Source organism: Nonomuraea africana (assembly GCF_014873535.1).
In the GTDB taxonomy this organism is placed as follows: Bacteria; Actinomycetota; Actinomycetes; order Streptosporangiales; family Streptosporangiaceae; genus Nonomuraea; species Nonomuraea africana.
Genome location: NZ_JADBEF010000001.1, coordinates 4,404,581 through 4,461,436 on the forward strand (window position 1 = coordinate 4,404,581; position 56,856 = coordinate 4,461,436).

Below are 56,856 nucleotides of genomic sequence, written 5' to 3' on the forward strand. Positions count from 1 at the left end.
CGTTTGGCGGGGTTACCCCCGGTACGTCGGGTCGCGGCCGGAATCGCTGCGCGGACGATGTCGGCGAGCCGCTTAGTCGACGTTATGGCCTCCTTGGCCCTTTCCTTAGCAATAAGGGTTGCGACACGCGCTGCGAACCGCTCCTCCCCGTAATCACGGAGGATCCGGGTCAACTCCGCTACCGAGTAGGTGTTGACCACTTCCTCCGCCGTGAGCGACTGCTCGGTGTCCATGCGCATGTCGAGCCTGGCGTCGTAGGAGTAGGCGAAGCCACGCTCGCCCTCGTCGAGCTGCGGAGAGGAGACGCCGAGGTCGAACAGGACGCCGTTGACCACGGGCCGGCCCACCCGCGCCAGCACCTCCGCCAGGTCGTCGGACGAGGCGTGGACCAGCGTGGTCCGCTCGGCGTAGGGAGCGAGCCTGCGCGTGGAGAAGTCGATCGCGAACGGGTCACGGTCGATGCCGATCAGGTGGAGCGAGGGATGCGCGGCGAGGAGCGCCTCCGAGTGACCGCCGAGGCCGAGGTTGGCGTCGACGACCACCGGTGAGGGCCCGGCCAGCGCCGGGGCGAGAAGCTCCAGTACTCGCTCGAGCATCACGGGAACGTGACCACCTGTGCCCGCAGCGTTGCCTTCTTCGTGCATTACTGAAACCCCCCTCCTGCAGAATGCGTCTGTACTCGCGGATGACGCGACGGTCCGCTGCCGGTGTCCCACTCCTGGGTCCCCACCCGTAGCCGCCCGGCCAGGTCCCCATCCGCACCCGCTTCGTGGACGCCTGCCATCTGACACCGGGGAAGGTGCATCAGCTGGCGGGCGAGTGGTTGCGGGTGGAGACCTCGCCGAACGACATCACCGACGGATCGGCCGTGATCAGAGAATCCCTGGCAGCACCTCCTCCGAGAGATCGGCGAAAGCCTGCTCCTGGTCCGCCAGATAGGTGTCCCAGGCCTGTTGGTCCCAGATCTCCAGACGGGTGTTGGCTCCGATGACCACGCAGTCACGCTCCAGCCCCGCGTACTGCCTGAGGGCCTGCGGAATCGTGATGCGCCCCTGCTTGTCGGGAGTCTCGTCGGACGCGCTGGCGAAGAAGACACGGCTGTAGTCCCGGACCGCCTTGGCGGTGACCGGGGCGGTGCTGAGAGCCTCGGTAATGCGCTGGAACTCCCCCACGGGAAAGACGTAGAGGCATCGCTCCTGGCCTTTGGTGATCACAAGACCCTCCGCCAGCTCCTCACGGTACTTAGCCGGCAGGAACAGCCGTCCCTTGTCGTCAAGACGCGGTTGATGGGTGCCGAGGAACACCGGCCCCACCTCCCGTGCCTCATGAAGCGCTCAGCACTGGTGCACCGGCCCTCCACTGCGCACCACCATACTCCACTTCTCCCCACCGTCAACTGATTCGAACCATCTCCGGCGGCCGTTTGGCGCGCGTTTACGCAGGTCAACGCGATGGAGCGGGGTGGGGCGCGGGAGGGGTCGCCAAGGCGGCGCGGGCGTGTCGAACGCCGAAATGATCGGTGAATACGGCGCCGCCGCGGACCCGGTGGAGGAAAGTGGAGGACCGTGTCACGGGATTCGCACCACTATGCGACAAGAACCGGACGGATCGCCTGAACACTGTGGCTGTTCGCCGAATATCCACAAAAGTCGCTCAAGAACCGTCCTCGTCGTAGGGTCGTACACACAATGAAAAGGAATGGCAAGGCTCCCGCATTAGCACCCCGAGCGGACCGGCCGTTGCACTTCTCTCATGGAGGCCTGGTGGCAGTAACCCATGACGTCTCTCCCCAGCTCGACGAGCTGGTGTCCACGGCGCACCGGATTCGGCAGGCGATCGAGTCGGTGATCGAGGGCAAGAGCGACGCCGTCCGGCTGACCCTGACCGTGTTGCTGTCCGAAGGCCACCTTCTCATCGAAGATGTCCCGGGCGTCGGCAAGACGATGCTGGCCAAGGCGTTGGCGCGCTCCATCGACTGCCCGGTCAGGCGCGTGCAGTTCACCCCCGACCTGCTGCCGAGCGACATCACCGGAGTGAGCGCCTACAACCAGCAGACCCGCGAGTTCGAGTTCAAGCCAGGTCCCGTCTTCGCCAACATCGTGGTCGGCGACGAGATCAACAGGGCCTCCCCGAAGACCCAGTCGGCGCTGCTGGAGTGTATGGAAGAGCACCAGGTGACCGTGGACGGCGTCACCTACGAGCTGGACGCCCCCTTCATGGTGATCGCGACGCAGAACCCCATCGAAATGGAGGGCACCTATCCCCTTCCCGAGGCCCAGCGCGACCGGTTCACCGCCAGGGTGGCGATGGGCTATCCCGAGCCCGCCGCCGAGCTCGAGATGCTCGACGTGCACGGCGGCACCTCCCCGCTGGACAAGCTGGAGCCCGTCGCCACGACCGCCGAGGTGCGCGCGCTGATCGAGGCCGTGCGCGGCGTCTACGTCTCGCAGCCGGTGAAGAAGTACGCCATCGACCTCGTGACGGCCACCCGGCACTCCCCCGACCTGCGTCTGGGCGCCTCGCCGAGATCCACGCTCCAGCTGGTGCGCGCCGCCAGGGCGCACGCCGCGCTGTCGGGGCGCGACTACGTCATCCCCGACGACATGCAGGAGCTTGCCATCCCGGTGCTGGCCCACCGGCTGCTGCCCAGCATCGAGGCCCAGGGCCAGCGCCGCATGCCCGAGCAGGTGGTCACCGAGCTCGTCCGGCGGGTGCCCGTCCCGGAGACCCGGGCGTCGTGATGGTCGGCCTCCGCGCGCTCACCTCCAGGGGCAGGTCGTTCCTGGCCTCCGGGGTGGCCGCGCTGCTGATGGCACTGCTGCTCGGCGAGCACGACCTGCTGAGGATCGGCGTGCTGATCATGTCGCTGCCGCTGCTCGCCGCTCTGGTCGTGGCCAGGACCCGCTACCGGCTGAGCTGCGCCAGGCGCCTCGACCCTCCCAGGAGGGAGGTGGGCGGCGAGGCGACCGTCACGTTGCGGCTGGAGAACGTCACCCGCCTGCCGACCGGGCTGCTGCTGATCGAGGACACCGTTCCCTACGCCCTCGGCGCCAGGCCCAGGTTCGTCCTGGACAGGGTGGAGTCGAAGGGCGTCAGGGAGATCGACTACCGCGTCCGCTCCGACCTGCGGGGGCGCTACACCATCGGCCCGCTGTCGGTGCGGATCACCGACCCGTTCGGCCTGGTCGAGCTGACGCGCGCGTTCACGATCAGTGACACGCTCGTCGTCACGCCCCAGGTGGTGGCGTTGCCGCACGTGCGCCTGTCCGGCGAGTGGACCGGCGGGGGCGACAGCCGTACCAGGAGTGTGGCGGCGGCGGGTGACGACGACGTCGCGCCGCGCGAGTACCGGCAGGGCGACGACCTGCGGCGGGTGCACTGGCGCTCCACCGCCCGCCACGGCGAGCTGATGGTGCGGCGCGAGGAGCAGCAGTGGCAGAGCAGGGGGGCGCTGCTGCTCGACACCCGCAGGCACGCCCATCGCGGGGAGGGCCCCCGCTCCTCCTTCGAGGTGGCGGTCTCGGCCGCCGCCTCGATCGGCCTGCACCTGGCCCGCGAGGGGCTCGGCGTGCGCCTGGTCACCGACCAGGGGCCTGAGCACCTGAGCGAGACCGGGGTCAGCTGGTCGCTGCTCGACACGCTCGCCGTGGTGCGCAACAGCCCCGCGAGGTCGCTGGAGCTGGGCATCAACGCGCTGCGCCAGGGCGGCGGCGACGGCCTGATCGTCGCGGTGCTCGGCGCCATCGAGCCCGAGGAGGCCAGGGAGCTGGCCAAGGTCAGGCACGGCGGCGCGACCGGCGTGGCCGTCCTGCTCGACGTGGAGGGCTGGGAGGCCAGGGAGTACGGCTCGGCCGTCCGCAGGCAGGCGGTCGAGGCGGTGCTGGCCGGGTCGGGCTGGCGGATCGTCACCCTGCCCGCGGGCGCCTCCCTCGCCACGGTCTGGCCGAGCGCGGGCGTGAAGACCCGCTTCGCCGTGGGAGGTGCGGCATGAGGCTGCCCATCTGGTCCGGCGTCGCCACCCTGGCGGTGTCGCTCACGCTCTACCCGCTGTTCGACGGCGGCGCGTGGCTGTGGGGGTCCCTCGGCGCGGTCCTCGCCGTCACCGTCGCGGGCGTGGTGAGCAGCAGGCTGACCCTGCCGGGCTGGACGGCGCCGCTGCTCGGCCTGGTCGCGCTCGGCCTCTACCTCACGGCCGTCTACACCGGTGAGAAGGCGTGGGGGCTGCTGGTCCCGACCAAGGAGTCGGCGGGCGCGCTGCTCGACCTGCTCTTCACCGGCTTCGCCGACATCCAGCGCTTCGCGGCCCCGGTGCCCGACGACCCGCCGATCGCGATGCTCACCACCGCGGGCGTCGGGCTCATCGCGGTCGTCGTCGACCTGTTCGTCACCCGCCTGCGGCGGGCGGCGCTGGCCGGCCTGCCGCTGCTGGCGCTGTTCACGGTGCCCGCCGCGGTGCTGACCGACCCCATCGGCTGGCCCGCCTTCATCCTCGGCGCGCTCGGCTTCACCAGCCTGCTGATCGCCGACGGCCGCGAGCGGGTGGGGCACTGGGGCAGGGCCGTCCTGGTACGGCGCAGCCGCGCCACCGAGAGCGGCACCCACGAGTCGCCCGACACGCGCGGGCTGCGCCTGTCGGGCAAGCGCATCGGGTTCACCGCGATCGCGCTGGCGGTGGTGCTGCCCGCGTTGCTGCCGACGCTGGAGCCCGACCCGCTGTTCGGGTTCGGGGTGGGCGGCAGCGGCAAGGGCAAGGGCGGCACCATCAGCGTCCCCGACCCGGTCGCCGACCTCAAGGGACGGCTGCAGCTACCGGAGAACAAAACCGTTCTCTCCTACACCAGCAGTGACGACACCCCTCGCTATCTCCGGATCTACGCGCTGGACGTCTTCGACGGCGAGCGCTGGACGATGAACACGACCAAGGGACGGCCGGAGAACCGGGTCGACCAGGGGCCGCTCCCGCCGCCGCCGGGCCTCGCGCCCTCGACGAAGACGTCGAGGGTGGAGACCGACATCCAGATCAGCGACGACGTCGACCCGTTGGAGTTCCTGCCGCTGCCGTACCCGCCGCAGCTGGTGAGGGCGGAGGGAGACTGGCGCGCCGACGTCGACTCGCTGATGGTCTTCTCCTCCGGCGACCTGGCCAGCGGCCTGCAGTACCAGGTGGTCAGCACCGAGCCCCAGCCGACCGCCGACCAGCTGGACGCCTCGTCCGAGCGTCCCTCCGTCGATCCTCGTTACGTGCAGCTGCCCGACCTGCCCGCGCAGATCAGGCAGCTGGCCACGAAGGTGGTCGAGGACAGCACGACGAAGTACGAGGCGGCGGTGAAGCTTCAGCAGTTCTTCACCAGGACGGGCGGCTTCACCTACAGCCTGGAGACCCAGGGGCACAACACCGAGGCGCTGTCCGACTTCCTCATCCAGAGCAGGGCGGGCTACTGCGAGCAGTTCGCCTCGGCGATGGCGGTGCTGGCCAGGTCGATCGGGATCCCCGCGAGGGTGGCCATCGGCTACACGGGCGGAACCAAGATCGACAGTCGTTGGGAGGTGCGCACGCACGACTCCCACGCGTGGCCCGAGCTCTACTTCGAGGGCGTGGGCTGGCTGGCGTTCGAGCCGACCCCCGCGGGCAGCGCGGGACAGGGCACCGCCCGCGTCCCCGACTACTCACTGCCGAGGCCCGCCGAGAGCACGCCGAGCACCGACGACCCGAGCACGAGCCCCGCCGAGAGCTCCGACACCCCTTCGGGCGCGCCCAACAGCCGCGACCGGCTGAGGGAGCTGGACCCCGAGGGCGTCTACAGCGGGCCGATCACCCCGGTGGAGACCACGCCGCTCTGGGTCAAGATCGGCTTCGGGGTGGTCGCGCTGCTGCTCCTGCTGCTCGTCCCCGCGATGATCAGGCTGGTGATCAGGAACCGGCGGGTGCGGGCGCTGAGCTGGAAGATCTCCGGACCCTCCGACGAGGTGACGGCCAGGGCGGAGAAGGTGGACCGCTCCGTCGCCGCGGCCTGGGCCGAGCTCGACGACGTGCTGTGCGACTACGGGATGGCGCGGGTGCCGAGCGAGACCCCGAGGTCGCTGGCCCGCAGGCTCACCGAACAGCACGAGTTCGGCGCCGAGGCGGCCGCGGCGATCGCCGCGATCGCCTCCGCCGTGGAGCGGCTGCTGTTCGCGCGTGACCCCGGCACGATTCAGCCGCTGAAGAGGGAACTTCGGATCGTACGGCGGGCGCTGGCGGCGACGGCCTCACGCGGCAGGAGGATCAGGGCGACGCTGCTGCCCCCCTCCACCCTGCTGCGGATGCGCGGGATGGGGGAGAGAGTGCTGGACGGCTTCGACCGCCTGGAGAACATCAGGCTCTGGAGCAGGGCAGCACGAAGGAACGCCTGACCCGCGTACCGTGCGGCCGCTCCTCGGACGGAGCGGCCGCACGATCAGGTCTGGATCAGCGCTCGTCGTGACGACGACGCCAGCGTTCTTCCATGCGTTCCATGAAACTTCCGCGGTTGCCCCGGCGCTGGCCCTTGCCCGGCGTGGGCACGCCGGACCCGGACGCACCGGAGTCACCGAATCCGTTCATGCGCTTCCAGCTGGACAGACCCCACAGACACGCGGCGAGCATGACCACGAAACCGCCGACGCCGAGCGGGATCTGGGTGATCACGACGCCCACCATCATCACGACGATGCCCAGCGCAAAGCCGATGGAGGCCTTGACCAGACGTCGCTTGTAATGGCTGCGCGGATCACTGATCCGGACGGTATTGGCCCACTTCGGGTCCTCGGCGTAGAGGGCCTGCTCGATCTGGTCGAGCAAGCGCTGCTCGTGCTCAGAGAGCGGCACGGCGCCTCCCAAGGACGGCCCCATTTCGGGGAAGACGGCAACGGACGACACGGGGTGTCCGAACCTCGCGGTCGGTTATCCCCAGAATACGAGGCTGTAGACGTAGGCGAAAGAAAACGTCCAACGTAGACCAAACCGGAGGTGACGTCATAGCTCTAGACATGCCTATTCTCCCCCACCCTCCGAGAAGTCGCGACATCGGGCGTCATGCCTCCATTTCATCAAGTCGTCCCCGGACCAGTGAAGCCGGGACCACCGCGTCGGGGCCGAAACGCCTGATCGCTTTGTCCATCGCACGCTCGGCCTCCCTCCAGCCGGTCTCCTTCTCACCCAGGCTGAGCTGGTGAGATGCCGACTCGGCCGGTTTGAGGTTCTCCATGCGGACGCCGACCAAGCGTAGTCTGACCCGCTCGAGACCGGCCGCCGCGAAGAGCTCGCAGGCCGTCGCGTAGATCTCCTGCGCGACGTCGGTCGGCTCGCGCAGCGTCCGCGACCGGGTGATCGTGGAAAAGTCGGCGCGACGCAGCTTCACACTTACTGTTCTTCCCACGTGGCCGCCCGCACGCACTCTCGCGGCCACGCGTTCGGACAACCGCAGGAGTTCGCGCCTGATCACTTCGGGATCGTCGACGTCGGCGGCGAACGTCTCCTCCGCCCCGATGCTCTTGTCGGGCACGTGCGCGGTCACGGGACGCTCGTCGCGCCCCCACGCCAGCGCCGCCAGATGGGTGCCGGCCGCGTGGCCGAGCTCGCGCTGCAGCGTGGTCAGCGGAACCCTGGCCAGGTCGCCCACGCTCCTGATGCCCAGGCGCACCAGCGCCTGCTCGGTGCGCTCACCCACCCCCCACAGGGCACTGACGGGCAGCGGGTGGAGGAAGTCGACCACGCGGTCGGCGGGCACGACGAGCAGCCCGTCGGGCTTGCACTGCTTGGAGGCGAGCTTGGCGACGAACTTGCTGCTCGCCACGCCGACCGAGCAGGTGATGCCGAACCTCTCCAGCACCTCGGCGCGGATTCCGGCCGCGATGTCGGCGGGCGAGCCCAGCCTGCGCCTGGCGCCCGCCACGTCGAGGAACGCCTCGTCGGAGGCGATCGGCTCCACCAGCGGGGTGATCGAGTGGAAGATCTCCATCACGCCCCTGGAGACCTCGGAGTACTTGCCGTGGCTGGGCGGGATGATCACGGCCTGGGGGCACATCCTGCGGGCCCTGCTCATCGGCATGGCCGAGTGCACGCCGTACTGCCTGGCCTCGTAGGTGGCGCTGAGGACCACGCCGCGGCCCGCCGGCGAGCCGACGATCACCGGCCGGCCCCTCAGCTCGGGCCGGTCGAGCAGCTCGACGCTGGCGAAGAAGGCGTCCATGTCGACGTGGAGGATCGGGCACGCGCTGTCGTCGGCCCCGATCCTGGCGACGGGGCCGACTCCGGTGATCTGCTTGCGCGACACGACGTGATTCTACCCGAACATCCGTTCGACAGACCCCGGTGCGGAGTCCGTTCCGCTCCGGGCCGGAGCGCGGCGGGCGGCTGGGGCGGCCGTCACTTGTGGCCCAGGACGTGCAGCTGGGTGGCGATGTCGCGCAGCACGGGGTGCGTGGCGGCGGCCTGCTCCAGAGCGACCAGCGCCTCGGCCGCGCCCGGCTCGCCGTCGACCAGGCGACTGGGCACCAGGTCGGCGAAGACCCTGACGCCGTGCACCTCGCCCACCTGGAAACCGGTCGCCGAGAGCAGCTCAGCGAGCGTCTGGGCGGCGAACCTGCGCGGGGTGGGGTCACGGTCGCCCCAGCGCCCCTGCGGGTCCTCCAGGGCGGCTCTGGCCTCGTCGAAGTGCCCCGCGAGCGCCCGGTGGATGGCGCTGGCGACGGGGTTGGCCGCGAGCACGCTCACCGCGCCTCCCCGCCGGAGCAGCCCGGCGACGGCGGTCAGCGCGGAGACGGGATCCTCGACGTACTCCAGCACGCTGTGGCACAGCACCAGGTCGGCGCTGTCGCGGGGCAGCAGCTCGCCGAGGTCGGCGGCGTCGCCCTGCATGGCGCGCACGCCCACGCCCCGCTCGGCCGCCCTGCGCTCCAGCGCGAACAGCGAGTCGGGGCTCGGGTCGACGACGGTGACCGTGTGGCCGAGCTCGGCCATCGGGACGGCGAAGCCGCCGGTGCCGCCTCCCGCGTCGACGATGTCGAGCCGCTCACGGCCCGTCTCCCGCGCCCTCGCGGCCAGCACCGCCCGCAGCGCGTCCCAGACGACGGCGGTGCGCACCGCCGGGGTCGCCTGCTTGGTGATGCTCTCAGCACGCAACGTCGGCTCGCCTCCTCGATTCCTCCGCGCTGGTGGCCCCGAACGCGATGTCTCCCAGGATCCCCCGTACGCGGTTTGCCGGCCGCGCCAGGACGTCCCCGTGTCGCCACCCGTTCCCGCGAGGGACACCGGCGCGACACGGGCCAGCCTACGCCGTCAGGAGCCGGCTGGGCATACTAGATCACGGGGAGGTCACGGTGGGCGGTGGACACGGGCACGGCCAGGCGAGCGCGACAGCGCGCCACCGCGGCAGGATGCTGGTCGTCGTCGCGATCACCTCGCTCGTCTTCGTCGTGCAGGTGGTCGGCGGCATCGCGGCCAACAGCCTCGCGCTGATCTCCGACGCGCTGCACGTGGCCACCGACATCACCGGCGTCCTCATGGCGCTGATCGCCTCGCACTTCGCCGCGAGACCGGCCTCCGAGCGGCGCACGTTCGGCTACTACCGCCTGGAGATCCTGGCCGCGATGGTGAACGCGGTCGTACTGTTCGGCATCGCGATCTGGGTCTTCAGCGAGGCGTGGCAGCGCTTCTTCGCGCCTCCCGAGGTCTCCTCGGGGCTGGTGCTGGTCATCGCGCTGTTCGGCCTGGCGGTCAACGGCGTCTCCCTCGCTCTGCTGCACGGCGGGCAGAAGGAGTCACTGAACGTGCGGGGCGCCTACCTGGAGGTCCTGGGCGACCTGCTGGGCTCGGTGGCGGTCGTGGCGGCCGCGGTGGCCATCCAGCTGACCGGCCGGTACGTCATCGACCCGATCGCCTCGGTCGTGGTGGCCGTGATGATCCTGCCGAGGGCGTGGCGGCTGCTGCGCGAGGCCGTCGACGTGCTGCTGGAGGCCACGCCGAAGGGGATGGACCTGAGCGAGGTCCGCAGGCACATGCTGGACAGGAAGGGCGTGCTCGACGTGCACGACCTGCACGCGTGGACGCTGACCAGCGGGCTGCCGGTGCTGTCGGCGCACGTCGTGGTGGAGGACTCACGGCTCAGGGACGCCGGACGCCTGCTCGACGAGCTGCACGAGACCCTGCTCGGACGGTTCGACGTCGAGCACTCCACGATCCAGATCGAGCCCGTCGGCCACTCCGACCACGAGGGCGCCAGGCACGCCTGACGCCCGCCACGCCTAGACGTCGAAGGCGGCCAGGACGCGTTTGGGCGCGCGCAGCCGCCACGCGTCGGCGAGCAGTTCGGCCAGCTCGTCCGCGTCGACGGCGGCGAAGCGCACCAGCACCACGGCGTGGCCGTCGTAGTGCGGCAGGGTGAAGAACGTCCCGGGCGCGGCGGCGACCAGTTCGCGCTTGTGCTCCTCCGAGGACACGGGCAGCACGAGGACGTCGCCTTCCTCCCTGATCCTCGCGAACCACTTGGTCTTGACGTAGAAGGCGGGCGTGCCGTACATGGCCCGCTCCGCGGTCTCGGGCAACCCCAACGCGATCCGCCGCACGTCGTCCGCACTCACCATCCCCCCATCATGACCACCCGCCCCCGCCCGAACCACCCCAGCGGGCGTGGTTCCACCTTCGGAGAGCGATGGCTTCCGTCCGGGAACCGAGAAGGCAGGTAAGGGCAGGCCGTCTCCTGGGCGCGAGATCCCGAGGGGAGGCACGGGACACGATCTCGTGGAGGCACGAAGATGGCCCCCGCCGATGGAGACGGAGGGAGGCGCGGATGAAGGGGAACCGCTTCCGGGGTCCGTTGCCCGGCCCCGGCCACGTGCGCTCGAGGAGCGTACCCCTGGACGGATCCGGGCCGCGCACCGAGGGTGGCGCGTGACCCGGCCTAGCCGTACAGGAAGAAGGTTCAGAGGGTGAGGCTGGGCTTGAGTTGCTTGAAACGGGCGAGGAGGCCGTTGATGAACTGGGGCGACTCGTCCGTGGACAGCTCGGACGCCAGGTGCACCCACTCGCTGATCACCACGCCCTCGGGCACGTCGGGCATCCACAGCAGCTCGTAGGTGCCGCCGCGCAGCAGGTTGCGGTCGACCGCCGGCATGCGCTCGAGGGTCCACCCCTCGGCGTAGGTCGTGATCAGCTCGTCGATGCGCCGGGCGTGCCTGGCCACGCCCTCCACGATCGCCGAGGTGTACTCGTTGACCGGCGGCTCGCGCCGCTCGACCCGTTCGCCGAGGATCTTCAGCGGGTCCTCGTCGCGCAGTTCGGCCTCGAACAGGATGTCGAGGGCGCGCCTGCGTGCTTTGCCTCGCGCGGACACTCAGGCCCGGCCGAGGTATTCGCCGCTGCGGGTGTCGACCTTGACCTTCTCACCGGTGGTGATGAACAGCGGCACCTTGATCTCGGCGCCCGTCTCGAGCGTGGCGGGCTTGGTGCCGCCGGTGGAGCGGTCGCCCTGCAGGCCGGGCTCGGTGTTGGCGATGAGCAGCTCGACCGCCGCGGGCAGGTCGACGTACAGCGCGGCGCCCTCGTTGAAGGCGACGGTGGCCAGGGTGTTCTCGAGCATGTAGTTGGCGGCGTCGCCGACGGTCTTGGCGGGCACGTTGACCATGTCGTAGGTCTCGGTGTCCATGAAGACGAAGTCGTCGCCGTCCTTGTAGGAGAACTGCATCTCGCGCTTGTCGACGTTGGCCACGTCGACCTTCACGCCCGCGTTGAAGGTCTTGTCGACGACCTTGCCGGAGAGGACGTTCTTGAGCTTGGTGCGCACGAACGCGCCGCCCTTGCCCGGCTTGACGTGCTGGAACTCCACAACGGACCAGAGCTCACCGCCGTCGAGCTTCAGCACGATGCCGTTCTTGAGGTCGTTGGTCGTCGCCACTCGCTTCTCCCGGATGCGGCCGCTCTACAGGACGAGCAGCTCCTTGGTCGTCTTCGTGAGGAGTTCCGATCCGCCTTCACGCGTCACGAGCGTGTCCTCGATGCGGACCCCACCCCGGCCCGGAAGGTACACCCCCGGCTCGACGGTGATCGGAACTCGATCCTCTAGTCTACCGGTCCGCGAAGGACCCAGGAACGGCTCCTCGTGGATCTCCAGGCCGACGCCGTGGCCCAGCCCGTGACGGAAGTGCTCGGCGTGTCCCGCCTCGGCGATCAGCGATCTCGAGGCGGCGTCGATGTCGCCGGCGCCCGCGCCGGGCCGCAGCGCCTCGCGTCCCGCCCGCTGGGCCGCGCGGACCAGGTCGTAGAGCTCCCGCTGCCAGCCGTCGACGTGGCCGAGGGCGACGGTGCGGGTCATGTCGGCGTGGTAGCCCTGGTAGAGGGCGCCGAAGTCGAGGGTGACCAGGTCGCCCGCGCGCAGTTCGCGGTCGGTCGGCGCGTGGTGCGGGATGGCGCCGTTCTCGCCCGCGGCCACGATGGACTCGAAGGCGGGCCGGTCGGCGCCGAGCTCGGCCATCCGTGCCTCCAGCGCCCTGGCGACCTCGCGCTCGGTCGTCCCCGGCCTGATCCGCTCCTGGATGTCGGCGAAGGCCTGGTCGGAGATGGCGCACGCGGTGCGCAGCAGCTCGATCTCCTCCTCGTCCTTGACCATGCGCAGCCGCTCGACGAGGGGCTCCAGGGGGACGAGTCCCTCACCCAGCCGGTTGTAGACCGCCACCGTCATGTGGCCCGCCTCGATCCCGACGCCCTTCGCGGCCAGCTCGCCCGCGACGTCGGTGGCCTCCACGACCTCCAGGTCGAGGCCGCGCGTCTGCTCGATGTAGCGGGAGTCGGTGGCCAGCCGCGCGGTGCCGTCCGCCCTGACCAGGACGGCGGCGTTGGAGCTGTCGAGTCCGGTGAGGTAGCGGACGTTGACCGGATTGGTGACGAGGACGGCGTCGACGCCGTGCGGCATCGCGGCGAGGGCGGACCGGCGCCGGGCGAAATCAATGGCCATTTCACCAAGTATTGACCACGTTCGTCGCAGGCGGCTACGGTCGCCTTGAAGGTTAGGAAGGTTTACTAACTTGTGGAGCAGCCGATGCGGATCGTCTTAGCCCTCACCCTCGCCCTCACAGGAGCCCCAGCCATGCAACCGAGCGGCCACATCCGCGTCGACCAGGTCGGCTTCGCCCCTGGAGAGGCGAAGCACGCCTACCTGATGACCGGCGGAAGGCCGGCCGACTTCACCGTGGTGGACCACAGGGGCAGGCAGGTGCTGAAGGGCACGGCGGGCCGCGACCTCGGCGCATGGAACGCCGCCTACGGCCACGTCTACGACCTCGACCTGACCGGGTTGAAGAGGCCGGGCAGCTACCGGGTCAAGGCGGCCGGTCTGACCTCGGCCGAGTTCACGATCGCCCCCTCCGCCCTGCTCGCCGAGCCCGCCTCGAAGATCGTGACGTTCTTCGGCGGCCAGCGCGACGGCGGGAAGCGGCACGCCAACGACAAGGCGGCCGACGTCTACGACTGGCCCGTCTTCACCGGGCCCGACACCGACCAGATCAAGGGCGAGCTGACCAGGGTCGGCGGCCCCGTCGACGTCGAGGGCGGCTGGTTCGACGCGGGCGACTACCTGAAGTTCACCCACATCCTGGCCTACGTCGACACGCTGATGTGGGCGGCGCGAAGGGACGGGGGACCGTCCGTCGACCCGCGCCTGAAGTCCGAGGCCAACCATGGCCTGAAGTATCTGGACAAGATGTGGGACGGGGCGTCCAAGACCCTCTACATCCAGGTCGGCGTCGGCGCCGGCAACGCCGAGGGCACCTTCGTCGGCGACCACGACATCTGGCGCCTGCCCGAGAGCGACGACGCCTCCCCCGAGAAGTACATCCGCAACCGTCCCGTCTTCAGGGCGGCCCCGCCCGGCGAGCCGATCAGCCCCAACCTCGCCGGCCGTACGGCCGCGGCCTTCGCGCTGGCCGCGCAGGTCGAGCCGGACCGGCGCAAGGCGCGGGCGTGGCTCGAGCAGGCGGCCGAGATCTACGCCATGGCCAGGACCACCGACGTCGGCCGGCTGGTCACCTCCCTGCCGCACGCCTTCTACCCCGAGAGCGTGTGGCGCGACGACATGGAGCTGGGCGGCGCCGAGCTGGCGCTGGCCGCCCAGCGCCTCGGCGACCCCAGGGCGGCCGAGTGGCTGGCGCAGGCCTCCCACTGGGCGGCGGAGTACATCGCCAACGACACGGGCGACACCCTGAACCTCTACGACGTCAGCGCCCTGGCCCACACCGACCTGATCAGGGCGGGCGCCGGCATGAAGGACGCCCTCGTCGCCGACCTGAAGGCGCAGCTGGAGATCGGCGCGGCCCGCGCGGCGAAGGACCCGTTCAGGGCCGGGGCGCGCCACGACCAGTTCGACTCGGTGCCGCACGCCTTCGGCCTGGCCGCCACCTCCAGGCTCTACAGGTCGGTGACGGGTGACCGCGCCTACGACGCCTTCGGCACCCAGCAGCGGGGGTGGGCCTTCGGCGCGAACCCGTGGGGCGTCTCGTTCGTGCAGGGCGTCGGCGACAACTCGATCGCCTGCCCGCACTACCAGATCGCCAACCTGACGGGCAGGCCGGCGACCGGCGCGGTGGTCAACGGGCCGAACGCGGCCTCACTGTTCGACGACGGGCTCGGCGGCCACTTCGAGGAGATGGCCAAGTGCCCGGCCGACGGGGTGGACCGCTACGAGGAGTTCACCGGGCGTGGCAGCAGGTTCGTCGACGACGTGCGGTCGTGGCAGGCCTCCGAGCCCGCCGACGACTTCGCCGCGATCGCGCTCTACGCGCTCACCCTGATGGCCAGGGACTGACCCGCCCGCGCGGCGGGATCAGGCCTTCCTGCCGATCCCGCCGTACTGGTAGACCTCGCGGTCGGTGTACTCGGTGGCCGCGTCGGGGTGCCAGCGCGGCAGCGAGACCACGCCGGGCTCGACCAGCTCCATGCCCTCGAACAGGGCCTCCAGCTGCTCGGGCGTGCGCAGCCTGATCTCGGTCGCGCCGCTGGCGTTCCACTTCGCCGCGGCGTCGTCCATCGACTCGCTGCGCACGCTGTGGGAGACGACCAGGTAGCTGCCGCCCGGCATGGCGTCGAGCAGGGCCGTCAGCGCGGCGCGGACCTGCTCGTCCTCGGGGACGAACTCCAGCACGCCGAGCATCATCAGCGCGATCGGCCGGGAGAAGTCGAGCGTCTTGGCTGCCCCCTCCAGGATCGTCTCGGGCTCGCGCAGGTCGGCGTCGAGGTAGTCGGTGGCGCCTTCGGGGGTGCTGTAGAGCAGGGCGCGGGCGTGGGCGAGCACGATGGGGTCGTTGTCGACGTAGACGATCCGCGCGTCGGGCGCGGCCCGCTGCGCGACCTGGTGCGTGTTGTCCGCGGTGGGCACGCCGGTGCCCACGTCGAGGAACTGCCTGACCCCCGCGCCGACCAGATGCCGTACGGCCCGGCCGAGGAACTGCCTGTCCGCCCTGGCGACGACCACGAGGTCCGGCATGACCTGGAGGATCTCGTCGCCCACGGCCCTGTCGGCCGCGTAGTTGTCCTTGCCGCCCAGCCAGTAGTCCCACACCCTGGCCGGATGCGGCACGCTGGAATCGATCCTGGCGAGCCTGTCCTGAGAGCTGTCGGTCACTGGAGACCCCCCGTGTGGTCGCTGCGCTGGACAAGATCAATCTAAATGACCGTTACCAGGACGTCGCCGCGTATCCCGAAATCTCGCTCGGCCGTAGCCTGAAGGGGTGCTGCGGCGGACAATCAAGGCAATGGACATCGAGTCGCCCGCGAAACTGGCCGACCTGCTCGACCAGCACGCCTACCTCGCCGACGAGGGGCTGGCGACGGCCGCCTTCCTGGCGCTCAGGATGGGACGCCCGCTGTTCCTCGAGGGGGAGGCGGGGGTCGGCAAGACCGAGCTGGCCAAGACCATGGCCCTGGTTCTCGACGCCCCGCTGATCCGCCTGCAGTGCTACGAGGGCCTCGACGCCGCCCAGGCGCTCTACGACTGGGACTTCGCCCGCCAGCTCCTCCACCTCAAGGCGGCGGAGGCGGCGGGGATCACCGACGCGGGCCGGTTGGAGGGCGAGATCTACGACCGCCGCTTCCTCATCGCCCGCCCCCTGCTCAGGGCGATCGAGACCGATCCGGCGGTGCTGCTGGTCGACGAGATCGACAGGGCCGACGACGAGTTCGAGGCGTTCCTGCTCGAGGTGCTGTCGGACTTCACCATCTCCATCCCCGAGCTCGGCACGATCAGCGCGCGCACGCCGCCCGTGGTGGTCGTCACCTCCAACCGCACCCGCGAGGTCCACGACGCGCTCAAGCGCCGCTGCCTCTACCACTGGCTCGAGCACCCGAGCTTCGAGCGGGAGGTCGCAATCCTGCTGCGCAGGCTGCCCGCCTGCACCGAGGCGCTGGCCCGCCAGGTCGCCCGTACGGCGGCGCGGCTGCGCGACCACGGCCTGGTCAAACCGCCCGGCATCGCCGAGACGCTCGACTGGACCGAGGCCCTGCTCACGCTCGGCGCCCGCGACCTCGATCCAGGGCTGGCCGCCGCGACGCTCGGGGCGGCGCTGAAGTACAGGGAGGACGTGGAGAGCGTGCTCGGCAGCGGGGTCCTGAGCCGTGCGTGACCTCGCCGCCACCATGACCGGCTTCGCCAGGACACTGCGGGCCGCCGGGGTGGCCGCCGACCATGAGCGCACCCAGAACCTGCTGCGGGCCGTCGCCCACCTCGACGTCGCCCGCCGCGACGACGTCTACTGGGCGGGCCGGCTCACCCTGTGCGCAACGCCCGACGACCTGCCCCGCTACGACCGCTGCTTCGCCGCCTACTTCGGCGGCAGGCGCGCGGTGCGCGGCCCGGACAGGACGGCGACGGTCACCAGGCACCTGGCGGGCGGCGAGGGAGACGGGGAGCGCGGCCAGGAGCCGGTGCTCGCCACCGCCAGCTCGATCGAGGTGCTGCGCCAGCGGGACGTCGCGGCGCTGAGCGCGGCCGAGCGGGCCGAGGTGCACCGCATGCTGGCCCTGCTGCGCGCCCGCAGGGAGCGGCGCCTCTCACGCAGGCTCGTGCCCGCGCACCGGGGCCGGCTCGACCAGCGCAGGACCATCCGCGAGGCCCTCAGGAAGGGCGAGGTCGCCAGGCTGCGCCACCGCGACCACACCACCAGGCCGCGCAAGGTGGTGATGCTGGTGGACGTCAGCGGCTCGATGGCGCCCTACGCCGAGACGCTGCTGCGCTTCGCGCACGCCATGGCCAGGACCGAGCCCAGGGCCACGCGGGTCTACTCGGTGGGCACCAGGCTCACGCCGATCACCGCCGAGCTGCGCCACCGCGACCCCGGCACCGCTCTCGCGGAGGTCTCCAGGGCGATCCCCGACTGGAGCGGCGGCACCCGCCTGGGCGAGGAACTGCGCGAGCTGCTGGCCAGGACCAGCGTGCGCGGCGCCATCGTGGTCGTCGCCTCGGACGGCTGGGAGCGCGGCGATCCCGCGCTGCTCGGCGAGCAGATGGCCAGGCTGTCCCGCCAGGCGCGGCGGGTCATCTGGGTGAACCCGCACAAGGGGCACGAGGACTACCAGCCGCTCACCGGGGGGATGCGCGCGGCGCTGCCGTTCATCGACGACCTGGTGGCAGGCCACAGCCTGGCCGCCTTCGAGGAACTCTCCGAGAGGCTTTCCCATGCGCGACGTCCTGCCTGAGATCATGCGGTGGTGGGAGGCCGGGCTGCGCTTCGGCCTGGCGACCGTGGTGAGCACCTTCTCCAGCGCGCCCAGGCCGCCGGGGGCGGCGATGGCGGTGCGCGGCGACGAGGTGGTGGGCAGCGTCTCGGGCGGCTGCGTCGAGGGCGCGGTCTTCGAGCTGGCCGCCGAGATCGACACCCCTGTGCTCCAGCGGTACGGCGTGAGCGACGACGACGCCTTCTCGGTGGGTCTGACCTGCGGCGGCATCATCGACATCCTCGTCGAGCCGATCTCCATCGAGTCGTACCCCGAGCTGGGCGAGATCTTCACCTCGGTCAAGGGGCACGAGCCGGTGGCGGTCGCGACGATCGTCGCGGGCCCCGGCGTCATGGGCGCGCGCCGGGTGATCTGGCCCGACCGGGCCTCCGGCTCGCTCGGCGTCGAACGCCTCGACGAGGCCGTGGACGACGACGCGCGCGGCATGCTGGCCCAGGGCCTGACCGGGATGAGGCACTACGGCGGGCACGGCGAGCGCCGCCTGGACGACCTGTCGGTCTTCGTGCAGTCGTTCGCGCCGCCGCCGCGCATGCTCGTCTTCGGCGCCATCGACTTCGCCGCCGCCGTCGCGCGCATGGGCAAGTTCCTCGGCTACCACGTGACCGTCTGCGACGCCAGGCCCGTCTTCGCCACCGCCAAGCGCTTCCCCGAGGCCGACGAGGTCGTGGTCAGGTGGCCGCACGACTACCTGGCCTCCCTCCAGGTGGACGAGCGGACGGTGATCTGCGTGCTCACCCACGATCCCAAGTTCGACGTGCCTCTGCTGGAGGTGGCGCTGCGCACCAGCGCGGGGTACGTCGGGGCGATGGGCTCCCGCCGTACGCACGAGGACCGGCTGGCCAGGCTGCGGGAGGCGGGCCTGACCGAGGCGGAGCTGAGCCGGCTGCGCTCCCCCATCGGGCTCGACCTGGGCGCGCGCACGCCCGAGGAGACCGCCGTGTCGGTGATGGCGGAGCTGATCCAGCTGCGGTGGGGTGGAAGCGGGCGCCCGCTCAGCGAAACCGGCGGGCGCATCCACGGGGAGGTCTGATGACGCGGGTGGTGGGGCTGCTCCTGGCGGCCGGACAGGGGGCGCGCCTCGGCACGCCCAAGGCGCTGGTGGAGTACGAAGGCGAGCGGCTGGTCGACAGGGGGGTGCGGCTGCTGCACGAGGGCGGCTGCCATCCGGTGATCGTCGTGCTGGGCGCGGCGACCGTGCAGGTGCGCGGCGCGGTGGTGGTGCGCAACCCGTCGTGGGCCGACGGCATGGGCTCCTCGCTGCGGGTGGGCCTGGCCGCGCTTCCCTCCGATGCGACGGCGGTGGTGGTCGCGCTGGTGGACCAGCCGTTCGTCGAGCCCGCCGCGGTGCGGGCGCTGATCGACAGCGGAGCGGAGGTCGCGGTCGCCACGTACGGCGGGCGGCGGCGCAACCCCGTGCTGATCGCCAGGCGGCACGTCGAGCGGGTGGCGGAGCTGGCGGTGGGCGACGTCGGGGCCAGGCCCTTCCTGAAGGCCCACCCCGAGCTGGTCACCGAGGTCGAGGTGCCCGGCGATCCGCGCGACATCGACACGCCCGAGGACCTGGCCCGCCTGACGGCGGGGGAGGCCCCCGCCTGACCGGCCGCCGGGCCCAGCGGCGGGTTCAGCGGCAGGTTCAGAGACGGGTTCAGAGGCGGGTTCAGAGGCGGAAGGACGCGGTCGCCGCCCGGTGGTCGCTGCCCGTCGCGGGGGCCACCCCCGCCTCGGTGGCCGTCATGCCCTTGTAGAGGATGTGGTCGGGCCTGGTGATCGGGAAACTCGACGGCCAGGTGAACCCGAAGCCCTCCCCCGCCTCCTCCTGTGCGTTGAGCAACGGCGGAGCGAGGTTGCCGAGACCCCTGTCGTCGGTGGCGGTGTTGAGGTCGCCGAGCAGCAGGATGCGCTCGCTCTTGTCGGCCTCGATGAGCTTGCGCGCCTCGGCCAGCGTCTTGTCGCGGGTCGCGGTGTGGCCGGGCCGGGCCGAGGCCAGGTGCATCACGTAGACGGTGACGTCGCCCTTGGGCGTCCTGGCCACGGTGCGCAGGGCGCGTTCCCAGCCGAGGCCGACGTCGAAGTACTCGGGGTCGGACAGCGGGAACCTGCTCCACAGCCCGATGGTGCTGACGTCGCGGTGGAACTTGAAGATCTTGTTGAGCGCCTTCGCGGCGGGCCCGCCGGGCGTGAGCTCCTGCGCGGCGACCAGGTCGAGGCCCTCGGCGATGGCGCGCACCGCCGTGCCGGAGGAGTTGTTGCGCACGCCCACGTTGACCGTCGCAACGGACAGGTCACTCTTGCCTCCCGGAGCCGAGCGCAGCACGTCGGGGCCGAACATCACGCCCCACACCAGCGCCGGGAGCAGGACCGCCACCGCGGCCCCGGCCGAGCGGGCCGGCACCGCCAGGAGCAGGAGCACCGGTATCGCCAGCCCGAGCCAGGGCAGCAGACTCTCCAGGATGGGAGTGACCCCACCCAGCGCGGGGATCAGACTGTGACCCGCCAGTATCGCCGTCAGGACGATCGCCCCCGCGATCACCGCACGCTTCAGCACGCCGCTCCTTTCGCCCCCCTGAGTTGACCAGGGTAGGCGCTCGCCGAGCGACACGCGACGCGCTAACCTGAGGCCGAACATAGTTCGGTTACTAGGGAGTTCGGCATGCGGATCGGGATGGCGCTCAACTACTCAGGGGGCTTCAAGGAGACGGTCGCCGAGCTGGCCGACTACGAGAAGGCCGGGCTCGACATCGTCTTCGTGGCCGAGGCCTACTCCTTCGACGCCGTGAGCCAGATGGGCTACATCGCGGCGAAGACCGAGCGGCTGGAGATCGCCTCGGGCATCCTGCCGATCTACTCTCGCACGCCGACCCTGCTGGCGATGACGGCGGCGGGCATGGACTACGTCTCCGACGGCCGCTTCACGCTGGGCCTGGGCGCCTCGGGGCCGCAGGTGATCGAGGGCTTCCACGGCGTGCCCTACACCGCCCCGCTGGGCCGTACCCGCGAGGTCATCGAGATCTGCCGCAAGGTGTGGGAGCGCGAGCGGCTCACCTACGAGGGCAAGCACTACACGCTGCCGCTGCCGGCGGACAAGGGCACGGGGCTCGGCAAGCCGCTCAAGCTGATCAACCACCCGGTGCGCTCGCGCATCCCGATCGTGGTGGCCGCCATCGGCCCGAAGAACGTCGAGCTCACCGCCGAGATCGCCGAGGGCTGGGAGCCCATCTTCTACATGCCGGAGAAGGCCGCCAACGTCTGGGGCCCTTCCCTTGCTGCGGGCAAGGCCAAGCGCGACGCGTCGCTGGGCGAGCTCGACGTCATCGCGCAGGCCGCCCTCTACATCGGCGACGACGGCGAAGCCCTGCTCGAGCTCGGCCGGTCGATGGCCGCGCTGTACATCGGCGGCATGGGCGCCAAGGGCAAGAACTTCTACAACGAGCTGGCCTGCCGCTACGGCTACGAGAAGGAGGCCGAGCAGATCCAGGAGCTCTACCTCGCGGGCAACAAGAAGGAGGCCGAGGCGCTCGTTCCCCAGGAACTTATGGAGAAGATGTCGCTGATCGGCTCCGAGGGCTTCGTGCGCGACCGGGTGCAGGCGATGAGGGAGTCGGGCGTCACCACGCTCAACGTCACGCCGCTCGGCCGTACCCACGAGGAGCGCATCAAGCTCCTGGAGAAGGTCAAGGAGCTGGCCGCCTGACCTCGGCCAGGGAGTGGAACCAGCGCTGCTCCGGCTCTCGCCTGTCGCAGCGGGCCAGCCGCAGCCGGGCGCGCCGCAGGAGCAGGTCGTCCTGACGGAGGCAGCCCATGGCGGTGCGGATCAGGCCGCCGGCGGCGAGGGTCCAGCGCTGCGCCCTGCTCCCGTCGCAGGCCGTCACCGCGGGCGCGGGAGCGGCCGTCAGGCAGCGACCGTCCAGCGCGCTGCGGAGGGTCTGCCCCGCCGGGTACCAGTCCTGGGCGCGGGTGCCGTCGCAGGCGCCGGTCCGCACGGCGTCCCTGCCTGAAGGCCCGCTGCGGACGGTCAGGCAGCGGGCGGTGTCGGTGTCGTCGTTGGGCGCCCTGGTGGCGCCCATCCACGACACGATCGTGCCCTCGGCCGGCGCGGGCTGCTCTCGCCGGTACTGCCTGGCGACCCAGTCCCGCGGGCCCGCCCCCAGCCCGGACGGCGCGGCCGCGCAGCCGTCGTGCCCGCAGGCCACCCGCTTCGCGTAGGCCTGGAAGATCGCGCTCTTGCGCGCCCGCTCGTCAGGGGTGAGGTTGGCGGGCAGCGCCGAGATGCCGTACGTCCGGTAGAAGGCGAGGGCGGGCCGCGGGCCCCGCGCGCCGGTCATGGCGTGACGGGCGGCGAGCAGCGTGTAGCGCGCGGTCACGGCGTGGTCGCTGTGGTCGACCGGCGCGGTGGTGCTGTAGCCCAGGCGGGTGCTCTGGTGGTCGAGCGTGCGGATGGTGTCGGGCCTGAAGCGCCTGATCAGCCCGCTCAGGGTGGCGACCAGGGCGGCCTCGTCGTAGCGGGCCGAGCCGTCCACCGTGGTGATCCGGTCGAGGCCGCCGCGGAACAGCTTGAGGAGGCTCTGCCTGCCGTACGCCGCGCTGCCGCTTCCCCTGGGGTAGCCGTCGGGCAGTCCCATGAACACCAGCTGGATGTCGCCGCGTCCCTCGGCGGGAGCGGCCAGGGAGTAGGCGCGCAGCCGGTGCCCGCCCACTCTCAGGTCGGACCGGTTCCAGGTGTCCGGCGCCCCCGCCATGACGGCGTAGGCGGCCCGGACCCCGTCCTCCCTGCCGCGGACGTAGTCGCCGTCGCGCCCCGCGTCGCCCGCGGTCAGGTACACGACGCGCAGGCAGGCCCCCTGGTCGTAGTCGCGCGTGAGATCGGGATTGACGAAGAGCAGGTCATCGTCCTGGTGCGCGACCGACACGAGTGTCGTGCGCGCGCACGACGCGCTCGCGCCCTCCGTGGCGGCGGGCGCCACGACGAGGCCGCCCAGCAGGCTCCAGCAACTCAACAGCGTGGTCACGGCTCTGTTCACGGCGGCCAGACTGCCGCCCGCACCGGCCGTGACCTCGGCGACTTTCCGTTCCGTGGCGAAGTTCTTACAGCGCGTGGCCGCCCGGGCGAGGGGGTGACGTGCCCGGCGTCAATTCCTGGCCAAGAAGGCCTCATGCCTTGCCAGGTCTGCGCCGCGGCACCGCCGGAGGCGGGCACTCTGGGCGAGCCGTCGCCACATTCCGGCGTACGGCAAGGAACGGCTGGCAGTGCGCAAGGTCATTCCCTTCGCGGTGACGGAGAACCGATGAAGATCGTCTTTCTGATCCAGAACCTGTACGGCATCGGCGGGACGATCCGTTCCACCGTGAACCTCACCGCGGCGCTGGCCGAGCGCCACCAGGTGGAGATCGTCAGCATCCTGCGGACCGAGGACCAGGCCTCGTTCGCCGTCGACGCCCGCGTCGCCGTGCGCGACCTGGTGGACCTGCGCGAAGGCTCCCCCGACTTCGCGGGAGCCGACCCACGGCAGGCGGAGCCCTCGGCGGCCCTCGCCCAGGGCGACGGCAGGGGGTACCGGCACTGCTCGCGCCTGACCGACGAGCGGATCGCGGAGTACCTGGCCGCGTGCGACGCCGACGTGGTCGTCGCGACCAGGCCGGTTCTGATCGCCTACCTCGCGACGTACGGCACGTCGCGTTACCTGAAGGTCGGCCAGGAGCACTTCATCCACAACGGGCACGGCGAAAAGCTCCGGGCCGAGCTGCGCGAGCTGTGCTCTCAGCTCGACGCGCTGGTCACCGTCTCCGAGGGCGACGCGGAGGTGTACCGGACCAAGATGCCCCTGGCGGGGACGGCCGTCGTGTCGATACCCAACAGCGTCCCCGAGCCGAAGGTCGGTCCGTCCACGCTCGACACCAGGACGATCGTCGCCGCGGGCCGGCTGATCCCGGTCAAGCGCTACGGGCTGCTGATCGAGGCCTTCGCCAAGGTGGCCGCCGAGCGGCCCGACTGGCGGCTGCGCCTGTACGGCAGGGGCCCTGAGGGCCCCCTCCTGCAGCAGCTGATCAATGATCTCGGGCTCAACGGCCGCGCCCTGATGATGGGACCCCGCTCCCCCATCGAGACCGAGTGGGCCAAGGGCTCGATCGCCGCGGTGTCGTCCCATATGGAGTCCTTCGGCATGACCATCGTGGAGGCCATGCGCTGCGGGGTCCCCGTCGTCAGCATCGACTGCCCCTACGGCCCCGGCGAGATCATCAGCGACGGCCACGACGGGCTGCTGGTGCGCGAGGCGACCCCTTCGGCCATGGCGGACGCGTTGCTGCGGCTGATCGACGATGAGCCGCTGCGCCGCGCGATGGGCGCGGCCGCGCTGCGCAACGCGCGCAGGTTCGACCCGGCCGAGGTCGCGCTGCGCTATGAGCGGCTGTTCGCCGAGCTCACGCCGCGGCCCGCCTTCGGGCTGGCCCTGCTGAAGAGCCTGAGCGCCAAGACGGTAGCGGGCGCGCGGTCACTGCTGCCGTGGGGGGACGCCGACCGGCCGGTCGCGGTGCAGGACCCCGTCACCACGCACTGTCTCGTGCATCCGGACGGCGCCCTGTCCATCCGGCTCGTCAGGGAGCCCTGGGCCGCCGGCAAGGCCGACACCGGCGGCTCGCTCATCCTGCGGCATCGCGGCACCGCGACCGTGATCGAGCTGCCGCTCGCACCGGTCGAGGGCGGTGGGTTGGAGGGCCGTCTCGACCGGCAGGCGCACCGCCTCGCTGAGGGCCGCTGGGACGTCTTCCGCTCCAGGCCGGGCAAGCGGCCCGCCCGGCTGCCCGCGGGCCTGTGCGACAGCCGTGCCCTGGTGAACGTCTTCCCCGACCTCCACAGGCCGCTGGAGGCCTGGACGCCCTACGCCAACGACGCGGGCGAGCTCTCGCTGGCCGTCCGGGTCAGGATGATGCACGCCGAGGTCACGGACGTGGTGTCCGCCTCCACCGGGCTCACCGTCCACGGGCTGTTGGTCAACCTGCCGGAGGGCCGGCCCGCCATGACCCTGCTCGCCGTACGGCGCGGCAACCGTGACCACGCGCGGCCCCTCGACGAGGACGACGCGGCCGGCGGGCAGGTGCTCACCAGGGCGGAGGCCCACCTCGACGGTCGCTTCAGCTGCTCGCTGCCCTACCAGCGGCTGACGGAGGCGCGCCGGAACACCCACGAGGTGTGGGACCTGTACCTGCGCCCCGGTGAAGGAGCCGAACAGGGGAGTCTCATCCGCCTCGGCCGGTTCTGCGACGACATCGCCGAGCGCAAGACGGTCGAGCGCTATCCCCATCAGCTCGTCGGCGACGCGCTCGTCCGCCCGTACTTCACGGCTGGCAACGAGCTCTCCGTCCGCGTCACCACCGTCCCAACCGAGTGAGGCGGACGCCCCCGTAAGGGGGATCTGTGAGTCAGATCACACATACAGTCGGAATACTGTCCGTTTCACGACGGTTTACTGGTTCCGTGAGGTTTTCCGTGCTGTCTGTGTGGCTCGTTGAGCGGCTGCACATCGATCTCTGTCGTCTGACCGGCTCCCTGTGTCGCTGATCGCGCTCTGACGAGCGCTCGATCGCCCAACCCTCACCCACCCCCCTTCGCATGCCTTTTCGGCATGCCGTAGTTTCGGAGCCTTCCTCATCGTGAAGAGATTCTCGTTCTCTCTGCAGTTGCTGCTGGGCCTGGTCGTGGGCGTGGCCCTCGGCTTCGCGGCCCGCGTCTGGGATCTCGCCTGGCTGTCCACGACGCTCACCGAAGTCGGCAAGATCTTCGTCCAGCTGCTCAAGCTGGCCGTGCCGCCGCTGGTGTTCACCGCCGTCGTGGTCAGCGTCGCCAACCTGCGCAACGTCAACGGCGCGGCCAGGCTGGCCGGCAAGACGCTGCTGTGGTTCCTGGCCACCGCGCTGATCGCCGTCATCGTCGGCATCGGCCTCGGCCTGATCATCAACCCCGGCCGGGGCGTCACGCTCGCCACCGAGGGCGCCAAGGCGCCAGAGAACGTCGGCACCTGGGTCGACTTCATCACCGGCATCGTCCCGACCAACATCGTCACGGCGTTCACCGAGCTCAACGTCCTCCAGATCGTCTTCCTGGGAGTCGTCCTCGGCGCGGCGGCCATGGCGATCGGCGACCGGGCCGAGCCGTTCCTCAACTTCAGCCGTTCGGTCCTCGAGCTGGTCCAGAAGGCGCTGTGGTGGGTCATCCGCCTGGCCCCCATCGGCACCGCGGGCCTGATCGGCAAGTCGGTCGCCACCTACGGCTGGGACCTGCTGGCACCGCTGGCCAAGTTCAGCCTCGGCGTCTACGTCGGCTGCTTCATCGTCCTGCTGGCCGTCTACCCGACCCTGCTCGCCGTCGTCGGCAAGGTCAACCCGGTCACCTTCTTCCGCAACGCGTGGCCCGCGATCGAGCTGGCCTTCGTCTCCCGCTCGTCGGTCGGCACGCTGCCGCTGACGCAGAAGGTCACCATCGAGCGCCTCGGCGTCGACCGCGACTACGCCGCCTTCGCCGTGCCGTTCGGCGCGACGACCAAGATGGACGGTTGCGCCTCGATCTACCCGGCGCTGGCGGCCATCTTCGTGGCACAGGTCTTCAACATCCCGCTGGGCATCGGCGAGTACCTGCTGATCGCCTTCGTCTCCGTGGTCGGCTCGGCCGCGACGGCCGGCCTGACCGGCGCGATCGTCATGCTCACGCTGACGCTGAGCACGCTGGGCCTGCCGCTCGAGGGCGTCGGCCTGCTCCTGGCGATCGACCCGATCCTCGACATGATCCGCACCGCGACCAACGTCGCGGGGCAGATCGTCGTGCCGGTGCTCGTCGCCCGTAGCGAGGGCCGCATCGACGAGGCGGTGCTGAACGCCCCGCCGCAGCCGCTCGACGAGGCTCCCCCCGTGCGCGTGAGCACGGCGCCCGAGCCGTCACCCGCCTGATCCGTTCCATCCGACGTGTGGGCGGGGAGCCATGACGGCTCCCCGCCTACACGCATGTCGGGGGAAACGCGGATCGGCGCGCGCTCCCGATCTGTGACCTCATCGCGGGCCGCCACCCGGACCAAACAGGTCGAATTCCGATACATTCGTCCGACCCATATCTGTAAAAATCCGGAGTACGCGCATGGCCCACCTGCTGGACACCTTGGACGACGAGGTCCCCATCACCTATGGGCAGTTCATGCTTCGTGGTGTGAGCGGGCTGCAAGGCGTGCACAACCGGGTTCACCTGGCCGAGCTCGACCGGCAGGTCTATCTCTACGCCAGCGCCGAGCACAGCCGCGTCAGGGTGGAGGTGTGGGACGGCGAGCCGCCCCCGTGGGAGGGGCACGGCAAGCTCGTCGCCGACGCCCTGTGCGTCGCCGAGACGGGGGTCGTCGCGGTCACGCCGTACATGTTCGCCGGCTCGGGGCGCAGCGTGCTGATCGGTCCCGCCTTCTTCGAGTACGGCCTGCACCTGTACGCCCACAACGCCGAGCGCCTGCTGCGCTTCTGGCCGATCAAGGACGTCTTCGACCCGGCCGTCCACCTGCGGCCCGACGCCGTCGACGCCGAGGCGAAGCCGCAGGAGGCCGTGGAGACCCGCTCCACCGCCGACGACTGGGTCTCCATCAGGATCCCCGGCACGGGTGAGGCGCCCGCTCCCGTCTCCCCCGCCAGGGCCGAGGAGGAGTGGCCGCTCGACCGGGAGCACGAACTGAGGCTGGCCGAGCTGCTCGGCGACCTGCGGCCCCGGCTGCTGACCAGGCCGCCCACCTGGCTGCTCGACACCGACGAGGGTAACCGCCGCCGTTACCTGAACGAGCTGCGCAGCTCGGTGGCCACGGCCAGGCGGCTGAACCCCGACGGGCTGCCGACCTTCCAGCTGGCCTCGGGCGAGCTGGGCGAGCGGCCGTGTCCAGGGCTCAGCTACCGGTTGTGGCAGTGGCGCCCGATCGAGGAGCCCCAGGCCGCGTCGCCCGAGGGCTTCCCGCCGGTCGACCCGGAGGCCGCCGACCAAGGAGACGCCTCCCAGAGCGCCGTCGAGGCCGCCGCGCCCCACGCCGGCTCCGGCGCCGGGAGGCCCGCCCCTGAGACGCTCACCGCCGAGCGGGAGGTGCGGGCGCTGGACGTGCTGCGCAGGCGCAGGCTGGTGACGGGGATCGTGACCGTGCTGCGCGAGGAGAACGGCGTCGTGGAGGTCCGCGACGCGCTCCCGGCCGAGGTGGCCAGGGTCCTGGCGGCCGAGCGGGCCTGGGCGCTGGACTGACCTACTCCCCCGCCTCACCCTTGGCCCTGATCAGGGCCGCCAGCTCGGAGGTGGCGCGGCGGGCCCTGGCCTTCTCGCTGCCCTGGATGCCCATCGCGCCCACCGTCATCCCGTCGGAGAAATCGATCTTCGGCCAGGGATCGCCTTCGAGCAGCGTGACGTCGAGCACCTCCGGCCAGGTGTAGCGGTGTGTGCGCAGCGCGTTGACCACGGTGATGCCCTGCTCGTCGGCCTCGACCCTGACCCGGCCGAGCAGGTGCAGCACCCAGGCCACCGCGCAGCCGAAGGCCACGAACATGATCTTGTCGGGGAGCTGGAAGGGCTCCGGGATCAAGATCGCCATCACGATCGCGCCCACCACGATGAGGACGGCGAAGCCGTAGGCCACATATCTTCCCCTCCGCGGCCGCCAGGTCAGGGGCAGGGGCGGAGGACTCACGGGCTCAGGCATCTCGGCATCTCGCTGTGTCGTCGACGTGGTCTTGATCAAGGAAACTATCGCAGGCCCCGCAGGAGCAGCGCCGTCTCCATCGCCGCGACAGTGGACTCGTAGCCCTTGTCCTCGACGCTGCCCGGCAGCCCGCTCCTGGCGATCGCCTGATCAAGGGTTTCACAGGTGAGCACCCCATTGCCGACGGGGGTCTCCTCGTCCAGCGAGATCCTGGTCAGCCCCGCCGTCACCGAGTCGCACACGTAGTCGAAGTGCGCGGTCTCGCCGCGGATCACCGCGCCGAGCGCCACCACCGCGTCGTGCCGTCTGGCCATGGCCTGGGCGACCACCGGGATCTCCAGCGAGCCCGCGACGCGGACCACGGTCGCCTTCGCGCCGCTGTCCTGCGTGGCCTGCACGGCCCTCGCGACCAGCTGGTCGGTGATCTTCCCGTGCCAGCTGGCCGCCACGATCCCCACGCTCAGCCCCGTCGCGTCGACGGTCGCCGCCGCGGGCCTGCCCGCTCCGCTCACAGCTCGTGCCCCAATCGCTCTCTCTTGGCCTTCAGGTAGGCCTCGTTGTGCGGGTTGGCCGCCACCGGCATCGGCTCGCGGCCCAGCACCTTGATGCCGTAGCCGTCCATGCCGCGCAGCTTGGCCGGGTTGTTGGTGAGCAGCCTGACCGACTTCACCCCGAGGTCGGCCAGGATCTGCCCGGCGTTGGAGAACTCCCTCGCGTCGACCGGCAGGCCGAGCTCCAGGTTGGCGTCGACGGTGTCGCTGCCGTTGTCCTGCAGGCTGTAGGCCTTCAGCTTGGCCAGCAGGCCGATGCCCCTGCCCTCGTGGCCGCGCAGGTAGACGATCACGCCGCGGCCCTCCTTGGCGACCGCCTCCATCGCGTGCTCGAGCTGCACGCCGCAGTCGCAGCGCAGCGAGCCGAACACGTCGCCCGTCAGGCATTCGGAGTGGGCCCGCACCAGGACGTTCTCGCCGTCGCCCAGCTCACCGAGCACCAGCGCGACGTGCTCGCCGCCGTCGAGGGCGCTGGCGTAGCCGTAGACCTGCCAGAGGCCGTGGGCGTTGGGCAACCGGGTGGCGGCCACCCTGGTGACCATGCTCTCGGTGCGCCGCCGGTGGTCGACGAGCTGCTCGATGGAGATCAGCGCGAGGTCGTGCCGGTCGGCGAACTCCCGCAGCTCGGGAAGCCTGGCCATGGTGCCGTCGTCGTTGACGATCTCGGCGAGCACGCCCGCGGGGCTGAGGCCCGCCAGGCGGGCCAGGTCGACGGCCGCCTCGGTGTGGCCCCTCCTGGCCAGGACGCCGCCCTCGTGGTAGCGCAGCGGGAAGATGTGGCCGGGCCGGACGAGCTCCTGGGGCTCGGTGGCCGAGTCGGCCAGCGTGCGGATGGTCCTGGCGCGGTCGGCGGCCGAGATGCCGGTGGTGACGCCGTCGCGGGCGTCCACGCTGATCGTGTACGCGGTGCGCATCCGCTCCTTGTTCTGGAAGACCATGAGCGGCAGGCCCAGCCGGTCGAGCTCGCGGCCCTCCATCGGCACGCAGATCACCCCGCTGGTGTGGCGGATGGTGAAGGTCAGCAGCTCGGGCGTGGCCCTGGCCGCGGCGAAGATGATGTCGCCCTCGTTCTCGCGGTTCTCGTCGTCCACGACCACGACGGGCCGGCCCTCGCGGATGTCGTTGACGGCCCGCTCGACCGAGTCGAGCGTGATGTCTCTCATGCCGGCACCGCCGCGGTGGCGCGGTACTGCTTCAGCCAGCTGCGGAAGCCGAGGATCACCAGCACGAGGAAGATCGCGTAGACGACGCCTGAGACCACCAGGCCCGAGGTGAAGGCCAGCGGCACGCCCACGAGGTCGACCAGCACCCAGATCCACCAGAAGTCGAGCAGCGCCCTGCCCTGGGCGAAGGTGGCCACCGCCGAGCCGACGAAGATGTAGGCGTCCGGCCACGGCGCCCACGAGATGTGCAGATCCATGGAGTTGAGCCAGGTGAACAGCAGCGCGATCGCGACCGTGCCGACCACCATCGCGCCGATCAGCGCCGAGCGCTCCTTCGTCGAGGCGGGCCTGACGGCCAGGCCGCCGTCGTCGCGCATGCCCTTGGTCCACTTGTACCAGCCGTAGACGGCCAGGGCGCCGAAGAGCACCTGCTTGAGCGCGTTGCCGGTGATCTCCGCGTTGATCGAGGCGATGAACAGCAGCACCGCGCCGGTGAGCTGCACCGGCCACGTCCACACCGACCTGCGCATCGCCAGCACGACCGTCGCGAGCGCGGCGATGTTGCCGATCAGGTCGGTCCAGTAGACGGGCGTGCCGAAGACCGTGAAGTCGCCGCTCACTTGGTCACCACCAGCTTCTCCACGTACTTCGCGATCACGTCCACCTCGAGGTTGACCAGGTCGCCGGCGCGCTTGGCGCCCAGCGTGGTGAGCTCGAGCGTCGTGGGGATCAGGCTGACGCCGAAGCTGTCCTCGTCCACGGTCGTCACGGTGAGGCTGATCCCGTCGACCGCGATCGAGCCCTTCTCGGCCACGTAGCGGTTCAGCTCGCGCGGCAGGGAGAAGCGCACGTCGTCCCACAGCTCGCCGGGCTCGCGCGAGAGCAGGGCTCCGGTGCCGTCCACGTGGCCCTGCACGATGTGCCCGCCCAGGCGCTGATCGGCCCGTACGGCCCGCTCCAGGTTGACCCGCGCGCCCGCCTCCGCGCCCTTGAGCGAGCTCCTGCTCAGGGTCTCCCTCATCACGTCGACGGTGAACACCTCGTCCTCGACGTCGACGACGGTCAGGCACACGCCGTTGACCGCTATCGAGTCGCCGTGCTTGGCGTCGGAGGTGACGACCTTGCCGCGCACGGCGAGCCGGGCCGCCTCGCCGTGGGGTTCGACCGAGACGATCTCGCCCAGCTCTTCCACTATTCCGGTGAACATCAGTGCTCCTCACTCGCGGGGCGGGCGGTGATCCGCAGGTCCGTCCCGATGGGGGTTACGTCCTCGAAGACCAGTCGATGGGTGTCGGCGATCGTCCGCACGCCCGCCGGTCCCAGCGCGGCGGCCCCTGATCCGAGGAGCGCCGGAGCCAGGTAGGCGACCACGCGGTCGACCAGCCCTTCCCTCATGAAGGAACCCGCGAGGGCCGGTCCGCCTTCCACGAACACGCTGACGATCTCTCGCCGGGCGAGTTCGGCCAGGAGGGCGTGCAGGTCGAGGCCCTTCGGGTGGGCTCGGGGCAGGCGGAGGACGGGCGCCTGGAGCTCGGTCTTGGCGTCGTCGGCGATGGCGATGAGGGTGGGGGCCTCGGCCGACAGCACCCTGGCCCCCGGCGGGGTCCGCGCCTCGGAGTCGACCACCACCCTGAGCGGCGGCCGGCGTCGCACGCCCTGGCGCGGGCCTTGCCGGTCGCCGAGCCGGTCGCCGAGCCGGTCATCGGGCCAGTCGCCGGGCCGGTCACCAAGCTCAGTGCCCGGGCGGGCGTCGAGCCAGGCGCTGGGGCGGCCATCGAAGCGGTGGGCGGGGCCGTCTTCGGGGCGGGCGGTCAGCCTGGGGTCGTCGGCCAGGACCGTGCCGATGCCCGCGACGATGGCGTCGGACTCGGCGCGCAGCCGGTGCACGTCGGCCCTGGCCTCGGGAGAGGTGATCCACTGGCTGGTGCCGTCCTGGGCCGCCGACCTGCCGTCGAGCGTGGCGGCGAACTTCCACGTCACGTGCGGCCTGCCCAGCCGGACGAAGGTGAGCCACTCGGCGTTGCCGCGCTCCGCCTCCTCGGCCATCAGGCCGCTGTCGACGCGCACCCCGTGGGCGCGCAGCCGGCCCATTCCCCCCGCGGCCTTCGGGTTGGGGTCGAGAACGGCGATCACCACCCTGGCGACGCCCGCCTCCAGCAGGGCCTGGGAGCACGGTCCGGTACGCCCGGTGTGGTCGCAGGGCTCGAGGGTGACGTAGGCGGTGCCGCCCCTGGCCCGCTCGCCCGCCTCGCTCAGCGCCACGACCTCGGCGTGCGGGCCGCCCGCGTAGGCGTGAAAGCCCTCGCCCGCGTGCGCTCCCGACGCGTCGACGACGACGCAGCCGACGACGGGGTTGGGGCTGGTGGTGCCGCGGCCGAGCGCGGCCAGTCTGATCGCCCTCGCCATGTGCAGGGCGTCGCCTTCCGGTACGGCACCGGCCGGGCTGGGTTCGTCCACCCCCGGACCTCCTACTCGCCAGTAGCTTGCAGCTACGGCGGGCCCCGGGGGATGACAGGGTGCGGCGAACGCACCACAGAGATGCCCGGCGGGACACCGGACACCCGCGCGCTTCCTCCCATCCGGACTTTCACCGTCGGTCCCGGAATTTCACCGAGTCAACCGGCCGATGGCATCGGCCGGGTCGCGGACTGTCACCGCCGGTTCGGACTTTCACCGACCCCGGAGCACGCTAGCTCTGTTCGCTACCAGTTTGCCATGCCCGAAAAGCCCGACGCGACCACCCCCACCGACTTTCTTGACCGAGCGCTTGGTTGACATATTTCCGCAGGCAGACGCCCGCCGCACAACGCAGTCGTTGAACGGCAAGCCCTCGTCGCACAGCGGACACCCCCGGCAACCCACCCGAGCCGCACCATGGGCTCGGCGGCCGAGCAGAGTCGCTTTACGGGCGCCGTTCGGCGGCCGGCCGTCATCGCACGAGGAGCGTCCCTTCGGAGGACGGATCCACGCGCCGGACGGAGGCGCCCTCCCGCGCATGCCGTACAGGAGAAAGAAAGAGGATCACGCGGCCATGATGCGTCGGGCGCGGCGGGCGTCGGGGGCGTAGCGGACCTGGGCGGGGACCAGCCCGAGCCCCGTGTGCAGCGCCCGCAGCGACGCCGTCGCCCACAGGTCGCCCACCGGCGTGGCGGGCAGCCCGTACAGGCGGCGGGCCCACCGGGGCAGCGTCGCGAACGCGAGCAGGGTGAGCGCGGGCACCGCGGCCCTGACCGGCGCGAGATAGAGCGGCAGCGGCGCGTTGAGCGACATGCGCAGCGGATGCGCGGCCTCGGGCACGAACCGCAGCCCAGGACGTGCCGCCTCGATGTAGTCGCGCAGCTCGGCCACCGACCCCGGCACGTCGGACGGCGACAGGCCGACGATCTCCGCCGCCGCGCGCCACTCGGCGACGAACCGGTCCGCCTCGGCGGGCGACAGGCCGATGCCCGCCCTGAGGGCGACCGACAGGTAGGAGTCGACCTCGCCGACGTGCACCCAGCGCAGCGCCTCGGGCTCGTCGAGCCGGAAGCGCTCGCCCGTGTCGGGATCGAGCGCGGTCAGCGTGGCGTGGATCTTCCTGACTCTCGCTCCCGCGCGGGCCACCTCCGCGCGCGTGCCGTACGTGCGGACCCTGACGAACTCGGTCGTGCGCTGGAAGCGCGACCACGCCTCGGCGGGGTCCATGAGAGCGGAGTTCTGCAGCACTCCGCGCATCGCCCTGGGGTGCAGGCCCTGCATGAGCAGGGCACGGAAGCCGCCGACCAGCAGGATGGGCTCCCCCATCACCCGCCAGGTCACCGAGCGCGGCCCGAACAGCCCGTGATCCTCCATAAGTAATCAATTACCCCATAACCATGATCCTATGTCCGGGATTCATGGAGTTCGTGTCGCGATCCGGTGACCTGCTCGCGCCACACGCCGCCGATTGTCACTCGAATTACTCGACGAACACGTCGGGATCGTGCGACAGAATCGGCAAGGAACGCGCATTGAATTGACCGTCGGGCGGCTGCGAACGTGCCAGCAAGGCACCACCTGATCCGGGAGCAGCCCCCATGACGATCCCGACCGCCACGCTGGACGCCACCGCCGTGACCCCGATGCCCCAGGCCGTCGGGCGCTCACCGGGCCAGCTGATGTGGCTGCGCTTCAAACGCGACCGCGCGGGGGTGGGCGCCGCCGTGATCGTGCTGTTCTTCTTCCTCGTCGCCATTCTCGCGCCGGTCATTTCCCTGGTCTACGGAAAGGACCCCTACACGCTCTACGGTCAGGAGAATCCCGGGCTGCTGAACGACTTCGGCTATCCGGTCGGCGCCAACGGCGGCGTGAGTGCGGAATTCTGGTTCGGCGTCGAGCCCGGCCTCGGCCGTGACGTCTTCGCCCAGCTCGTCTACGGCATCAGGACCTCGCTGCTGATAGCGGTCGTGGCCACGGTGCTCACCTCGCTGCTCGGCGTGGTGCTCGGCATCGTGGCCGGCTACGCGGGCGGACGGGTCGACTCGGTCATCGGCAGGGTGATCGACATCGTGCTGTCCTTCCCCGCGGTGCTGTTCACGATCGCGTTCATGCCCGTGGTGGAGAACCTGTTCGTCCGGCCCGACGAGCAGACGCCCGTGTGGCTGCGCGCGGTCACGCTGGTGATCGTGCTGAGCGCCTTCGGGTGGGCGGGCCTGGCCCGGCTGCTGCGCGGCCAGGTGCTGACGCTGCGCGAGCGGGAGTTCGTCGAGGCGGCCAGGGTGACCGGCGCCTCCCCTGCCAGGGTGGTGTTCAGGGAGCTGCTGCCCAACCTGTGGACGCCGATCCTCATCCAGTCGACGCTGCTGCTGCCCGCCCTGGTGACGGCGGAGGCGGCGCTGTCGTTCCTCGGCGTCGGCATGATCGAGCCGATCCCCGACTGGGGGCGGATGTTCCTGCGCGGCACCGAGGTCTACCAGAACGACATCACCTACCTCGTCTTCCCCGGCGTCGCCCTGCTGGTCTTCGTCATCGCCTTCAACCTGCTCGGCGACTCGGTACGGGACGCCTTCGACCCGAAGATCAAACGATAGGAGAGTCATGCCGTCCGTCCGCACGGCCATCGCCGTACTCGCCGCCGGGGCCCTGGCGCTGACCGGCGCCTGCGCGCCGGCCAACCAGGGCGCGCCGCCACAGGGCACGAGCTCGCAGGCGGCGCCCTCGGCCGCCGCCTCGTACAGCGCGCCGAAGATCTCGGTGGGCACCGCCGAGGACAGCAGGGGCCCCGCGATCGAACCCGAGGGCGTCGTCAGGGGCGGCACCGTCACGATGATCGACAGGGACGACTTCTCCCACCTGGACCCGGCCCAGATCTACGTCAACACCGAGGCCAACTTCGGGCTGCTCATCCATCGCGGGCTGACCGGCTACAAGCGCGTCGCCAAGGGCGAGTACAAGCTCGTCGGTGACCTGGCCACCGACGCGGGCACGGCCTCCGACGGCGGGAAGACCTGGAGCTTCACTCTGAAGGACGGGGTGAAGTGGCAGGACGGCACGCCGATCACCTCGGCGGACGTCAAGTGGACGATCGAGCGGATGTTCGCCCCGTTCATCACCCAGGGCCCCACCTACATCCAGCAGTGGCTGACCCAGGAGGACCACCGGGCGGCCTACGAGGGGCCCTACGGCGGCAAGGACCTCGACGCCATCGAGACGCCCGACGACAAGACGGTCGTCTTCAGGTTCAAGGCGCCGCACGCCGACGCCAACTACGCCTTCGCGATGGCCGGGTACGGCATCGTGCCCAAGGCCAAGGATACCAGGGAGCAGTACGACAAGCAGCCGGTGTCCAGCGGGCCGTACATCATCAAGTCGCACGTGGTGGACAAGTCGTACGAGCTGGCGCGCAACCCGCACTGGGACGCCGCCACCGACCCGATCCGCGGCGCCTACCCCGACGTGTGGAAGCTGGAGTTCGGCCAGGAGTCGCTGCAGATCACCGACCGGCTGGTCGCCGACGCCGGAGCCGACCAGCAGGCGTTCACCTTCTACGCCCTCACTCCGCCCGAGCGGCTGCAGCAGGTGCTGAGCGACCAGAGCCTGGCGTCCAGGCGCATGATCAGCCCCTCGCCGTACGGCAACTACTACTACTTCAACCTCGACAGGGTGAAGGACATCAAGATCCGTCAGGCGATCAACCACGCCTGGCCCAGCAAGCAGATCCAGCAGATCGCGGGCGGGCCGCAGGCCGCCGCGCTGCCGACGACCATCCTGAACGAGAACACCACGATCGGCTACGAGTCCTACGACCTGTTCGGCAAGACCGCCAAGCCCGAGGGGGACATCGAGAAGGCCAAGCAGCTGCTGGCCGGGTCGAGCGACCCGACGCCGACCATCGTCTACGCCTACAACCAGACTCCCCTGCAGGAACGCATCACGGTCGCGATCAAGAACGCGCTGGAGAAGGCGGGGATCACGGTCGTCACCAAGCCCATGGACCGCAAGACCTACTACGACTCCATCGGCCTGGTCGACAACGACTTCGACCTCTACTGGGCCGGCTGGGGCGCCGACTGGGCCTCGGGCTCCACGGTCCTGCCCGTCATCTTCGGCCCCGTCGCCGACGGCGCGCCCAACTACTCCCACCTGGACGACCCCGCGCTCAAGGCCGAGATGCAGAAGATCGCCGAGATGCCCGACTTCGACGCGCAGAACGCGGCCTGGATGCGACTGGACAAGAAGATCCAGGAGACCATCACCCCGCTGGTCGTCGCGGAGAACCGCATCGCGACCATGCTGCACGGCTCCAAGGTGGGCGGCGCGGAGATCGACCCGCAGCAGTGGATCGTCTCGCCCAACACCATCTTCGTGAAGCCCTAGCGTCCCCGGCCCCGGGCGGTCGCCGTCCGGGGCCCCTCCGCAGGAGATGCCGTGCTCCGTTTCGCCGTCCGCCGTACCATCGCCACCGCGGTCACGCTGGTGATCATCTCCGCGGTGACGTTCTTCCTGTTCTTCGCGCTGCCGTCGGACCCCGCCCTGCTGGCCTGTGGCAAGGTCTGCCCGCCTGAGCTGCTCGCCCTCGTCAGACGCAACCTCGGCCTCGACCAGCCGGTGATGGCGCAGTTCGTGGCGTGGCTGGCGGGGATCTTCGCCGGCCGCGACTACCCGGGCCTCGGCTACTGCCCGGCGCCCTGCCTCGGCTACTCCTTCGTCAACCGCGCCCCGGTCTTCGAGACGATCATGGACAGGCTGCCGGTCACCCTCTCCCTCACGGTCGGCGCCGCGGTGATCTTCCTGACCTTCGGGGTGGCCACCGGCATCCTCGCCGCGCTGCGCCAGGGCCGCCCGCTGGACAAGATCGCGAGCGTGGCGTCGCTGATCGGCGCGTCGGTGCAGATCTACTTCGTCGGCACCCTCGCCCTGTACTTCCTCGTCTACCAGGGCAAGCTCCTGCCCAGCCCCTCCTACGTGCCGCTCACCGAGAACCCGCTCGGCTGGGCGGCGGGCCTGCTGCTGCCCTGGGTGGTGCTGGCCATCATCTTCACCGCCAACTACACCAGGATGACCCGCTCCACGATGGTGGAGAACCTGAGCGAGGACTACGTCCGCACGGCCCGCGCCAAGGGCCTGCCGGCCCGTACGGTCGTCCTGCGCTTCGCGCTGCGCGGCACGCTGATCCCGATCATCACGATCTTCGGCGTTGACCTCGGCACCCTCATCGGCGGCGCGATCATCACCGAGACCACCTTCGGCCTGCAGGGCCTCGGCCGCCTGTCGGTCCGCGCCGTCACCTACTCCGACCTGCCCACGCTCATGGCGACCGTCCTGGTCGCCGCGGGCGCGATCGTGGTGATGAACGCCGTGGTCGACGCCCTCTACGCCGTCATCGACCCCAGGGTGAGGCTGACCTAGTGTTCCTTCAGGTAAGCGATCTGACCGTCGACTTCAGGACCGAGGACGGCGTCGTGCACGCCGTGGACGAGCTGTCGTTCGAGGTGGAGCGGGGCAGCACGCTCGGCGTCGTGGGCGAGTCGGGCTCGGGCAAGTCGGTGACCAGCATGGCCGTGCTCGGCCTGCACGACCCTCGTACCTCCGAGCTCTCGGGCCGGGTCGTCTTCGAGGGCCAGGAACTGCTCGGCGCGCCCCGCACGACGATGGAGCGGCTGCGCGGCAACAGGATCGCGATGATCTTCCAGGACCCGCTGACCTCGCTGTCGCCGTTCCACACGGTGGGCGCGCAGATCGCGGAGGTCTACCGCAGGCACCGGGGCGCCTCCAGGTCGGCCGCCTGGGAGCGGGCGATCGTGATGCTGGACAGGGTCGGCATCCCCCAGGCGAAGGCACGGGTCGAGGACTACCCGCACCAGTTCTCCGGCGGCATGCGTCAGCGCGCCACGATCGCGATGGCGCTGGTGTGCGATCCAGGGCTGCTGATCGCCGACGAGCCGACCACCGCGCTGGACGTGACCGTGCAGGCGCAGATCCTCGACCTGCTGAGGGAGCTGCAGGAGCAGAGCGGCACCGCGATCATCCTCATCACCCACGACCTGGGCGTGGTCGCCGCCGCGGCCCACCACGTCCTGGTGATGTACGCCGGCCGGGCCGTCGAGCGCGGCACCGTGCGCGAGGTGCTGCGCGAGCCCCGCCACCCCTACACCTGGGGCCTGCTCGGCTCGATGCCGACCCTGCGCCGTCCGGTCACCGAGGAGCTGCGCCCGGTGCGCGGCGCGCCGCCGAGCCTCATCAACGTGCCGAGGGGCTGCCCGTTCCACCCGCGTTGCGACTTCGTGGAGCTGCCCGGACCCCAGGTGTGCACCGGCGAGCGACCCGAGCTCTCTCCGCCGCGCGGCCACGGCGACGCCTGTTACCTGACCCTGAAGCAGAAGCGGGAGGTGGCCCCATGACGCTGCTGGAGCTGTCCGGGCTGGAGAAGCACTTCCCCGTCAGGGGCGGCTTCCCGATCAGGCGCCAGATCGGCAGCGTGCACGCGGTGGACGGCGTCGACCTGACCGTCCACGCCGGCCAGACGCTGGGCCTGGTCGGCGAGTCGGGGTGCGGCAAGTCCACGACGGGCCGCCTGGCCGCGCGCCTGCTCGAACCCACCGCCGGCCGCATCGTCTACGACGGCCGCGACATCAGCCACGCGAGCCGCAGGGCCATGAAACCGATCAGGTCGGAGATCCAGATGATCTTCCAGGATCCCTACTCGTCGCTGAACCCGCGGCACACCGTCGGCGCGATCATCCGAGGGCCGATGGACATCAACGACCTCCACCCGAAGGGCGGGCGCGAGGCCAGGGTCCGCGAGCTGCTGGAGATCGTCGGGCTGAACCCCGAGCACGTCAACCGCTTCCCCCACGAGTTCTCCGGCGGCCAGCGGCAGCGGATCGGCATCGCGCGGGCCCTGGCGCTGGAGCCCAGGCTGATCGTCGCCGACGAGCCCGTCTCCGCCCTCGACGTCTCGATCCAGGCCCAGGTGGTCAACCTCCTCGGGCGGCTGCAGCGTGAGCTCGGGATCGCGTTCCTGTTCATCGCGCACGACCTGGCCGTGGTGCGGCACTTCTCACAGCGGGTGGCGGTGATGTACCTGGGCAGGATCGTGGAGATCGGCGACAGGTCCTCGCTCTACGAGCGGCCCCGCCACCCCTACACGCACGCGCTGCTGTCGGCGGTGCCGGAGGTGGCGGTGAACGGCGGCGGCAGGGAGCGGATCAGGCTCACCGGCGACGTGCCGTCGCCGATCGACCCGCCCTCGGGCTGCCGCTTCAGGACCAGGTGCTGGCGGGCGCAGGAGAAGTGCGCGCTCACCACGCCGCCGCTGACGCGGCTGCCCGGCAACCGCGAGGACCACCTCACCGCGTGCCACTTCCCCGTGTGATCTTCCTGCGGGTACGGCAAGCCGGATCACGCCCACCGTGGTCACCTCTGGCCGCCCGTCCGCCACGCGTTCTCCTGCGGGCCGCCGCTACGCCGGGTCCGTTCCCACCCCGGCCCCGTGCGCCCGGTGCGGCGTATCCCTGGACAGACGCCGGCCCCGCGCGAAGGGTGGCGCGTGACCCGGCTTGCCGTACCGGATGAAGCGACCCCGGCTCACGCGCCGGGAGAGACCTCAGGTGGTCGCGAGGGAGCGGAGGTGCTCGATGGCGGTGTACGGGTCGGCGGCCCCGTACACCGCGCTGCCCGCGACGAAGACGTCGGCGCCCGCCTCGGCGCAGCGCTCGATGGTGTCGGCCGCCACCCCGCCGTCGACCTGGAGCCACACCTGGCCCCCGTGCTTCGCGATCAGCTCCCGCGCCCGCCTGATCTTCGGCAGCACCACGTCGAGGAACTTCTGCCCGCCGAACCCGGGCTCGACCGTCATCAGCAGCAGCATGTCGATCTCGGGCAGCAGGTCCTCGTACGGCTCGACCGCCGTCGCCGGGTTCAGCGCGAAGCCCGAGCGCGCCCCGGCCGCGCGGATCTGCCGCAGGGTGCGCACGGGCGCCTTGGCGGCCTCGGCGTGGATGGTGACGCTGCCGGCGCCCGCCTCGGCGTAGGCGGGGGCCCACCGATCCGGGTCCTCGATCATCAGGTGGCAGTCGATCGGCGTCGAGGTGGCCTTGAGCAGGGCCTCGACGACCGGAAGACCGAGGGTGAGGTTGGGCACGAAGTGGTTGTCCATGACATCCACGTGCAGCCAGTCGGCGTTCGGCACGCGGGCGGCCTCGTCGGCGAGCCTGGCGAAGTCGGCGGACAGGATGCTGGGCGAGATCTGAACGGCCATGATGCCCCGAGTGTAGTGAACGCGCCCCCGCTCCCCGGCACCGGCCGCGGGCACGTCGCGCGCTCCTTTGCCCGTGCACGTTCGCGGGAAAGGATGTGGACTGTCACGCACCTCGACCCGAAGGGGAGGTCATCATGCTGCGAGGACTCGCCACGACCACGTTCTGGGCCGACGACGTGCCGACCGCGGCGCGCTGGTACACCGAGTTCCTGGGCATCGAGCCCTACTTCGAGCGCCGCGACCCCGACGGCGGACTCGCCTACGCCGAGTTCCGCGTCGGCGACTACCAGCACGAGCTGGGCATCGCCGACCGCGCCTACGCCCCGCCCGGCGCGGCGGACTCCCCCGGCGGAGCCATCGTGCGCTGGCACGTCGACGACCTGAAGGCGACCGTGGAGAAGCTGCTCTCGATGGGGGCCGAGGAGTACCAGCCGCTGACCGACCGCGGCGAGGGCTTCGTCACCGCCGCGGTGGTCGACCCGTTCGGCAACGTGCTGGGCCTGACGTACAACCCGCACTACCTCGCCGTGCTGGGCACGTTCAGGAAGGTGTGACCCGCCTGCGGAGCAGCGCGATGAACATGGCGTCGGTGCCGTGGCGGTGGGGCCAGAACTGCGCGTGCGGCCCCTCGCCGAGGCCCTCCACCTCCGGCAGGTACGCGCGGGCGTCGAGCTGCTCGGCGTCGCCCCTGCGCTTGAGCGCGTCGGCGACCACCACCTGCGTCTCGGCCAGATGCGGCGAGCAGGTCACGTAGGCGACGACGCCGCCGGGGCGCACCGCGTCGAGCGCGGCGGCCAGCAGGCGCCGCTGCAACGCGCCGAGCTCGGCCACGCTTGCCGGGTCGCGCCGCCACCTGGCCTCCGGACGGCGGCGCAGGGCGCCGAGACCGGTGCAGGGCGCGTCGAGCATCACCCGGTCGAAGACCCCGGGCCGCCACGGCGGCTCGGTGCCGTCCGCGGTGATGACCGCGGCCCGCCTGGTGGTCTGCCAGACCAGGCGGGCCCTGTGGTACTGCGCGTCGGCGGCCAGCAGCCGCGCCCCACCGGGGAAGGCGTCAGGGTCGCGGCCGTCGAGCCCCGCCAGGTCGCCGTGGGTGGCGATGGCGTCGAGCAGGCCGGCCTTGCCGCCCGGCCCGGCGCACATGTCCAGCCACAGCTCGTCGGTCCCCTCCAGGGGGACCCTGGTGAGCGCGAGCGTGACGAGCTGGCTGGCCTCGTCCTGCACGGCCGCGCGGGTCTCGGCCACCGCGAGGATCCGGCCGGGGTCGCCCTCGGGAAGGTAGGCGGCATAGGGCGAGTAGCGCCCCGGCTCGGCTCCCGAGCCCTCGAGCTCCTCCAGCGAGCTGCGGCCCGGCCTGGCCACCAGCGTGACCGTGGGCCTGGCGTTGTCGGCCGCCAGCAGCTCGGCGGTCTCCTTGGGGTCGCCGCCGAGCGCGTCGCGAAAGGCGCTGACGATCCAGCGGGGGTGGCTGTAGGCGATCGCGAGGTGGCCGGCGGGGTCGGATTCCTCGTCGGGCGCGACGATCGGGATCCACTCCTCCATCGACCTGGAGGCGATCTTGCGCAGGACGGCGTTGGCGAAGCGTGAGGCGCCGGTGCCGATGCGCAGCCGTACCAGGTCGACGGTGGTGCCGACGGCCGCGTGCGGCGGGACGCGCATCTTGAGCAGCTGGTGGGCGCCCAACCGGAGCGCGTCGAGCACGGCGGGGTCGGGCTCGCGGTCGCCGCACATCGCGATGATCGCGTCGTAGGTGCCGAGGCCGCGCAGGGTGCCGTAGGCCAGCTCCGTCGCCAGGGCGGCGTCGCGCCCCCCGAGACCTCGCTCGCGCAGCAGGCGCGGCATCAGCAGGTTGGCGTAGGCGTCGCGCTCGTCGACGGCTCTCAGCAGGTCGTAGGCGGCGTTGCGGGCCTCGTCGCGGGTCGGCTTGGGCGGCCGCCCACCGCGACCGCGCCCTCCGGAGAACCCCCGCCCACCGGACGGACCACGTCCCCCGGAAGACCCGCGCCCCCCTGAAGAACCGCGTCCTCCTGAAGAACCGCGTCCCTCAGAGGAGCCGCGGCCCCCGGAGGAGCCGGAGGAACCGCCCGATCGGCCGCCTGGTGATCCACGATCCGCCATCAGCCCAGCCGATCCTCAGTCGTGACGCGCACGCCGCGCGCCCACTCCCCCGCGGTCATCAGCCGCTTGCCCTGCGGTTGCACCTCGCCCAGCTCCACCGGATGGGTGCCGGTGCCGACCAGCACGGTGTTCTTCTCCACCTCGAGCTCGCCGGGCGCCAGCCGCCGCGCCGAGGTCGCGGGCCGTACCGGACCGAGCTTCACCCGCTGCCCGCGGAAGGTCGTCCAGGGGCCGGGGTTGGGCGTGCAGGCGCGCACGAGCCTGTCCACCCGCATGGCGGGCGCGCTCCAGTCGACCTGGGCGTCCTCGACGGTGAGCTTGGGCGCGACGGAGACCCCCTCGAGCGGCTGCGGCCGCGCCTCCAGCGTGCCGTCCTCGACCCCGTCGAGCGTCGCCGCCAGCAGCCCCGCGCCCGAGATCGCCAGCCGGGCGAGCAGCTCGCCGCTGGTGTCGGTGGCCTTGATCTCCTCGGTGACCACGCCGTAGACGGGGCCGGCGTCGAGCTCCTTCACGATCTGGAAGGTCGCCGCGCCGGTGATCTCGTCGCCGTGCAGCACGGCGTGCTGCACGGGCGCCGCGCCGCGCCACGCGGGCAGCAGGGAGAAGTGCAGGTTGATCCAGCCGTGACGGGGGATGTCGAGCGCGGCCTGCGGCAGCAGGGCCCCGTAGGCGACCACGGGGCAGCAGTCGGGCTCCAGCGCGGCCAGCTGGGCGAGGAACTCGGGGTCGCTCACCTTCGCGGGACGCAGCACCTCGATGCCGGCCTCCTGCGCGAGCGCGGCCACCGGGCTGGGTTGCAGGGAGCGGCCCCGGCCCGCGCGCGCGTCGGGGCGGGTGAGCACGGCCACCACCTCGTGGCGCGGCGAGTCGATCAGCGCGCGCAGCGAGGGCAGCGCGGTCTCTGGAGTGCCGGCGAAGACCAGGCGCATCGTCAGAGGGCCCTCCCGCCCGTGGCGTGGGGTGAGAACTTGACCGTGGGGGCGGCCAGTCCGCTCCACTCGGCCTCGCGGATGGCCTTCATGGCCAGCTTGCGCTGCTTGGGGTCCATCCTGTCGATGAACAGGATGCCGTCGAGGTGGTCGGTCTCGTGCTGGAAGCACCTGGCCATCAGGTCGGTGCCCTCGAGCACGACCGGCTCGCCGTGCATGTTGAAGCCCTTGGCGACCGCGCGGATCGCGCGCGGCGTCGGGAAGGACAGGCCGGGGAAGGACAGGCAGCCCTCCTCGCCCTCCTCGTCGAGTTCGGCCGACAGGTCGAGGTCGGGGTTGATCAGGTGGCCGAGCTGGTCGTCGACGTAGTAGGTGAACACGCGCAGGCCGACACCGATCTGCGGGGCGGCCAGCCCCGCGCCCGGCGCGTCCATCATCGTGTCGGTGAGGTCCTTGACCAGCTTGCGCAGCTCCTTGTCGAAGTCGACGACGGGGGCCGCCGGGGTGCGCAGCACCGGGTCACCGAACAGCCTGATCGACTGAATGGACAAGGGGTACTCCGTTCGCATAGATGGGATCACCCCAGTCTACTGATGGGAAACGCGCTCGGTTTCGAGCGGCTAGTCGGGCGCGTTCCCCGTCAGCCGCGCCTGCAGTGAGCGGGCCTTCATCGCGGCCTTCCTGGCCGCCTTGGCCACCGCCTGGTCCCCGTGGTGGTTGGCGAGCAGGTCGAGGACCGCGACGGTGTCGGGATGGTCGGCCGAGGCCATCTCGCCGACCAGCCGCACCAGCTCCTCGCCGGCCTCCAGCACGTCGAAGGAGCCCATCGCGCCCGGCGCGTCGGCGAAGTAGAGGAGCGCGGCCAGGGAGTCGATCGCGATCCAGGTGTGGTCGTCGGGGCTGAGCGGCGGCGCGGGAAGATCGCGGATGTGCAGCCAGGAGGCGGCGTAGCGCCACATGAGCGGCTCGTCGAGCGCCTTGCGGACGGGCACCTCGGCCTCGGGGCCCAGCTCCTCCAGGATGGTGCCGACCGCGCCGCGCTGCCCCGCCGTGCCCGAGGCGGCGACCTGGACCAGTTCGTGGGCGGCGGAGACGGGCGAGCGGCGCTCCAGCCAGTAGGCGACCACGCTCGTCGTGACCGCACCGGTGATCATCGCCTCGACCAGCTCGGCGGCGGCGTAGTCGGAGTAGACCTCGACCTCGACGGCCGTCGGCGCGTCGTGGCCCTCGCGCAGCAGGTCGCGCCTGACCGCCCAGACGCCGAGCGGGGTGAGCCTGAAGTGCCCCGTGGTGGTCTGCTCGACCAGGCCGCAGTATTCGAGCACCGCCAGCGCGTCGTAGAGCTCGGCGGGCAGGGACGCGGCCAGGCGGCGCAGCTCCACCGCGCCGGGGGCGCAGGCCACCTCGTGGGACTGGAGGATGCCCTTGGCCAGGGTGGCGGCGGCCACGCCGGTGCGGACGGAGTAGACGGTGGCCAGCGTCTCCGCCAGGTGCTCGTCGACCACGGCGGATCCGGTCAGCCCCGGCTCGTCGGCGTTGGCGTCGGCCCGGTCGAGGACGTCCATCACGACGCCGTCCCAGAACTCCAGCGTCGCCTCGACCGGCAGTTGGAGCGAGAGGGGCCCCCGGCCGGCGGTGCCCCGCATGATATGCAGCAGGCCCGTGTTGACCGCGACGATCCACAGCAGGCGCAGGCGCGAGGGCGCGAGGCCGAGCTCGGCGACGGCCGCCTCGGCGTCCTCGGCGCTCAGCAGGCCGTGCTCGGTCACCGGACGGGTGCCCGTCCAGGCGGTCAGCCGCAGGGCGTCGGCGACCAGCGGCACCCGTGGCACCGCCCTGGCCAGGTCGGCGTCGGGCGCGAGCGCGACCGGCGGGAAGACCAGGCCTTCGACGTGCTTGTCCTCGAGCGGAGGAGGCTTACGCAGCTCGGTGAGATCGAAGACGTTGTTTGCCACCCACGAAACTTACTGCACAGGCGTCACAGGGACGTACCGATCGCGCGGGAGCGGGCCTTGAACGCGGCCTTCCTCGCCGCCTTGGCCAGGGTGCCGTCGGGGATGGACCGGCCGAGAAGCTCGAGGACGTCGACCACGTCGGGGTGGTCGACCCGCCACATCTCCTCGATCAGGTAGGCGGGCGGTCCCGAGGCGGCGATGTTCTCGGCGAAGATCTCGGGATCCTCCTCCGCGGCCGGCATCGCGAGGGCGAGCATGTCGACGCTCACCCAGAGCAGCTCCTCCTGGGTCAGCGGGGGCGCGGGCAGGCCGCGGGAGGTCAGCCAGTGGATGGCGTGCGGGCGCAGCTCCTGGTCGTCGAGGCGGGCGCGCACGGCGCCCTCCGCGGCCGCGTCGAGCCGGTCGACGATGGTGACCGCGATGCCGCGGGCCACGGCGGGCGCGCCGCCGGCGGCCGCCAGCAGCTCGGCGGCGGCCTCCGCGGGGCTTCTGCGGCCCAGCCAGCGCTGGATGTCCTCCTCGGCCAGCTCGGTCGGCAGGCCCGACATCAGCCCTTCGATCAGGCCGATGGCGTCGGCCGCCGCCAGGTCTTCGGCCTCGGGCGCCTCGAGGCCGTGGCGGAGGTAGAGCAGGCGCAGGCCGTAACAGGCCAGCGGGGTGAGCGAGACGGCGTCGCCCGAGCGCTCCACGAGCCCGCAGTGCGCCAGGCGGCCGAGCACCGCGCCGACGTCGGCCTGCTCGTACTCGAGCAGCTCGTCGAGGTACTCGCCGACCACGGCCACAGGGACCGGCGACTGCAGGCGGTAGAGCATGTCGAACAGGTCGTAGAGCTCCTCGTCGAGCTCGGCCGAGCCGGTGACCTGCCCGCCGGTGTCCTTCTCGATCATGAACTCGACCATCGCCGCCCACGCCTTCAGCGGCTCGCCGCGCTCGCGCAGGCGGCCGAGGTCCCACAGCAGGCCCGGCGTGGGCAGGGGCGCGGCGGCCGCGTCCTTGACGCGCAGCCTGCCCTTGGCGGTGGGCGTGGAGCCGCGCTCGGCCAGCCAGGCGCGCAGGGCGCGCGCGTCGCGCAGGACGGGGATGGCCTCGAGTGCCGCCTCCAGCTCGTGCGCGGGCGCCAGCCGTACGGCGGGCAGCGGCGCGCAGGCGGGGCAGTCGCACGGCGCCTCCCCCAGGTCGGGCACCTCCCCGGCGGGGATGGCGATCGACTGCTCGAGCGACTCGGGCCCGATCGAGCTGAACAGGCTCTTGGCCATGCCGAAGTTGGCCGGGTCGGCCAGCGCGGCGGACATCTCGGGCTCGATCGCGCTCAGCGTGTCGCGCATCAGCGCCGCCCGCTCATCGGAGATCTCGCCCAGGTCGAGCAGGAAGGCGACCAGCGTGCGTGCGGCCGCGACGGTCTCGGGCGCGCTCTCCGGCGGCGCGATGACCTTGCGGGGATAGATCGACAGGAGCAGCTCTTCGAAGGTGGCAGGGGTGAACTCGCCGAGCTCGGTCACGTTCAGATAGTCACTGGCGTAGTCGCAGAGCAGCCGGACCTCGTCCGCGTCCACGTCGACTTCGTGCGCCCGGCCCCAGGCGCGCAGATCGTCGATGGCTCGGTTCACCCATTCGATCGACACAGGGTGACGCTAACGGAGTACTTACGCCCGCGCGAATCGGGGAAAGGGGCTATATCAGGTCGAGAGGGTCAACACTTACCCTCACGACATCCTGCGCCTTACGCGCCGCACGCACCCCGGTGGCCCCCTTCAGCGCGAGAGCCAGCTCAGGCCCCACCGACCTGGGCACCCGGATCATGGCGCGTTCCTGCTCGCCGTCGCTCCTCCTGGTTTCGACCGGCACGGGCCCGAGGACCTGCGCCGCGGAGGGCAGCCGCACCTCGCCGAGCATCTCCCTGACCGCCGACGGCGAGCCCGTCAGCGTCGCCATCCGCACCGCGGGAGGGAACCCGAGCTCCCTGCGGTCGGCCAGCTCGCGCTCGGCGTGCGTGATCGGATCCCAGCGCAGCAGCGCCTGGACGGCCGGCATCGCGGCGTCGGCCAGCACCACCAGCTCCGCCGCGGGCCTGAGCAGCGCGGCGGCGTTCATCCAGCGGCGCACCGCCTCCTCGGCGGCCCGCAGGTCGGCTCTGCCGAGCATCGCCCACCCGTCGAGCAGCACCGCCGCCGTGTAGCCGCCCGCCGCGACGGGCTCGGCGCCCGGCGTGGCCACCACCAGCGCCCGGCCCTCCCCCACCGTGGCCAGCACGCCGTCGCGGCCCGAGGTCTTCACCGGCACCGAGGGAAAGGCGCGCCCCAGCTCCTCCGCCGTACGGCGGGCGCCGACCACGGAGGCACGGATCCTCTTGTCACCGCACGAAGGGCAGCGCCAGTCGCCCGCGATGCGCCCGCACCACCGGCAGTACGGCGCCGCGTGCCCGCCCCTCAGCGCCAGCGGCCCGTGGCAGAGCAGCTCCTCGGTGATCGTCGCGCGCGTCGGCGGGTGCGCGCACCGCGCGGGGGCCCTGCAGGTACGGCAGGCCAGCGCGGGCAGGTAGCCGCGCCGTGGGACCTGCACCAGCACCGGCCCGTCCTCCAGGCCCAGCCTCAGCGCCCGCCAGGCCACACTGGGCAGCCGCGCCGCGCGGGCGGCCTGGTCCTTGGCCAGCTCGCCGTCCTCGCCTGCCGGTCTCACCCGCGGCGCGACGGCCCTGATGGTCGCCCGGTCGGCCACGATCGCGCCCGCCCAGCCCGCGGCCAGCAGCTGCGTGGCCTCCGCCGTACGGGAGTAGCCGCCGATCAGCATGCCGGCGCCGGCCCGGTGGGCGCGCAGGGCCAGCACCTCCCTGGTGTGCGGGTAGGGGGCGAGGCGCTCGGCGTGCAGGTCGTCGCCGTCGTCCCAGATGACGACCAGCCCCAGCTTCTCGACGGGGGCGAACATCGCCGCCCTCGTGCCCACGACCGCGCGCACCTGTCCGCGCAGCGCCCGCAGCCACCTGCGGTAGCGCTCGGCGGGGCCGAGGTCGGCGGTGATGGCGACGTGCCTGCCCTCGCCGAGCGCCCTGGTGAGCGCCGCGTCCGCCATGACGACGTCCTTGCCGTCGGGCACGACGACCACCGCGCCCCTGCCGCCGTCGAGCGTCGCCCTGACCGCCTCGGCGACGGGTACGGCCCAGCCCGTGTTGCCGGGCAGCGCGCTCCACACGCCCCTCGGCTGCCTGCCGTCCCTCAGTGCCTCGAGGAAGGAGGCGCCCATCGGGTAGGGGTTCCACGCGCGGGAGTCCTCCCCCGCGGCTCCCGCCTCGCTCGTGCCCGCCCCGCCCGCGCCCGACTCGCCCTTGCCCGGCTCGCCCCTGTCGGACTCCGCGCGCGCGTGCCTGGGCGGCACCGCCAGCCGCAGCACGTCGGCCATGGTCCCCGCGTAGCGGTCGGCGACCGCGCGGGCCAGCCCCGCGATCTCGGGGGTGAGCACGGGCTCGGGGGAGACCACCCGCTCCAGCGCCGCCAGCCGGCCGCCGTGGTCGCTGCCCGCCACCCGCTCCAGCAGGAAGCCGTCGACCAGCTTGCCGGCGAAGCGCACCCGCACCCGCACCCCGGGTACGGCCGCCGCGTCCATGCGCTCGGGCACCAGGTAGTCGAAGGGCCGGTCGAGATGAGGGAGCGGGTTGTCGACGACGACCCTGGCCACGGGCAGGTCGGCGGCGGCCACGGGGGCGCCGAGGTTCTTGGCCTTCTCCGCGGGCCGCACGGCCTCCAGTGGCAGCAGGGCATCGTCGGAGTCGGTCACAGACTACGTCTACCAGATGCGGGACACCGTCCGGACTGGCCCGGAACGGGATCGGCCAGTGGGACCGCCCGCGGCGGGAGCGCCCGGGAGCGCGCCGAGATCACCAGCCGCCCGGCGGTCTCGAGGGTGGTCAGCCCCTCGGCCGCGGGCTCCCTGAGCACGACCGAACTGGACGGCGGCATGCCGGTGCCGTCCGTGGCTGTGACCGGCTGTCCGCTGTGACCGGTCGGCCGCTCCCGAGGAAGGTGATCAGTGGTGTGGGCTCCCCGGTGACCGAAGCTCACCCGGGAGCGACGTCACGGAGACCGCCGCCGAACATGACGATGCCGCACTCCACCGGAGTGCGGCATCGTCACCGGATCAGGGATCAGAGACCGGCGGCGGCGCGCAGCGCGTCGGCGCGGTCGGTCGACTCCCAGGAGAAGCCCTCGCGGCCGAAGTGGCCGTAGGCGGCGGTCTCGGAGTAGATCGGGCGCAGCAGGTCGAGGTCGCGGATGATCGCGGCGGGACGCAGGTCGAAGACCTGGGTCACGGCCTCCTGGATCTTCTCCACGGCCACCTTCTCGGTGCCGAACGTCTCGACGAACACGCCGACCGGGTGGGCCTTGCCGATGGCGTAGGCGACCTGGACCTCGGCGCGGTCGGCGAGACCCGCGGCCACGATGTTCTTGGCGACCCAGCGCATCGCGTAGGCGGCCGAGCGGTCGACCTTGGACGGGTCCTTGCCGGAGAAGGCGCCGCCACCGTGACGGGCCATGCCGCCGTAGGTGTCGACGATGATCTTGCGACCGGTGAGGCCGGCGTCGCCCATGGGCCCGCCGATCTCGAAGCGGCCCGTCGGGTTGACCAGCAGGCGGTAGCCGTCGGTGTCGATGTCGAGCCCGGCGAGCACGTGGTCGACCACGTGCTCCTTGATGTCGGGGGTCAGCATCTCCTTGAGGTCGATCTCCGCGGCGTGCTGCGTGGAGACGACGACCGTGTCGAGGCGGACCGGCTTGTCGCCGTCGTACTCGATGGTGACCTGGGTCTTGCCGTCGGGACGCAGGTAGGGCACCAGGCCCGACTTGCGCACCTCGGACAGGCGGCGGGCCAGGCGGTGCGCGAGCGTGATCGGCAGCGGCATCAGCTCGGGGGTCTCGCGGCAGGCGTAGCCGAACATCAGGCCCTGGTCGCCCGCGCCCTGGCGGTCGAGCTCGTCGACGTCACCGTCGACGCGGTGCTCGTAGGCGTCGTCGACACCCTGGGCGATGTCGGGCGACTGCGCGCCGATGGAGGCCGACACGCCGCAGGAAGCGCCGTCGAAACCCTTGTGGGAGGCGTCGTAGCCGATCTCAAGGATCTTCTCGCGGATGACGCCGGCGATGTCGACGTAGGTCTCGGTCGTCACCTCGCCTGCGACGTGGACCTGGCCGGTAGTGATCAGCGTCTCGACGGCGACCCTGCTCTTGGGGTCGTCCTTGAGCATGGCGTCGAGAATCGCGTCACTGATCTGGTCGGCGATCTTGTCCGGGTGGCCTTCGGTGACCGACTCGGAGGTGAACAGGCGACGTGACAACTCAGTGGCTCCTCATGCAGCGGCTGCTGACGGATGTGCGGCTCGGGCGGGTAGGACACACCAGGGCCATCGCCGAAGTGTAGCCCCACATGCGTCCGCGCCGCGAAACTGCGGTCGTTGTGTCCCTTGTCAAAGGTGTGGCAGGGGGTCGGGAGGCAGAAGCTCGGGATCGAAAACCTCCGCGTCCGCGGCGGCGACGACCGCCGCGTACTCCTCCTCGAACTCGAAGAACATCTCACCCACCTGGATGACGGGGCCCGGCGCCATCGTGATCGGGCCGAGCCTGGTCGCCCGCGGGAAGGCGGCGTACAGCGAGACCGGGCGGTCGCTCCTCAGCATCCTGGTGGCCAGGACCGAGACGGACCTGTCGGTGACGACGATCAGGAAGTTCGCCACGCCGGGCGGGCCTATGGACAGCGCGGGGAAGACATAGCGGATCTCCTCCCCCTGACGCAGCAGAGCCCTGCAGCGATCTCTGACAGCCGACGTCACCGGCATTGCACCCCCCTCGCCGACCCTCAGTATCCGCAGGCGGGCGGGGGGTTGCAACGGTTGATCAGGTAACCGCCCGTGCCGGAATCAGGCCGGAACGACGGTGACAGAGGGCGCCGAGACACCTGCCCCGATCAGGCGAGGCGGGCGGTCACCAGGCTCCACACGATGTCGGCGAGGTCCTCCTTGGGACCACGCGGCACCTCCACGGGCGAGCCCCCCGCGACGAGCACCGTCGCGGCGTTGTCGGGGGTGCCGAACGCCAGCCCCTCGCCGACCTGGTTGACGACCAGCAGGTCGCACCCCTTGCGGGCCAGCTTGGCCTGGCCGTTGGCCAGCACGTCGTCGGTCTCCGCGGCGAACCCCACGATCACCGACGGGTACGGCGGCGGCGCGCCACCGGAGGACACGCCGGAACCCGGGGACCGGTCGGAACCCGCGGAAGCGCCGGAATCCGAAGCGGCGCCGGACCCCGATACGGCGCCGGGGCCCGTGGGAACGCCAGGGCCCGGGGCGGGGTCGAGGCCCGCCGCCTGCCTGGCCGCGCGCCTGCGCTCGCCGAGCTCGGCGAGGATGTCGGGGTTCTTGACCAGCTCGATCGGCTCGGGCGCGCCCGAGTGCTTCTTGATCTTGGAGTCGTGCCGTACGGCGGGCCTGAAGTCGGCCACCGCCGCCGCCATGACGACCACGTCGGCGTCGGCCGCCGCCGCGAGCACCGCGTCGCGCAGCTCTAGCGCCGACTCGACCCTGACGAGCTTGGCCCCCGCGGGATCGGGCAGCGACACGTTGGCCGCGACGAGCGTGACCTCGGCGCCGCGCGCGAGCGCCGTGCGGGCCAGGGCGTAGCCCTGCAGCCCCGAGGAGCGGTTGCCGAGGAAGCGGACGGGGTCGAGGGCCTCGCGGGTGCCGCCGGCCGAGATGACGACCTTGCGCCCCTCGAGGTCGCGCGGGCGCCCCGCCATGACCGTGCGGCAGATCTCGAAGATCTCCGCGGGGTCGGGCAGCCGCCCTGGCCCCGTGTCGGCGCCCGTGAGGCGCCCGACGGCGGGGTCGATGACGATGGAGCCCCGCGCGCGAAGGGTGGCCACGTTGGCCACGGTCGCGGGGTGCTCCCACATCTCGGTGTGCATCGCGGGCGCGAACACCACGGGACACCGCGCGGTGAGCAGGGTGGTGGTGAGCAGGTCGCCCGCGAGGCCGTGGGCCGCCTTGGCCAGCACGTCGGCGGTCGCGGGCGCCACCACGACGAGGTCGGCCTGCTGGCCGAGCCGTACATGGGGCACCTCGTGCACGCCATCCCAGACGTCGGTGGTCACCGGGTTGCCCGACAGCGCCGACCACGTGGGCTCGCCCACGAAGCGCAGCGCGTCGCGGGTCGGAACGACCCGCACCTCGTGACCCGACTCGGTGAACAGGCGCAGGAGCTCGCAGGCCTTGTAGGCGGCGATGCCCGCGCTGACGCCCAGGACGACCCTCATGGAAGGGTCAGACCGCGCCTTCGATGGGCTCGGCGTTGAGCAGACCCTCGGAGACCTCGCGCAGCGCGATGGACAGCGGCTTCTCCTGGGCGTGCGTCTCGACCAGGGGACCGACGTACTCCAGCAGGCCCTCGCCGAGCTGGGAGTAGTAGGCGTTGATCTGGCGGGCCCGCTTGGCGCCCATGATCACCAGGGAGTACTTGCTGTCGACGATGTCGAGCAGCGAGTCGATCGAGGGGTTGGTGATGCCCTCGGTCGTGGGGGCGATGCCTGCCACGTTGTCAGACCTCTCGTCGGAATGCTATGCAGTCATCAAGGCTATCAGCCTGTGGCATACATCCTGGACGTTCGTGTTGACCAGCGTGGTATCGAACTCCTTCTCGGCCGCCAGTTCGATCCGGCCGGCCTCGAGGCGGCGGGCGATGACGTCCTCCGGTTCGGTGCCACGGCCACGCAGGCGCTTCTCCAGCTCCTCCCACGAGGGAGGGGCGAGGAAGACCAGCAGCGCCTCCGGCATGCTCTCCCGCACCTGCCTGGCGCCCTGGAGGTCGATCTCCAGCACCGTGGGCACGCCCTGGGCGAGCTTGTCGAGGACGGCCTGCCGGGGCGTGCCGTACCTGTTTCCCGCGAACTCCGCCCACTCCAGCAGCTCACCCGACTCGATGAGCCGGTCGAAGCCGTCGTTGTCGACGAAGAAGTACTCCACCCCGTGGGTCTCGCCCGGGCGAGGCATCCTGGTGGTCACCGAGACCGACAGCCACACCTCTGGGTGTGCCCGCCGGAGCTCGGCGACGACCGTGGACTTGCCGACGCCTGACGGCCCCGACAGGACCGTCAGCCGCCTTGTGGCGTGATCGGGGGAACCGCCACCCGGGGGAACGAAACCACCGAGATCCGTGCCATCACCATCGGACCAGGACCTGTCGGTCACTTCGTTACCCCCGTCGAACCTGCGCTTTTCTGTGGTACCGAGGTTAGCCCTCGTTGCCACCGAACTCGCGCTCGAGGGCTGCCCTCTGGTTCGCACCGAGACCCCGCACGCGGCGGGACTCGGCGATAGCGTGCCGCTCCATCAGCTGCTTGGCGCGGACCTTGCCCACGCCGGGGAGCGACTCCAACAGAGCCGACACCTTCATCTTGCCGATGACGTCGTCGGTCTGCCCATCCTTGAGCACCTCAGCCAGAGAAACCGCGCCGTGCTTGAGCCGGTTCTTGACCTCGGCACGCTCTTTACGGGCCTTGGCAGCCTTCTCCAGGGCTGCGGCGCGCTGCTCAGGGGTCAGGGGAGGAAGAGCCACGCCGGGTCACCTCGAATTTCTGTCGATGTACTCGGACGGGAAGGGAAACTAGCTGGTCAATGCGTCCTTAGCAACGTCAAGAGCAGTTTCGGTGGCGACAAAATCCACTTCATCACCGTCCGTGATCGAAAAACCACGTTGCGTAGATCAAAAAGCCCTCACTTCCCGGTTCTCGCCGTTCGTCAAGCGAGATCATCGGAATGCGATCATGATCACACAAGGCTGTCACGGGGCCCGGGAAACGGCCTCACGACCCCGACGTCACCGGGCCCGGCGTAGTCCCGCCGGAGCGCGCGTGAAGGACGGGCGGCCACCGGCGACCATCGGTGGCCTCGGCCCTGCCTGCCGTACGGCACAATGAAGATCATGAACGCCGGAGAGAGGCCGCGATGGAGGCCGCGGTCGCGCCCGGATCCGCGGAGCCCGTGATGGGCCGGCCGATGACGAGCAGGTCCGCGCCGTCGGCCAGCGCCTGCTCGGGCGTGGCCACCCGCGCCTGGTCCTGGGTGTCGGCCCCCGCGGGGCGCACCCCCGGGGTGATGAGCGTGATCGACGGGCCCACGGCCGCCCGCACCGTGGCGACCTCGTGGGGCGAGCACACCAGCGCCGTCGCCCCCGCCTCCACCGCCATCACCGACATCCGCCGCACGGCGTCCTCCGGCGACCCCGCGACCCCGATGGCGGCCAGATCGGCCGCCGACAGCGAGGTGAGGACGGTGACCGCCGCGATCTGGGTGTGCGGAGCGGCCTCCACGGCCGCCTGGATCATCGCGGGCCCCCCGGCCGCGTGCACGGTCAGGATCGCCGGCCGCAGGCGCGCGACGGCCCTTGTGGCCCCCGCGACGGTGTTCGGGATGTCGTGCAGCTTGAGGTCGAGGAAGACCCGCACCCCGCTGGCCCCCCGCACGGAGGCGATCACGTCGGGCCCGTAGCGCAGGTACAGCTCCAGGCCGACCTTGACGGTGCTCACGTGCGGGGTCACCAGCGACGCCCAGCGGGCCGCGGTCTCCAGATCAGGTGCGTCCAGGGCGACGGCGATGGGTGCGGGCGTCACAGGGAACTCTCCTCCGAGTCGACGAGCAGATGGCGTGAGGTGGGGCGGTGCGCCAGGCCGACGGCGTCGGCGAGGCGGTGGAAGCCCCTCGCCTGCAGCAGCTCCTCGAGCTCGCGCTCGATGCGCAGGCAGGCGTAGGGGTCGTGGAAGAGCGCGGTGCCGACCCCGACGACGCAGGCGCCGGCCAGGATGAGCTGGAGCGCGTCGTGCCCGCTCATCACCCCGCCGACGCCGACGATGGGCACGCCGGGGAGCGCGGCGTGGACCTGCCAGACGCACCTGACCGCCAGCGGCAGGATGGCGGGCCCGGAAAGGCCGCCGGTGCCCGCGGCGAGCGTGGGCCTGAGCGCGTCCACGTCGATGCTCATGCCGAGCGGGTTGTTGATCATGGACAGCGCGTCGGCCCCCGCGTCCACGCAGGCGCGGGCGACGGCCACGACGTCGGCCACGTCGGGCGAGAGCTTCGCGACGACCGGCACGTCGTAGCGCATGACCGAGCGCACGGAGGCGATCACCTCGGCCGCCGCTCCCCCGTCGCGCGCGAAGACGCGGCCCCTGTCCTCGATGTTGGGACAGGCGAGGTTGACCTCGATCGCGGTCACGCCGGGCGCGTCGGTCAGGCGGCGGGCCAGCGCGGAGTACTCGGCGACGGTGCCGCCGCCGATGGAGACGACGGTCCTGATGCCGCGCTGGGCCAGCCACGGCAGTTCGCGTTCGAGGAAGGCGTCGATGCCGGGCCCCTGCAGGCCGACGGCGTTGAGCATGCCCGAGGGGGTCTCGGCCATCCGCGGGGTCGGCCTGCCCGCCCGCGGGGCCATGGTGATCGACCTGGTCACCAGGGCGCCGAGGCGGTGCAGGTCGAAGAACTGGGCCAGCTCGCGGCCCGAGCCCGCGCACCCGGACGCCGTGGTGACGGGGTTGGCGAGCTCGACATGGGCGAGGAAGGTGCGCATGTCAACCGACATTGCGCACTCCGCCGCCAGGGGCGCCGAGCGCGTCGAACGGGATCGTCCCGACGTCCTCGAACCGCACTCTTTCCCCCCTGAAGACAGGACCCTCCGCGCAGGCCCGCACCATCCTGGTCACGCCGTCGTCGCCGATGACCGGCAGCACGCACGTCATGCAGACCCCGATGCCACAGGCCATCGCCTCCTCCACCGCCACCTGGACGGGGATGTCGAACTCGATCGCCACCGCGGTCACCGCGCGCAGCGTCTCCATCGGCCCGCAGGCGTAGATGGCGTCGGCGTGGGTGTCGGCGATGACGGCGGGCAGCACGTCGGTCACACTGCCGCGCAGGCCGAGCGAGCCGTCCTCGGTGGTGAGCGTGGTCGTCTCGGCCAT

The 56,856-nt window shown here is 71.4% G+C and carries 54 protein-coding genes, 1 pseudogene and 1 riboswitch (2 of these 56 only partly in view); of the genes and pseudogenes, 20 read left to right on the forward strand and 35 right to left on the reverse strand.

Translation table 11 applies throughout. The annotated features are described in order from the left end of the window. Both rsmH and mraZ read right to left on the reverse strand, forming a co-directional pair. On the reverse strand, positions 1-644 hold the 5' portion of the coding sequence (gene rsmH / locus H4W81_RS20770) for a 16S rRNA (cytosine(1402)-N(4))-methyltransferase RsmH (protein WP_192776333.1). 334 nt of this gene lie to the left of the window's left edge; the window shows 644 of its 978 coding nt (coding positions 1-644); the start codon lies at positions 642-644; its stop codon lies off the left edge, out of view. A gap of 228 nt (positions 645-872) precedes the next feature. Next, positions 873-1,304 (reverse strand): division/cell wall cluster transcriptional repressor MraZ, encoded by a 432-nt coding sequence (gene mraZ / locus H4W81_RS20775; RefSeq protein WP_192776334.1) that lies wholly within the window; start codon positions 1,302-1,304, stop codon positions 873-875. 459 nt (positions 1,305-1,763) lie between these two features. On the opposite strand from mraZ, the gene H4W81_RS20780 reads away from it, so the two are divergent. The 3 genes from H4W81_RS20780 to H4W81_RS20790 are packed head-to-tail and all read left to right on the forward strand — an operon-like array spanning position 1,764 to position 6,393. Next, a complete protein-coding gene (locus H4W81_RS20780) occupies positions 1,764-2,741 on the forward strand; it encodes an AAA family ATPase (protein ID WP_192776335.1) in 978 nt (325 codons plus the stop codon). Further along, the gene (locus tag H4W81_RS20785; protein ID WP_225959948.1) at positions 2,741-3,991 is read left to right on the forward strand and encodes a DUF58 domain-containing protein; all 1,251 of its coding nucleotides are present in this window, start codon (positions 2,741-2,743) and stop codon (positions 3,989-3,991) included. The genes H4W81_RS20780 and H4W81_RS20785 overlap by 1 nt, the downstream gene beginning before the upstream one ends. Continuing rightward, complete coding sequence (locus H4W81_RS20790; RefSeq protein WP_192776337.1) at positions 3,988-6,393, forward strand: transglutaminase TgpA family protein; 2,406 nt, start codon at positions 3,988-3,990, stop codon at positions 6,391-6,393. The genes H4W81_RS20785 and H4W81_RS20790 overlap by 4 nt, the downstream gene beginning before the upstream one ends. A 55-nt stretch (positions 6,394-6,448) precedes the next feature. Here H4W81_RS20790 and H4W81_RS20795 read toward each other — a convergent pair whose 3' ends face one another. The 3 genes from H4W81_RS20795 to H4W81_RS20805 all read right to left on the reverse strand — a co-directional run bounded on the left by H4W81_RS20795 (position 6,449) and on the right by H4W81_RS20805 (position 9,142). Then, positions 6,449-6,847: a DUF3040 domain-containing protein gene (locus H4W81_RS20795; RefSeq protein ID WP_192776338.1), complete on the reverse strand. Its 399-nt coding sequence runs from the start codon at positions 6,845-6,847 to the stop codon at positions 6,449-6,451. A gap of 205 nt (positions 6,848-7,052) precedes the next feature. Next, the gene (locus H4W81_RS20800; protein ID WP_192776339.1) at positions 7,053-8,294 is read right to left on the reverse strand and encodes a DNA polymerase IV; all 1,242 of its coding nucleotides are present in this window, start codon (positions 8,292-8,294) and stop codon (positions 7,053-7,055) included. 92 nt (positions 8,295-8,386) lie between these two features. Continuing rightward, positions 8,387-9,142: a methyltransferase domain-containing protein gene (locus H4W81_RS20805; RefSeq protein WP_192776340.1), complete on the reverse strand. Its 756-nt coding sequence runs from the start codon at positions 9,140-9,142 to the stop codon at positions 8,387-8,389. Positions 9,143-9,339: 197 nt separating this feature from the next. Between H4W81_RS20805 and H4W81_RS20810 the strand changes: the two genes are divergently transcribed. Further along, a complete protein-coding gene (locus H4W81_RS20810; RefSeq protein ID WP_318781856.1) occupies positions 9,340-10,251 on the forward strand; it encodes a cation diffusion facilitator family transporter in 912 nt (303 codons plus the stop codon). Positions 10,252-10,263: 12 nt separating this feature from the next. Here H4W81_RS20810 and H4W81_RS20815 read toward each other — a convergent pair whose 3' ends face one another. The 4 genes from H4W81_RS20815 to H4W81_RS20830 form a co-directional block, all read right to left on the reverse strand. Next, on the reverse strand, positions 10,264-10,602 hold the full coding sequence (locus H4W81_RS20815) for an MmcQ/YjbR family DNA-binding protein (protein WP_192776342.1): 339 nt from the start codon (positions 10,600-10,602) through the stop codon (positions 10,264-10,266). A 338-nt stretch (positions 10,603-10,940) separates the two neighbouring features. Next, positions 10,941-11,351: a transcription antitermination factor NusB gene (gene nusB / locus H4W81_RS20820; protein ID WP_192776343.1), complete on the reverse strand. Its 411-nt coding sequence runs from the start codon at positions 11,349-11,351 to the stop codon at positions 10,941-10,943. After that, the gene (efp, locus tag H4W81_RS20825; protein WP_183659040.1) at positions 11,352-11,912 is read right to left on the reverse strand and encodes an elongation factor P; all 561 of its coding nucleotides are present in this window, start codon (positions 11,910-11,912) and stop codon (positions 11,352-11,354) included. A gap of 24 nt (positions 11,913-11,936) precedes the next feature. Next, positions 11,937-12,968: a M24 family metallopeptidase gene (locus H4W81_RS20830; RefSeq protein WP_192776344.1), complete on the reverse strand. Its 1,032-nt coding sequence runs from the start codon at positions 12,966-12,968 to the stop codon at positions 11,937-11,939. Positions 12,969-13,052: 84 nt separating this feature from the next. Here H4W81_RS20830 and H4W81_RS20835 point away from each other — a divergent pair, with 84 nt between their 5' ends. Next, on the forward strand, positions 13,053-14,813 hold the full coding sequence (locus H4W81_RS20835; protein WP_192776345.1) for a glycoside hydrolase family 9 protein: 1,761 nt from the start codon (positions 13,053-13,055) through the stop codon (positions 14,811-14,813). An 18-nt stretch (positions 14,814-14,831) separates the two neighbouring features. Here H4W81_RS20835 and H4W81_RS20840 read toward each other — a convergent pair whose 3' ends face one another. Beyond that, on the reverse strand, positions 14,832-15,629 hold the full coding sequence (locus H4W81_RS20840; protein ID WP_192776346.1) for an SAM-dependent methyltransferase: 798 nt from the start codon (positions 15,627-15,629) through the stop codon (positions 14,832-14,834). 130 nt (positions 15,630-15,759) lie between these two features. Between H4W81_RS20840 and H4W81_RS20845 the strand changes: the two genes are divergently transcribed. Genes H4W81_RS20845 through H4W81_RS20860 form a run of 4 tightly spaced genes read left to right on the forward strand, consistent with a single transcriptional unit; the run spans position 15,760 to position 19,333 of the window. After that, on the forward strand, positions 15,760-16,626 hold the full coding sequence (locus tag H4W81_RS20845; RefSeq protein ID WP_192776347.1) for an AAA family ATPase: 867 nt from the start codon (positions 15,760-15,762) through the stop codon (positions 16,624-16,626). Beyond that, positions 16,619-17,698 (forward strand): vWA domain-containing protein, encoded by a 1,080-nt coding sequence (locus tag H4W81_RS20850; protein ID WP_318781857.1) that lies wholly within the window; start codon positions 16,619-16,621, stop codon positions 17,696-17,698. The genes H4W81_RS20845 and H4W81_RS20850 overlap by 8 nt, the downstream gene beginning before the upstream one ends. Next, entirely contained in the window at positions 17,679-18,767 is a 1,089-nt protein-coding gene (locus H4W81_RS20855) for an XdhC family protein (protein WP_192776348.1), read from the forward strand. Before H4W81_RS20850 ends, H4W81_RS20855 begins: the two co-directional genes overlap by 20 nt. Then, positions 18,767-19,333 carry a nucleotidyltransferase family protein gene (locus tag H4W81_RS20860; RefSeq protein WP_192776349.1) on the forward strand — a complete coding sequence of 189 codons (567 nt, stop codon included), beginning with the start codon at positions 18,767-18,769 and terminating at the stop codon, positions 19,331-19,333. Before H4W81_RS20855 ends, H4W81_RS20860 begins: the two co-directional genes overlap by 1 nt. A gap of 61 nt (positions 19,334-19,394) precedes the next feature. Here the strand turns inward: H4W81_RS20860 and H4W81_RS20865 are convergent, their stop codons facing one another. Further along, on the reverse strand, positions 19,395-20,282 hold the full coding sequence (locus tag H4W81_RS20865) for an endonuclease/exonuclease/phosphatase family protein (protein ID WP_318781858.1): 888 nt from the start codon (positions 20,280-20,282) through the stop codon (positions 19,395-19,397). 105 nt (positions 20,283-20,387) lie between these two features. Here H4W81_RS20865 and H4W81_RS20870 point away from each other — a divergent pair, with 105 nt between their 5' ends. Next, the gene (locus H4W81_RS20870) at positions 20,388-21,428 is read left to right on the forward strand and encodes an LLM class F420-dependent oxidoreductase (RefSeq protein ID WP_192776350.1); all 1,041 of its coding nucleotides are present in this window, start codon (positions 20,388-20,390) and stop codon (positions 21,426-21,428) included. On the opposite strand, the gene H4W81_RS20875 is transcribed toward H4W81_RS20870, so the two are convergent. Further along, a complete protein-coding gene (locus H4W81_RS20875; protein WP_192776351.1) occupies positions 21,409-22,755 on the reverse strand; it encodes a PIG-L family deacetylase in 1,347 nt (448 codons plus the stop codon). The genes H4W81_RS20870 and H4W81_RS20875 overlap by 20 nt on opposite strands. 264 nt (positions 22,756-23,019) lie before the next feature. Between H4W81_RS20875 and H4W81_RS20880 the strand changes: the two genes are divergently transcribed. The 4 genes from H4W81_RS20880 to H4W81_RS20890 all read left to right on the forward strand — a co-directional run bounded on the left by H4W81_RS20880 (position 23,020) and on the right by H4W81_RS20890 (position 27,983). Next, a complete protein-coding gene (locus H4W81_RS20880) occupies positions 23,020-25,122 on the forward strand; it encodes a glycosyltransferase family 4 protein (protein WP_192776352.1) in 2,103 nt (700 codons plus the stop codon). Between the two features lie 107 nt (positions 25,123-25,229). Continuing rightward, positions 25,230-25,292 (forward strand): putative leader peptide, encoded by a 63-nt coding sequence (locus tag H4W81_RS50090; RefSeq protein ID WP_350655493.1) that lies wholly within the window; start codon positions 25,230-25,232, stop codon positions 25,290-25,292. Positions 25,293-25,384: 92 nt separating this feature from the next. Then, positions 25,385-26,674 (forward strand): dicarboxylate/amino acid:cation symporter, encoded by a 1,290-nt coding sequence (locus tag H4W81_RS20885; protein ID WP_192776353.1) that lies wholly within the window; start codon positions 25,385-25,387, stop codon positions 26,672-26,674. 184 nt (positions 26,675-26,858) lie between these two features. After that, entirely contained in the window at positions 26,859-27,983 is a 1,125-nt protein-coding gene (locus tag H4W81_RS20890; RefSeq protein WP_192776354.1) for a hypothetical protein, read from the forward strand. A 1-nt stretch (position 27,984) separates the two neighbouring features. Here H4W81_RS20890 and H4W81_RS20895 read toward each other — a convergent pair whose 3' ends face one another. From H4W81_RS20895 to H4W81_RS20925, 7 genes are all read right to left on the reverse strand, one after another. After that, positions 27,985-28,371: a PH domain-containing protein gene (locus H4W81_RS20895; protein ID WP_318781859.1), complete on the reverse strand. Its 387-nt coding sequence runs from the start codon at positions 28,369-28,371 to the stop codon at positions 27,985-27,987. Positions 28,372-28,478: 107 nt separating this feature from the next. Beyond that, complete coding sequence (gene ribH, locus H4W81_RS20900; RefSeq protein WP_192776356.1) at positions 28,479-28,946, reverse strand: 6,7-dimethyl-8-ribityllumazine synthase; 468 nt, start codon at positions 28,944-28,946, stop codon at positions 28,479-28,481. After that, positions 28,943-30,148: a bifunctional 3,4-dihydroxy-2-butanone-4-phosphate synthase/GTP cyclohydrolase II gene (locus H4W81_RS20905; protein WP_192776357.1), complete on the reverse strand. Its 1,206-nt coding sequence runs from the start codon at positions 30,146-30,148 to the stop codon at positions 28,943-28,945. The genes ribH and H4W81_RS20905 overlap by 4 nt, the downstream gene beginning before the upstream one ends. Beyond that, complete coding sequence (pnuC, locus tag H4W81_RS20910; RefSeq protein WP_192776358.1) at positions 30,145-30,768, reverse strand: nicotinamide riboside transporter PnuC; 624 nt, start codon at positions 30,766-30,768, stop codon at positions 30,145-30,147. Before pnuC ends, H4W81_RS20905 begins: the two co-directional genes overlap by 4 nt. Continuing rightward, on the reverse strand, positions 30,765-31,355 hold the full coding sequence (locus tag H4W81_RS20915) for a riboflavin synthase (protein ID WP_192776359.1): 591 nt from the start codon (positions 31,353-31,355) through the stop codon (positions 30,765-30,767). The genes pnuC and H4W81_RS20915 overlap by 4 nt, the downstream gene beginning before the upstream one ends. Beyond that, positions 31,355-32,605: a bifunctional diaminohydroxyphosphoribosylaminopyrimidine deaminase/5-amino-6-(5-phosphoribosylamino)uracil reductase RibD gene (gene ribD, locus H4W81_RS20920; protein WP_318781860.1), complete on the reverse strand. Its 1,251-nt coding sequence runs from the start codon at positions 32,603-32,605 to the stop codon at positions 31,355-31,357. Before ribD ends, H4W81_RS20915 begins: the two co-directional genes overlap by 1 nt. 104 nt (positions 32,606-32,709) lie before the next feature. After that, a riboswitch (FMN riboswitch) is annotated at positions 32,710-32,840 on the reverse strand. 329 nt (positions 32,841-33,169) lie between these two features. After that, on the reverse strand, positions 33,170-33,979 hold the full coding sequence (locus H4W81_RS20925; protein WP_192776360.1) for an oxygenase MpaB family protein: 810 nt from the start codon (positions 33,977-33,979) through the stop codon (positions 33,170-33,172). Positions 33,980-34,203: 224 nt separating this feature from the next. On the opposite strand from H4W81_RS20925, the gene H4W81_RS20930 reads away from it, so the two are divergent. The 5 genes from H4W81_RS20930 to H4W81_RS20950 are packed head-to-tail and all read left to right on the forward strand — an operon-like array spanning position 34,204 to position 39,980. Then, positions 34,204-35,196, forward strand: a complete 993-nt coding sequence (locus H4W81_RS20930; RefSeq protein WP_192776361.1) for an ABC transporter permease — start codon at positions 34,204-34,206, stop codon at positions 35,194-35,196. 7 nt (positions 35,197-35,203) lie between these two features. Continuing rightward, positions 35,204-36,982, forward strand: coding sequence for an ABC transporter substrate-binding protein (locus H4W81_RS20935; RefSeq protein ID WP_192776362.1), 1,779 nt, complete (start codon positions 35,204-35,206; stop codon positions 36,980-36,982). 51 nt (positions 36,983-37,033) lie between these two features. Further along, a complete protein-coding gene (locus H4W81_RS20940; RefSeq protein ID WP_192776363.1) occupies positions 37,034-38,014 on the forward strand; it encodes an ABC transporter permease in 981 nt (326 codons plus the stop codon). Continuing rightward, the gene (locus H4W81_RS20945; protein ID WP_192776364.1) at positions 38,014-39,006 is read left to right on the forward strand and encodes an ABC transporter ATP-binding protein; all 993 of its coding nucleotides are present in this window, start codon (positions 38,014-38,016) and stop codon (positions 39,004-39,006) included. Before H4W81_RS20940 ends, H4W81_RS20945 begins: the two co-directional genes overlap by 1 nt. Then, positions 39,003-39,980 carry an ABC transporter ATP-binding protein gene (locus tag H4W81_RS20950; RefSeq protein ID WP_192776365.1) on the forward strand — a complete coding sequence of 326 codons (978 nt, stop codon included), beginning with the start codon at positions 39,003-39,005 and terminating at the stop codon, positions 39,978-39,980. Before H4W81_RS20945 ends, H4W81_RS20950 begins: the two co-directional genes overlap by 4 nt. Before the next feature lie 231 nt (positions 39,981-40,211). Here H4W81_RS20950 and rpe read toward each other — a convergent pair whose 3' ends face one another. Further along, entirely contained in the window at positions 40,212-40,865 is a 654-nt protein-coding gene (gene rpe, locus H4W81_RS20955; protein ID WP_192776366.1) for a ribulose-phosphate 3-epimerase, read from the reverse strand. A 134-nt stretch (positions 40,866-40,999) separates the two neighbouring features. Here rpe and H4W81_RS20960 point away from each other — a divergent pair, with 134 nt between their 5' ends. Further along, positions 41,000-41,419, forward strand: coding sequence for a VOC family protein (locus H4W81_RS20960; protein WP_192776367.1), 420 nt, complete (start codon positions 41,000-41,002; stop codon positions 41,417-41,419). Here H4W81_RS20960 and H4W81_RS20965 read toward each other — a convergent pair. The 15 genes and pseudogenes from H4W81_RS20965 to H4W81_RS21040 all read right to left on the reverse strand — a co-directional run. Then, a pseudogene (locus H4W81_RS20965) lies at positions 41,406-42,863 on the reverse strand (RsmB/NOP family class I SAM-dependent RNA methyltransferase); the annotation flags it as partial. The gene H4W81_RS20960 and the pseudogene H4W81_RS20965 overlap by 14 nt on opposite strands. 119 nt (positions 42,864-42,982) lie before the next feature. Beyond that, the gene (gene fmt / locus H4W81_RS20970) at positions 42,983-43,912 is read right to left on the reverse strand and encodes a methionyl-tRNA formyltransferase (protein WP_192776369.1); all 930 of its coding nucleotides are present in this window, start codon (positions 43,910-43,912) and stop codon (positions 42,983-42,985) included. 2 nt (positions 43,913-43,914) lie between these two features. Continuing rightward, on the reverse strand, positions 43,915-44,463 hold the full coding sequence (gene def / locus H4W81_RS20975) for a peptide deformylase (protein WP_192776370.1): 549 nt from the start codon (positions 44,461-44,463) through the stop codon (positions 43,915-43,917). A 69-nt stretch (positions 44,464-44,532) separates the two neighbouring features. Continuing rightward, positions 44,533-45,867, reverse strand: a complete 1,335-nt coding sequence (locus tag H4W81_RS20980) for a hypothetical protein (protein WP_318781861.1) — start codon at positions 45,865-45,867, stop codon at positions 44,533-44,535. Between the two features lie 23 nt (positions 45,868-45,890). After that, positions 45,891-47,489: a hypothetical protein gene (locus tag H4W81_RS20985; protein ID WP_192776371.1), complete on the reverse strand. Its 1,599-nt coding sequence runs from the start codon at positions 47,487-47,489 to the stop codon at positions 45,891-45,893. Positions 47,490-47,538: 49 nt separating this feature from the next. Beyond that, positions 47,539-49,635, reverse strand: coding sequence for a primosomal protein N' (locus H4W81_RS20990; protein ID WP_192776372.1), 2,097 nt, complete (start codon positions 49,633-49,635; stop codon positions 47,539-47,541). Positions 49,636-50,002: 367 nt separating this feature from the next. Further along, on the reverse strand, positions 50,003-51,190 hold the full coding sequence (metK, locus tag H4W81_RS20995; protein WP_192776373.1) for a methionine adenosyltransferase: 1,188 nt from the start codon (positions 51,188-51,190) through the stop codon (positions 50,003-50,005). Between the two features lie 129 nt (positions 51,191-51,319). Then, entirely contained in the window at positions 51,320-51,688 is a 369-nt protein-coding gene (locus H4W81_RS21000) for a hypothetical protein (protein WP_192776374.1), read from the reverse strand. A gap of 128 nt (positions 51,689-51,816) precedes the next feature. Continuing rightward, positions 51,817-53,160 (reverse strand): bifunctional phosphopantothenoylcysteine decarboxylase/phosphopantothenate--cysteine ligase CoaBC, encoded by a 1,344-nt coding sequence (coaBC, locus tag H4W81_RS21010; RefSeq protein ID WP_225958722.1) that lies wholly within the window; start codon positions 53,158-53,160, stop codon positions 51,817-51,819. Between the two features lie 7 nt (positions 53,161-53,167). Continuing rightward, a complete protein-coding gene (gene rpoZ, locus H4W81_RS21015; protein ID WP_183658975.1) occupies positions 53,168-53,437 on the reverse strand; it encodes a DNA-directed RNA polymerase subunit omega in 270 nt (89 codons plus the stop codon). 24 nt (positions 53,438-53,461) lie between these two features. Further along, entirely contained in the window at positions 53,462-53,998 is a 537-nt protein-coding gene (gene gmk / locus H4W81_RS21020) for a guanylate kinase (protein ID WP_192780950.1), read from the reverse strand. Positions 53,999-54,134: 136 nt separating this feature from the next. Beyond that, positions 54,135-54,458, reverse strand: coding sequence for an integration host factor, actinobacterial type (mihF, locus tag H4W81_RS21025; RefSeq protein WP_183658973.1), 324 nt, complete (start codon positions 54,456-54,458; stop codon positions 54,135-54,137). 364 nt (positions 54,459-54,822) lie between these two features. Continuing rightward, positions 54,823-55,512: an orotidine-5'-phosphate decarboxylase gene (pyrF, locus tag H4W81_RS21030; RefSeq protein ID WP_192776375.1), complete on the reverse strand. Its 690-nt coding sequence runs from the start codon at positions 55,510-55,512 to the stop codon at positions 54,823-54,825. After that, positions 55,509-56,477, reverse strand: a complete 969-nt coding sequence (locus tag H4W81_RS21035; protein WP_192776376.1) for a dihydroorotate dehydrogenase — start codon at positions 56,475-56,477, stop codon at positions 55,509-55,511. Before H4W81_RS21035 ends, pyrF begins: the two co-directional genes overlap by 4 nt. Then, on the reverse strand, positions 56,467-56,856 hold the final stretch of the coding sequence (locus tag H4W81_RS21040; RefSeq protein ID WP_192780951.1) for a dihydroorotate dehydrogenase electron transfer subunit. 477 nt of this gene lie beyond the right edge of the window; the window shows 390 of its 867 coding nt (coding positions 478-867); the start codon falls outside the window, past its right edge; it ends in the stop codon at positions 56,467-56,469. The genes H4W81_RS21035 and H4W81_RS21040 overlap by 11 nt, the downstream gene beginning before the upstream one ends.

What these genes read in the sequence shown, in the direction of transcription:
- H4W81_RS20785 (WP_225959948.1), top strand. Translation starts at nt 2,741, where the DNA reads ATGGTCGGCCTCCGCGCGCTCACCTCCAGGGGCAGGTCGTTCCTGGCC.
- H4W81_RS20790 (WP_192776337.1), top strand. Translation starts at nt 3,988, where the DNA reads ATGAGGCTGCCCATCTGGTCCGGCGTCGCCACCCTGGCGGTGTCGCTC.
- H4W81_RS20815 (WP_192776342.1), bottom strand. Translation starts at nt 10,602, where the DNA reads ATGGTGAGTGCGGACGACGTGCGGCGGATCGCGTTGGGGTTGCCCGAG.
- H4W81_RS20830 (WP_192776344.1), bottom strand. Translation starts at nt 12,968, where the DNA reads ATGGCCATTGATTTCGCCCGGCGCCGGTCCGCCCTCGCCGCGATGCCG.
- H4W81_RS20835 (WP_192776345.1), top strand. Translation starts at nt 13,053, where the DNA reads ATGCGGATCGTCTTAGCCCTCACCCTCGCCCTCACAGGAGCCCCAGCC.
- H4W81_RS20845 (WP_192776347.1), top strand. Translation starts at nt 15,760, where the DNA reads ATGGACATCGAGTCGCCCGCGAAACTGGCCGACCTGCTCGACCAGCAC.
- H4W81_RS20855 (WP_192776348.1), top strand. Translation starts at nt 17,679, where the DNA reads ATGCGCGACGTCCTGCCTGAGATCATGCGGTGGTGGGAGGCCGGGCTG.
- H4W81_RS20860 (WP_192776349.1), top strand. Translation starts at nt 18,767, where the DNA reads ATGACGCGGGTGGTGGGGCTGCTCCTGGCGGCCGGACAGGGGGCGCGC.
- H4W81_RS20870 (WP_192776350.1), top strand. Translation starts at nt 20,388, where the DNA reads ATGCGGATCGGGATGGCGCTCAACTACTCAGGGGGCTTCAAGGAGACG.
- H4W81_RS20880 (WP_192776352.1), top strand. Translation starts at nt 23,020, where the DNA reads ATGAAGATCGTCTTTCTGATCCAGAACCTGTACGGCATCGGCGGGACG.
- H4W81_RS20890 (WP_192776354.1), top strand. Translation starts at nt 26,859, where the DNA reads ATGGCCCACCTGCTGGACACCTTGGACGACGAGGTCCCCATCACCTAT.
- H4W81_RS20905 (WP_192776357.1), bottom strand. Translation starts at nt 30,148, where the DNA reads ATGAGAGACATCACGCTCGACTCGGTCGAGCGGGCCGTCAACGACATC.
- H4W81_RS20915 (WP_192776359.1), bottom strand. Translation starts at nt 31,355, where the DNA reads ATGTTCACCGGAATAGTGGAAGAGCTGGGCGAGATCGTCTCGGTCGAA.
- H4W81_RS20925 (WP_192776360.1), bottom strand. Translation starts at nt 33,979, where the DNA reads ATGGAGGATCACGGGCTGTTCGGGCCGCGCTCGGTGACCTGGCGGGTG.
- H4W81_RS20930 (WP_192776361.1), top strand. Translation starts at nt 34,204, where the DNA reads ATGACGATCCCGACCGCCACGCTGGACGCCACCGCCGTGACCCCGATG.
- H4W81_RS20935 (WP_192776362.1), top strand. Translation starts at nt 35,204, where the DNA reads ATGCCGTCCGTCCGCACGGCCATCGCCGTACTCGCCGCCGGGGCCCTG.
- H4W81_RS20950 (WP_192776365.1), top strand. Translation starts at nt 39,003, where the DNA reads ATGACGCTGCTGGAGCTGTCCGGGCTGGAGAAGCACTTCCCCGTCAGG.
- rpe (WP_192776366.1), bottom strand. Translation starts at nt 40,865, where the DNA reads ATGGCCGTTCAGATCTCGCCCAGCATCCTGTCCGCCGACTTCGCCAGG.
- H4W81_RS20960 (WP_192776367.1), top strand. Translation starts at nt 41,000, where the DNA reads ATGCTGCGAGGACTCGCCACGACCACGTTCTGGGCCGACGACGTGCCG.
- fmt (WP_192776369.1), bottom strand. Translation starts at nt 43,912, where the DNA reads ATGCGCCTGGTCTTCGCCGGCACTCCAGAGACCGCGCTGCCCTCGCTG.
- H4W81_RS21000 (WP_192776374.1), bottom strand. Translation starts at nt 51,688, where the DNA reads ATGCCGGTGACGTCGGCTGTCAGAGATCGCTGCAGGGCTCTGCTGCGT.
- coaBC (WP_225958722.1), bottom strand. Translation starts at nt 53,160, where the DNA reads ATGAGGGTCGTCCTGGGCGTCAGCGCGGGCATCGCCGCCTACAAGGCC.
- H4W81_RS21035 (WP_192776376.1), bottom strand. Translation starts at nt 56,477, where the DNA reads ATGTCGGTTGACATGCGCACCTTCCTCGCCCATGTCGAGCTCGCCAAC.